General features: G+C 73.3%; 37 protein-coding genes (1 of these 37 running past the window's edge). 18 read left to right on the forward strand and 19 right to left on the reverse strand.

Annotated elements, in window-relative coordinates; translation table 11 throughout:
• Positions 1–91 carry the beginning of a sensor histidine kinase gene (locus tag ACWEOZ_RS30775; RefSeq protein WP_451914157.1) on the reverse strand. Its footprint begins 557 nt before the window's first position, so 91 of the gene's 648 nt are visible here — the first part of the coding sequence; it begins with the start codon at positions 89–91; the stop codon falls past the left edge of the window.
• Positions 92–121: 30 nt separating this feature from the next.
• Here ACWEOZ_RS30775 and ACWEOZ_RS30780 point away from each other — a divergent pair, with 30 nt between their 5' ends.
• Complete coding sequence (locus ACWEOZ_RS30780; RefSeq protein ID WP_451914158.1) at positions 122–760, forward strand: response regulator; 639 nt, start codon at positions 122–124, stop codon at positions 758–760.
• Between the two features lie 36 nt (positions 761–796).
• Here ACWEOZ_RS30780 and ACWEOZ_RS30785 read toward each other — a convergent pair whose 3' ends face one another.
• The 3 genes from ACWEOZ_RS30785 to ACWEOZ_RS30795 are packed head-to-tail and all read right to left on the reverse strand — an operon-like array spanning position 797 to position 3,344.
• Positions 797–1,999 (reverse strand): Nramp family divalent metal transporter, encoded by a 1,203-nt coding sequence (locus tag ACWEOZ_RS30785; protein WP_451914159.1) that lies wholly within the window; start codon positions 1,997–1,999, stop codon positions 797–799.
• Positions 1,885–2,853 carry a cytochrome c oxidase assembly protein gene (locus ACWEOZ_RS30790; protein WP_451914160.1) on the reverse strand — a complete coding sequence of 323 codons (969 nt, stop codon included), beginning with the start codon at positions 2,851–2,853 and terminating at the stop codon, positions 1,885–1,887. Before ACWEOZ_RS30790 ends, ACWEOZ_RS30785 begins: the two co-directional genes overlap by 115 nt.
• Positions 2,850–3,344 (reverse strand): DUF2243 domain-containing protein, encoded by a 495-nt coding sequence (locus ACWEOZ_RS30795; protein WP_451914161.1) that lies wholly within the window; start codon positions 3,342–3,344, stop codon positions 2,850–2,852. Before ACWEOZ_RS30795 ends, ACWEOZ_RS30790 begins: the two co-directional genes overlap by 4 nt.
• A 143-nt stretch (positions 3,345–3,487) precedes the next feature.
• Here ACWEOZ_RS30795 and ACWEOZ_RS30800 point away from each other — a divergent pair, with 143 nt between their 5' ends.
• Positions 3,488–4,402 carry a manganese catalase family protein gene (locus tag ACWEOZ_RS30800; protein ID WP_451914162.1) on the forward strand — a complete coding sequence of 305 codons (915 nt, stop codon included), beginning with the start codon at positions 3,488–3,490 and terminating at the stop codon, positions 4,400–4,402.
• A gap of 75 nt (positions 4,403–4,477) precedes the next feature.
• Here ACWEOZ_RS30800 and ACWEOZ_RS30805 read toward each other — a convergent pair whose 3' ends face one another.
• On the reverse strand, positions 4,478–4,924 hold the full coding sequence (locus tag ACWEOZ_RS30805) for a DUF4383 domain-containing protein (RefSeq protein ID WP_451914163.1): 447 nt from the start codon (positions 4,922–4,924) through the stop codon (positions 4,478–4,480).
• Positions 4,925–5,073: 149 nt separating this feature from the next.
• Between ACWEOZ_RS30805 and ACWEOZ_RS30810 the strand changes: the two genes are divergently transcribed.
• From ACWEOZ_RS30810 to ACWEOZ_RS30835, 6 genes are all read left to right on the forward strand, one after another.
• A complete protein-coding gene (locus ACWEOZ_RS30810) occupies positions 5,074–5,445 on the forward strand; it encodes a hypothetical protein (protein WP_451914164.1) in 372 nt (123 codons plus the stop codon).
• On the forward strand, positions 5,442–6,611 hold the full coding sequence (locus tag ACWEOZ_RS30815) for a zinc-dependent alcohol dehydrogenase (protein WP_451914165.1): 1,170 nt from the start codon (positions 5,442–5,444) through the stop codon (positions 6,609–6,611). The genes ACWEOZ_RS30810 and ACWEOZ_RS30815 overlap by 4 nt, the downstream gene beginning before the upstream one ends.
• Positions 6,612–6,683: 72 nt before the next feature.
• Complete coding sequence (locus tag ACWEOZ_RS30820) at positions 6,684–8,423, forward strand: PKD domain-containing protein (RefSeq protein ID WP_451914166.1); 1,740 nt, start codon at positions 6,684–6,686, stop codon at positions 8,421–8,423.
• 13 nt (positions 8,424–8,436) lie between these two features.
• Positions 8,437–9,120, forward strand: a complete 684-nt coding sequence (locus tag ACWEOZ_RS30825) for a DUF1326 domain-containing protein (protein ID WP_451914167.1) — start codon at positions 8,437–8,439, stop codon at positions 9,118–9,120.
• The gene (locus ACWEOZ_RS30830; protein WP_451914168.1) at positions 9,117–9,863 is read left to right on the forward strand and encodes a DUF2182 domain-containing protein; all 747 of its coding nucleotides are present in this window, start codon (positions 9,117–9,119) and stop codon (positions 9,861–9,863) included. Before ACWEOZ_RS30825 ends, ACWEOZ_RS30830 begins: the two co-directional genes overlap by 4 nt.
• A 17-nt stretch (positions 9,864–9,880) precedes the next feature.
• Positions 9,881–14,509 (forward strand): multicopper oxidase domain-containing protein, encoded by a 4,629-nt coding sequence (locus ACWEOZ_RS30835; protein WP_451914169.1) that lies wholly within the window; start codon positions 9,881–9,883, stop codon positions 14,507–14,509.
• A gap of 31 nt (positions 14,510–14,540) precedes the next feature.
• On the opposite strand, the gene ACWEOZ_RS30840 is transcribed toward ACWEOZ_RS30835, so the two are convergent.
• The 3 genes from ACWEOZ_RS30840 to ACWEOZ_RS30850 all read right to left on the reverse strand — a co-directional run bounded on the left by ACWEOZ_RS30840 (position 14,541) and on the right by ACWEOZ_RS30850 (position 18,479).
• Positions 14,541–15,431 (reverse strand): ricin-type beta-trefoil lectin domain protein, encoded by an 891-nt coding sequence (locus ACWEOZ_RS30840; RefSeq protein WP_451914170.1) that lies wholly within the window; start codon positions 15,429–15,431, stop codon positions 14,541–14,543.
• 103 nt (positions 15,432–15,534) lie between these two features.
• Positions 15,535–17,871: a VIT domain-containing protein gene (locus tag ACWEOZ_RS30845; protein ID WP_451914171.1), complete on the reverse strand. Its 2,337-nt coding sequence runs from the start codon at positions 17,869–17,871 to the stop codon at positions 15,535–15,537.
• Positions 17,868–18,479 carry a MerR family transcriptional regulator gene (locus ACWEOZ_RS30850; protein WP_451914193.1) on the reverse strand — a complete coding sequence of 204 codons (612 nt, stop codon included), beginning with the start codon at positions 18,477–18,479 and terminating at the stop codon, positions 17,868–17,870. The genes ACWEOZ_RS30845 and ACWEOZ_RS30850 overlap by 4 nt, the downstream gene beginning before the upstream one ends.
• 102 nt (positions 18,480–18,581) lie before the next feature.
• Here ACWEOZ_RS30850 and ACWEOZ_RS30855 point away from each other — a divergent pair, with 102 nt between their 5' ends.
• Positions 18,582–20,201, forward strand: coding sequence for a diguanylate cyclase domain-containing protein (locus ACWEOZ_RS30855; protein WP_451914172.1), 1,620 nt, complete (start codon positions 18,582–18,584; stop codon positions 20,199–20,201).
• Between the two features lie 104 nt (positions 20,202–20,305).
• Here the strand turns inward: ACWEOZ_RS30855 and ACWEOZ_RS30860 are convergent, their stop codons facing one another.
• Together ACWEOZ_RS30860 and ACWEOZ_RS30865 are read right to left on the reverse strand one after the other, a co-directional pair.
• Positions 20,306–20,977 (reverse strand): hypothetical protein, encoded by a 672-nt coding sequence (locus ACWEOZ_RS30860; protein WP_451914173.1) that lies wholly within the window; start codon positions 20,975–20,977, stop codon positions 20,306–20,308.
• Between the two features lie 98 nt (positions 20,978–21,075).
• Positions 21,076–21,687, reverse strand: a complete 612-nt coding sequence (locus tag ACWEOZ_RS30865) for a uridine kinase family protein (protein ID WP_451914174.1) — start codon at positions 21,685–21,687, stop codon at positions 21,076–21,078.
• A 104-nt stretch (positions 21,688–21,791) separates the two neighbouring features.
• Between ACWEOZ_RS30865 and ACWEOZ_RS30870 the strand changes: the two genes are divergently transcribed.
• Complete coding sequence (locus ACWEOZ_RS30870) at positions 21,792–22,592, forward strand: cyclase family protein (RefSeq protein ID WP_451914175.1); 801 nt, start codon at positions 21,792–21,794, stop codon at positions 22,590–22,592.
• Here ACWEOZ_RS30870 and ACWEOZ_RS30875 read toward each other — a convergent pair.
• The 4 genes from ACWEOZ_RS30875 to ACWEOZ_RS30890 form a co-directional block, all read right to left on the reverse strand.
• Positions 22,565–24,673 carry a peptidase M6 immune inhibitor A gene (locus ACWEOZ_RS30875; RefSeq protein WP_451914176.1) on the reverse strand — a complete coding sequence of 703 codons (2,109 nt, stop codon included), beginning with the start codon at positions 24,671–24,673 and terminating at the stop codon, positions 22,565–22,567. The genes ACWEOZ_RS30870 and ACWEOZ_RS30875 overlap by 28 nt on opposite strands.
• A gap of 86 nt (positions 24,674–24,759) precedes the next feature.
• Positions 24,760–25,026 carry a hypothetical protein gene (locus ACWEOZ_RS30880; RefSeq protein WP_451914177.1) on the reverse strand — a complete coding sequence of 89 codons (267 nt, stop codon included), beginning with the start codon at positions 25,024–25,026 and terminating at the stop codon, positions 24,760–24,762.
• Between the two features lie 37 nt (positions 25,027–25,063).
• Complete coding sequence (locus ACWEOZ_RS30885) at positions 25,064–25,864, reverse strand: ABC transporter permease (RefSeq protein ID WP_451914178.1); 801 nt, start codon at positions 25,862–25,864, stop codon at positions 25,064–25,066.
• A complete protein-coding gene (locus ACWEOZ_RS30890) occupies positions 25,861–26,760 on the reverse strand; it encodes an ABC transporter ATP-binding protein (protein ID WP_451914179.1) in 900 nt (299 codons plus the stop codon). The genes ACWEOZ_RS30885 and ACWEOZ_RS30890 overlap by 4 nt, the downstream gene beginning before the upstream one ends.
• A gap of 163 nt (positions 26,761–26,923) precedes the next feature.
• On the opposite strand from ACWEOZ_RS30890, the gene ACWEOZ_RS30895 reads away from it, so the two are divergent.
• From ACWEOZ_RS30895 to ACWEOZ_RS30915, 5 genes are all read left to right on the forward strand, one after another.
• Complete coding sequence (locus ACWEOZ_RS30895) at positions 26,924–27,763, forward strand: formate/nitrite transporter family protein (RefSeq protein WP_451914180.1); 840 nt, start codon at positions 26,924–26,926, stop codon at positions 27,761–27,763.
• A gap of 64 nt (positions 27,764–27,827) precedes the next feature.
• Positions 27,828–29,108: a sensor histidine kinase gene (locus tag ACWEOZ_RS30900; protein WP_451914181.1), complete on the forward strand. Its 1,281-nt coding sequence runs from the start codon at positions 27,828–27,830 to the stop codon at positions 29,106–29,108.
• Positions 29,109–29,167: 59 nt separating this feature from the next.
• A complete protein-coding gene (locus tag ACWEOZ_RS30905) occupies positions 29,168–29,764 on the forward strand; it encodes a response regulator (RefSeq protein WP_451914194.1) in 597 nt (198 codons plus the stop codon).
• A 165-nt stretch (positions 29,765–29,929) separates the two neighbouring features.
• A complete protein-coding gene (locus ACWEOZ_RS30910; protein ID WP_451914182.1) occupies positions 29,930–30,373 on the forward strand; it encodes a hypothetical protein in 444 nt (147 codons plus the stop codon).
• A gap of 45 nt (positions 30,374–30,418) precedes the next feature.
• On the forward strand, positions 30,419–31,123 hold the full coding sequence (locus ACWEOZ_RS30915) for a VOC family protein (protein WP_451914183.1): 705 nt from the start codon (positions 30,419–30,421) through the stop codon (positions 31,121–31,123).
• Here ACWEOZ_RS30915 and ACWEOZ_RS30920 read toward each other — a convergent pair.
• The gene (locus tag ACWEOZ_RS30920) at positions 31,120–31,968 is read right to left on the reverse strand and encodes a polysaccharide deacetylase family protein (RefSeq protein WP_451914184.1); all 849 of its coding nucleotides are present in this window, start codon (positions 31,966–31,968) and stop codon (positions 31,120–31,122) included. The genes ACWEOZ_RS30915 and ACWEOZ_RS30920 overlap by 4 nt on opposite strands.
• Positions 31,969–32,116: 148 nt before the next feature.
• Positions 32,117–33,349, reverse strand: a complete 1,233-nt coding sequence (locus tag ACWEOZ_RS30925; protein WP_451914185.1) for a dipeptidase — start codon at positions 33,347–33,349, stop codon at positions 32,117–32,119.
• Positions 33,350–33,609: 260 nt separating this feature from the next.
• Between ACWEOZ_RS30925 and ACWEOZ_RS30930 the strand changes: the two genes are divergently transcribed.
• On the forward strand, positions 33,610–35,325 hold the full coding sequence (locus ACWEOZ_RS30930; protein WP_451914186.1) for a CBM96 family carbohydrate-binding protein: 1,716 nt from the start codon (positions 33,610–33,612) through the stop codon (positions 35,323–35,325).
• A gap of 59 nt (positions 35,326–35,384) precedes the next feature.
• Here the strand turns inward: ACWEOZ_RS30930 and ACWEOZ_RS30935 are convergent, their stop codons facing one another.
• Positions 35,385–37,238: a diguanylate cyclase domain-containing protein gene (locus ACWEOZ_RS30935; protein WP_451914187.1), complete on the reverse strand. Its 1,854-nt coding sequence runs from the start codon at positions 37,236–37,238 to the stop codon at positions 35,385–35,387.
• Between the two features lie 231 nt (positions 37,239–37,469).
• On the opposite strand from ACWEOZ_RS30935, the gene ACWEOZ_RS30940 reads away from it, so the two are divergent.
• The gene (locus tag ACWEOZ_RS30940; RefSeq protein ID WP_451914188.1) at positions 37,470–40,181 is read left to right on the forward strand and encodes a putative bifunctional diguanylate cyclase/phosphodiesterase; all 2,712 of its coding nucleotides are present in this window, start codon (positions 37,470–37,472) and stop codon (positions 40,179–40,181) included.
• 2 nt (positions 40,182–40,183) lie between these two features.
• On the opposite strand, the gene ACWEOZ_RS30945 is transcribed toward ACWEOZ_RS30940, so the two are convergent.
• Together ACWEOZ_RS30945 and ACWEOZ_RS30950 are read right to left on the reverse strand one after the other, a co-directional pair.
• Positions 40,184–40,675, reverse strand: a complete 492-nt coding sequence (locus ACWEOZ_RS30945; RefSeq protein ID WP_451914189.1) for an anthrone oxygenase family protein — start codon at positions 40,673–40,675, stop codon at positions 40,184–40,186.
• Between the two features lie 32 nt (positions 40,676–40,707).
• A complete protein-coding gene (locus ACWEOZ_RS30950; protein WP_451914190.1) occupies positions 40,708–41,913 on the reverse strand; it encodes a helix-turn-helix domain-containing protein in 1,206 nt (401 codons plus the stop codon).
• A gap of 86 nt (positions 41,914–41,999) precedes the next feature.
• Between ACWEOZ_RS30950 and ACWEOZ_RS30955 the strand changes: the two genes are divergently transcribed.
• The gene (locus ACWEOZ_RS30955) at positions 42,000–43,658 is read left to right on the forward strand and encodes an FAD-binding dehydrogenase (RefSeq protein ID WP_451914191.1); all 1,659 of its coding nucleotides are present in this window, start codon (positions 42,000–42,002) and stop codon (positions 43,656–43,658) included.
• The last annotated feature ends 53 nt before the right edge of the window (positions 43,659–43,711 follow it).

The raw sequence follows: 43,711 nt of genomic DNA on the forward strand, positions 1-43,711 counted from the left end.
TCAGCGTGGCCACCGGCGGGCGCAGCTCGTGGCAGACGCTGCGCAGCAGCAGGAGCGACGGGTCGGGCCGTGGCGTTCGCCTCAGACGCATGACCGGCCCTCCGACGGGCATACGCGCCTCATGCAGAAGGACATTCGCGTCATAGTCGTCGATGACCATCCTCTGTTCGTCCGGGGTCTGGAACTGCTGCTGCCCGAGGTCAGCGACGGCCGGGCCGAGGTGGTGGCGGCCACCGGGGACGCCGCGGCGGCGGCCGGCCTGGTCCGGCGTACGGTGCCCGACCTGGTCCTGGTCGATCTGCACATGCCGCCGCCGGGCGGGGTCCGGGCGATCGCCGCCATCCGGCGGTCCAGCCCGCGGGTGCGGATCGTCGCGATGTCCGGCGACGAGGACCCGGCTCCGGCGCTGGAGGCGCTCCGGGCCGGCGCCGAGGGCTTCCTGCCGAAGGCCAGTGAGGTCGCCGACGTGCTGCAGCCCCTGCTGTCCATTCTCGACGGCTGGGCGGTGCTGCCGGCCGAACTGCTCGGCGCGCTGCTCGGCCCGGGCCGCGGGAGCCGGCCCGCGCCGGTGGACCTGGACGCGCCGGAGCGGCAGCTGCTGCAGCTCATCGCGGCCGGCGCGACGACCACGGAGATCGCTCTGCAGTTGCACGTCTCGGAGCGGACCGTGAAGCGGTTGACGGCGACCCTGCTGCGCAAGCTGCGGGTGTCGAGCCGCACCGAGGCGGCGGCGCTGGCCGGCAGCGCCGGCATCCTCTGACGCACTGACATGGCGAGCGGTTGCCCGACCGAGTCGTCATGAAACGATGAATGTCCTGATCACCAGGAAGACGTTCAGCGCGACGATCAGGGCCGCGACGACCGCCGCCACGACGGTGGTCGACGGCCGGTTGACGTGCTCGCCGAGGATGTCGCGGCGCCGGGTCAGCCAGACCAGCGGGATCAGCGCGAACGGCACCCCGAAGCTCAGCACCACCTGCGACCAGACCAGCGCCGCGGTCGGGTCGACGCCGAGCACCAGCACCACCAGCGCGGGGGCCATGGTCAGCGCCCGGCGCAGGACCAGCGGGATGCTGCGGCCGATGAAGCCCTGCATGACCACCTGACCGGCGTACGTGCCGACGCTGGACGAGGCGAGACCCGAGGCGAGCAGGGCCAGCGCGAAGGCCAGCGCGGCGTACTGGTCGAGGCTGAGCCCGAGCCCGGCGTGGATGCCCTCGAGGGTGTCGGTGCCGGGGATGCCGGAGCCGAAGAACAGCCGCGCCGCGATCACCAGCATCGCCAGGTTCACCAGACCCGCCAGGCCCAGGGCCACCAGCGTGTCGACGCGCTGGTAGCGCAGCGCCTGCCGGAGCTGCCCCGGCCCGGTGGTGGCCGCGGCCGAACGGGTCTTGGTCAGCGCCGAGTGCAGGTAGATCACGTGCGGCATCACCGTGGCGCCCAGGATGCCGGTGGCCAGCAGCAGGCTGTCGACACCGGCGAAGGACGGCACCATGCCGCCGGCGACACCGGCCGGATCGGCGCCGGCCCGCCAGGCGTTGTAGAGGAAACCGAGCAGGATCACGCCGAGCAGCCCGGCGATCACCGTCTCGAAGCGCCGTACCCCGCGCTGCTGCAGCCCCAGCAGGGCGAAGGCCACCACGCAGGTGATCAGGCCGCCGATCGGCAGCGGGACCCCGAAGAGCAGGTACAGCGCCAGCGCCCCGCCGATGATCTCCGCCAGGTCGGTCGCCATGGCGACCAGCTCGGCCTGCACCCACAGCCCGCGCGACACCGGCCGGGGCAGGTGCTCCCGGCACAGCTCGGCCAGGTCGCGCCCGGTCACCAGGCCCAGCTTGGCCGACAGCGACTGGATCAGCATGGCCATCAGGTTGGCCGCGACGATCACCCAGACCAGCTGGTAGCCGAAGGTGGCCCCGCCGGTGAAGTTGGTGGCGAAGTTGCCGGGATCGGCGTAGGCGATGGCGGCCACGAACGCGGGGCCGAACCAGGGAGCCACCCGCGCGGCACGCCGGCGCAGCGGGAGCATGAGCTGAGCGGCGGAATCCAGGACGACCATGGCCTGTCACCTTCCCCGTACGGCGGCACAGCCGGGCCAGGCACTGACCCGCCGGGGCCAGAGCGTCGGCCGGTGGCGACCTTGCGGGAGGTGGTGCGGGACTGGACCACGGCGAAGGCGAGCAGCAGCTCGGCCACGTCGCCGCCGTAGTACATCAGCGTGGCCCCGGCCTGCCGGTCCGCGACCGTGGCCGGGACCTGCACATACGCGCCCGCGTAGAGCAACTGTGACAGCGTGGCGTGGGCCGCGATCGCCACCCCGAGCAGCACCAGCCGGGCGGGCACCGACGGCCGGTGCGGGGCCGGGTCCGCGCCCGCGACCACCCACGCGAACAGGGCGCCGGACAGGACGAAGTGGATCGTGACCAGCTGGTGCAGCGCCGGGTCGGTGAGCGTCCGGGCGTACAGCGGGGTCAGGTGGAGGGCGGCCAGGCCGCCCGTGGTCAGCAGCAGCGCGGTGACCGGATGGGCGACGGCCCGGGCCGGGCGGCCGCGCAGCAGCCGGGTCAGGCGCCGGGCCGTCCGGACCGGGAGGGTACGCAGCAGCAGCGTCACCGGCGCCCCCAGCACCAGGCCGAGCGGCGCGACCATGGCCACCAGCAGATGCTGCAACGCGTGCCCGGTGAAGTCGTGCACCGGCAGCACCAGCCCGGCGATCAGGACGGCCGCACCGGTCTGGAACGCGGCACCTCGCCAGGAACTCCAGCCGGCCACCCGCAAGCTCTGCCACTCGTAGCCGAGGGCGATCAGCAGCACCAGGGCGGGAAGCCCGTAACCGGGGGCGTGTCCCGTCACCGGACCGGGACGCGGTCGTCCGCGCCGCGTTGCAGGGCCCAGCCGGCGAGCACCAGCACCGCCCCCAGGGCCAGGAACGCGAGGTCCCACAACAGCCGGCCGGCGCCCTCCCGGACGTGGTGCACGCCCAGGATCTGGTGATCGATGATGCCCTCGACCAGGTTGAACAGGCCCCACCCGGCCAGCATCCAGCCCCACAGCGCGCGCGACGTCCAGGCCGCCCGCCGGTCGCGGGTCACCCGCGAGTAGAGCAGCCCGATCCCGCCGAGCACGAACAGCCACGTCACGACGTGGAAGAGCCCGTCCCACAGGGTGTTCATGCGCAGGCCGTCGACGGTGTTAGGCGAGTAGTAGCGCACGCCGATGCGGTCGGAGTCGGTGCCGGTCAGCAGGTGATGCCACTGCAACAGCTGGTGCAGCAGGATGCCGTCGACGAATCCGCCGAGGCCGATGCCGAGCAGGAGCCCGGGAGCACGCAGGAGTCTGGCCATGCGCTGCGCCTACCCGCGCGGCGGCGGTTCATGTGTGCGCGGCGGGCCACCGGTCGGCCCCGAAGGGCCGGGGGCGGGCCCGGCCGGGCCATCGGGCCGGGTAGCTCAGTCGGCGTGCCGATCCCACCGCTATGGAGGTTCTGATGTTCAAGCACGTCGACTACCTGCAGTTCCAGGCCAAGCCGGAGAAGCCGGACGCCCTGCTCGCGGCGAAGATGCAGGAGCTGGTCGGTGGCCAGTTCGGTGAGATGACCGTGATGATGCAGTACCTGTGGCAGGGCTGGTCCTGCCGGGTGCCGGGCAAGTACAAGGACATGATCATGGACATCGCGACCGAGGAGATCGGTCACGTGGAGATGCTCACGACCATGCTGGCCCGCCTGCTCGAGGGTGCCCCGGCCGAGGCGACCGAGAAGGCCGCCGCCGCCAACCCGCTGCTCGCCGCGGTGCTGGGCGGCCAGAACCCGCAGCACGCGATCGTCAGCGGCGGTGGCGCGCTGCCCCGTGACTCGCAGGGCGTGCCGTGGAACGCCGGTTACATCGCCGCCAGCGGCAACCTGCTCACCGACTTCCGGTCCAACGTGGCCGCCGAGGCGCAGAGCCGGCTCATGACCAGCCGGGTCTACAACATGACCGACGACCGCGGGGTCAAGGACATGCTCCAGTTCAACCTGGCCCGCGACACGTACCACCAGCAGCAGTGGCTGCTCGGCATCGAGAACCTGATCGCCGACGGCCTGGTCGAGGACGAGATCGAGGGCTCGAACCGCGAGGACGAGAAGGAGTTCGCCCGCCGCACGTTCTACAGCTTCGACCCGGCGAGCACCGCCGGTGAGGGCCGCTGGGCGCAGGGCGAGTCGCTGCTCGGCGAGCAGATCGAGTACGTGCCGGACGCGCAGCCGCTGACCGACGACAAGCCGCTCGGACCGGCCCCGGACCCGAAGCTGTACGTCACCTACGACGGCTCGATGGGCAAGGGCAAGCCGGGCACGGGCGCCGGCGCGCACGCCCAGGGTGTCGCCAACGTGGTCAACAAGATCAAGGGAGCGCTCGACTGAGCACCACCGGGAAATCCAAGGAGCCGGGTCGCCACTGAGGCGACCCGGCTCCTTTGTGTCCGGAGGAAACGCCGGCTACCGGCGCACGGACTTGGGGGACAGGGCCAGGCCCAGCCCGATCATGCCGAGGCCGAGGACCAGGTGCAGCCAGTCGTCGGCGGTGTTGACCGGCACGAAGTTGGCCGAGCTGTCCTGGCCCACGATCAGGCCGTACAGCCACAGCACGAGATAGATCGCGCCGCCGGCGATGAGGTACATGCGGGCGCCGGACACCGTCTTGGCCAGCGCGAACGCCGCCGCCCCGAAGAGCAGGTGGACGATGTTGTGCAGGATCGACACCTGGAAGATGCCGAGCAGCTTCGCCTCCGAGTGGTGCCCGGCGAAGCTCATGGTGTCGTAGTTGCTGGTGATGCCCGGGATGAAGCCCAGGATGCCGACGAGCACGAAGACCGCGCCGACGGCGAGCGCGGCGGTCTGGATACGGGTCCGCGTCCGGGAGGCCGCAGAAGAAGTACTGGCCATGATTCACTCCTTTGTCTCAAGGGAACGCCCGGATGCCCCTCCCGAAGCGCGCACAAACGCTGTTTAAGTGGCGCTCTGGCCGGTATTCCCCATCGATGCGAATCAGGAGTAAAGCTCTCGTCACGGCCGGCGCCGTAGCCGCCGGGGCCGTGACGGCGTCCAGGATCATGGCGGCCCGCCGGAACAGGGACCACGAGGCCGGGCGCCGGCACGTCATCACCGTCAACCGCCCGTTCGACGAGGCCGGCACCGGCAGCCTGCCCACCCCGCTCGCCGCCCTCGGCGAGGCTGTCGAGATCCGGCGGCAGCCCGCACCGGGCGGCCGGGGCACCGAGATCTCGGTCCGGGCGCGGTCCGGCAAGGTGTCCGCCGGCGAGATCCGCCGGGCACTGCGCGAGGCCCGCTCGGAACTCGAGGTCGGCTACGTGCTGCTGCCCGGCGGCCCGACCACCCGGCCCACCGTCCTGAACAAGCCGCTGCGTGAGGCCACGGCCCACGGCCGCGAAGGAGGTCTGCTGTGAAGGCACTGCAGTGGCAGGGGGTCAACAAGCTCGCGGTCGGTGACGTGCCCGACCCGCAGCTGCGCAACCCCGGCGACATCATCGTCAAGGTCCGGCGCACCGTCACCTGCGGCTCGGACCTGCACCTGCTCGGCGGCTACATCCCGTTCATGGAGAAGGGCGACGTGCTGGGCCACGAGTTCCTCGGCGAGGTGGTCGAGGTGGGCCCGGAGGTCCGCCGCCACCACGTCGGTGACCGGGTCGTCGTGTCGTCGTTCATCTCCTGCGGCAAGTGCTGGTTCTGCGAGCAGGAGCTCTACTCCCTCTGCGACAACGGCAACACCAATCCGGCGATCACCGAGACGCTGTGGGGCCAGGCGCCCGGCGGCTGTTTCGGCTACTCGCACGCGATGGGCGGCAACCCCGGCAGTCACGCCGAATACATCCGGGTGCCGTTCGCCGACGTCGGCGCCTTCGCGGTGCCCGAGGAGGTGAGCGACGAACGGGCATTGTTCGCCTCGGACGCCGCGGCCACCGGCTGGACGGGCGCCGACCTGGGTGGCGTCAAGCCCGGCGACGTGGTGGCGGTGTGGGGTGCCGGTGGCGTCGGGCAGATGGCGGCCCGGGCCGCGATGCTGCTCGGGGCGGAACGGGTCATCGTCATCGACCGCCTCGACAACCGCCTCCAGCAGGTCGAGAAGTACATCGGCGCGGAGACACTCAACTTCGAACGGACGAACGTCGCTCTGGAACTGCGCGAGCGCAGCGGTGGCCGGGGACCCGACGTCTGCATCGAGGCGGTCGGGATGGAAGCCGCCGGTAAGGGTCCGCAGTACGCGTACGACCAGCTCAAGCAGCAGTTGCGGCTGCAGACCGACCGGCCGGTCGCGGTCCGCGAGGCGGTGCACGCCTGCCGCAAGGGCGGTTCGGTCTTCGTGCTCGGCGTCTACGCCGGCTTCGTCGACAAGTTCCCGCTCGGCGCGCTGATGAACAAGGGCGTGACGATGCGCGGGGCGCAGATGCACGGGCAGCGCTACATCCCGATGCTGCTGGACCGGATGGCCCGCGGCGAGCTGGTCACCGAGCACCTGGCCACCCACGTCATGCCGCTCGACCAGGCCCCCGAGGGCTACCGGATCTTCAAGGACAAGGAGGACAACTGCGTACGGGCCGTTTTCGTGCCCTAGCTGTATCAAACGGGACCTCCCGGTGCTCTCTCTCACCGCGACCACCGGTGCGACACCACGGGAGGAACCGGTATGCAGCACAATCCGAGCCGGCTGGCGGCGCGCGGGCCCGTCGACCCGCGCCACGGCTTTCCGCGCTGGTACAAGGACGCCGCCGGGGTCCGCCTGGAGCTCGCCGTCGATCCGCTCGATCCGCGTACCCCGGCCATGGGCGACCTGCCCGACCCGGCCGCGCCGGTCAGCTTCCCGCGCAACTTCCCGGACGAGGCGTTCTACTTCCTCGCCGAGGCGGAGCTGCCGATCGGCGGCTCCGCCCGGCCGGGCCGGGCCCGGGTCGTGCTGGCCCTGGAGGCCGCCTTCGCCGGCACCGGCGCGGTCGCCGACGGCCAGCAGCAGGTCTTCGCGCGGGTCCGGGTGCGCCTCGACGGCGGCATCCCCGGCGCCGCCTACACCTTCACCCACCCGTACGGGCAGACCGACCCGCTGGTGGCCGACGAGAACGGCCGGGTCTTCGTCACCGACGACGTCGGCGCCGCCCCGCTGCTGTTCGACACCGCCGTGACCGACGGTGAGGTGGCCCCGTTCCTGCGCTGGAGCGCGGACGCGCCCGGCGGCTACCTCGGTGACGGCGGGGTGGAGCACACCGTCACCGGGAGCCCGCTGGGCTTCGACTTCTTCCGCGTCGAGGGCCCCGGCGTCGGCGACGTGGCCGGCGCGACCCCCGACCCGGCGGACCCCGGCAACCGCGACAAGGTCTTCACCGACCTGTTCACCCTCCAGGGCCGGATCTCCACCGTGGCCGGCGCCGAGGCGACCCGCGCGGTGTACTCGCGCAGCTCCGGCCGCCTGGTGCTGGACGTGTTCGCGACCAGCGAGCCGGGCCAGACCCTGCACGCGGCCGGTGCCACCATGACCGGCTCGGGCACCGGCTACCACGTCCGGGCCGCCGCGACCGCGGTGCCGGCCACCGTCGACGTCGTCAACACCACCGACGTCCCGCCGACCGTCACGACCGTCGCGGTCACCGACGCCGTGACCGTGACCGTCGCCGACTACGACCTCGCCCAGCAGCGGCTCAGCGTCGAGGCGATCTCGTCCGACCTGGACGACCCGCCGGTGCTGACCGTGGCCGGGTTCGGCCCACTCACCGCCGGCAAACAGGAGTTCGCCCCGGTCGACGTGCCGCCCACCACGATCACCGTGACGTCCTCGCACGGCGGCAGCGACACCCGGCACGTGCTGGTCACCGGACCGGCCGCCGACCCCGACCAGCTCACCGCCGCGGCGGGACCCGACCGGCTGGCGACGGCGGCCGAGGTGGTGACCCTCGACGCGGGCGCCAGCACCGGCGCCGGGCTCGCGTACCGCTGGGAACAGATCGCCGGGACGCCCGTCACCCTGACCGGCGCCGACGAGGTCCGGGCGACCTTCGTGGCGCCCGCCGCGGGGGCGCTGGAATTCCGGCTCACCGTGCAGTCGGCCGCCGGCAGCGCCACGGACACCGTGTCGGTGCAGGTCAGCCCGTCGGTGCCGGGCACCGACACGGTCACCGTCGACCGGGCGGAGTTCCGCACCGGCTCGGGGCGCTGGCGCATCGAGGGCACCGCCACCGGACCGCTGCCGGACCGCGTCACGGTGACCCTGAACGGCCTGGAGATCGGCAGCGCGCCGGTCGGCACCACCTTCGCCTGGGACGTGCGCCGCACGGTGATCCCCGGCGAGACCGGCCTGACCCCGGCTCCGGGGGCCCGCGTGGACATCACGACCAGCCGGGGCGGTGCCGGGTCGAGCCCCGTCACCGTCCGCACCTGAGGGGACCGCGACCATGGGCTATTCGATCACCGGCGTCTTCACCGAGGCCTGCGACTGCACCCTGATCTGTCCCTGCTGGCTCGACGACGCTCCCGACGAGGACCACTGCACCGGGCTGTTCGCCTGGCAGCTCGACGGCGCCGCCACCATCGGCGGCACCGCCGTCGGCGGCCTGCGGGTGGTCAGCGTCTCGACCCACTCCGGCGGCCGCCGGGCCGGCGCCACCACCACCGCGGTCTTCGTCGACGAGGCCGCCGACGACGAGCAGTTCGAGCTGCTCGCCGCGGCCTTCAGCGGCCGGCTGGACGGGCCCCTGGCCGAGCTGGCCGCGGTCAGCGGGGCGGTGCTGCAGCGCAGCCGGGCCCGCATCGAGGTCAGCGCCGACCGCACCGGCTGGCACATCTTCGTCGGCCGGCCGGCCCAGGCGCCCGTGGCCGGGGCCGGGCTGGTGGAGGTGACCGGCAACCCGGCGGTCTTCGGCGGCGAGGCCGAGCCGCTGACCCTGACCCACACCGCGCTGGACGCCGAGCTCAGCGTGGCCGGCCCCGGACAGGTGGTCGCCCACCGCACGGACCAGCTCGCGGTCCGCGTGCCGGCGTTGCCCGGCGCCTACCTGGACGTGCGGGGCCGCTCGGCCATGCGGGGCCGGTTCCGCTACGTCCACACCGCCGCCCTGACCGCGGTGGTGCCCCGGTGACTTTCCCGCAGCAGCAGGTCCTTCGGGGGAGGGTCCTGCTCTGGGGCGGCGTCACCGTCATCGCCGTGGCCGCCTGGCTGGCGATGACGGTGACGCACCGCTCCGGGCATCAGCACCCCACGACCGCCGGTCCGGCCCTGACCGGCTGGCTGGTCATGGTGGTCGCGATGATGCTGCCGACGACGCTGCCGCTGCTGGAGCTCATGCGCCGGCTGCTGGCCGCGCGGGGAGCCGCGCCGGCGGCCGTGGCGCTGGTCGCCGCCGGGTACGTGGCCGTCTGGACCGGCACGGGGGCGGTCCTGGTCACGGCCCAGGTGGCGGCCGGCGCCTGGCTGGAACGGCGGTCCTGGGTGCTCGACCACCCGCGTGCCCTGCTCGGTGCGGCCCTGGTCCTGGCCGGCGCGTACCAGTTCAGCGCGGTCAAGGACCGGTGTCTGACCGCCTGCCGGAGCCCCCGCGGCGTCGCCATGCTGCGCTGGCGCGGCGTCCACCCGGCCTGGGCCGAGGCCACCGACATCGCGGTGCGCTACGCGGTGTCCTGTGTGGGCTGCTGCTGGGCCCTGATGGCCGTCGGCCTGGTCGCCGGGGCCGGCTCGCTGATCGCGATGGCGCTGCTCACCGCGCTGATGGCGGCCGAGCGCCTGACCCGTCACGGTGCCGTGCTGGTCCGCCCGGCCGGCGCCGCGGCCCTCATCGTCGGCTGCGCCCTGCTGCTCGGCGTGGACACGATCTTCACCGCCTGACCCTTCCGGAGATCCCGATGCCTGACCTGACCTACGACGTCGTCGCCGTGCAGTTCCCGATCGTCTACACGAATGACGGCGACCACGATCCCGACGGACTGCTCTACACGCTGCGGGCGTACGTGCCGCTGCTCGACTGGGCCCGGGCCCGCTGGGACGACGACGACCGGTTCCTGCCGCGTACCCACGAACGCATCCAGCACCTGCAGCTCATCGTGGACGGGCTGGACCGCTACGAGCGCATGCGCGAGCGGCTGGGCCCGGGCGACCCGCTGCTGACGTACGGGACCGACCCCGCCGACCTGACCGGCGAGCGCGACGACAGCGGGCTGGACCCGCGGCGGCACACGATCACGCAGAACCTGCGGGCGACCGTCGACGAGCTGGTCCGGGCCCTCACGCTGGTCACCGGCGGCACCGTCACCGCACTCGCCCCGGACCCCGCGACCCGGCTCCAGTGGGCGGCCGGCTTCGCCGCCGGGCTGGTGGCGGCCCGGACCGCGTTCGAGGAACGGCTGGCCAAGCTGGAGGTGGACGACCACGTCGCACTACGGCATCTCGCCCGGCAGAGCGATCTCGGCCTCGACCGGGTGCGCCGGCTGCTGTTCAACGACCACCGCACCGACGTCCGCGGCCTGGGCGAGCGCACGCCGGCCCATGACCGGTTCAACCCGCTGCGCCCGGTGCCGGTGGTGCGTCCGCTGGTGCTGCGGGCCGCCCTCGGCGCCCACGTCGACGTGCGCTTCGAGAACCAGATCCGCGGCCGCCGGGTCGGCCTGCACCTGCAGGGCGACGGCGCCGGGCCGGTGCGCACCGGCGACGGCGCGGCGGTGGGACGCAACGAGCCCACCACGGTACGGCCGGGACAGCACCGCACGTACCACTGGCACGCGGCCCGCGAGGGTGTCTGGGTGGTCAACGACCTCGGCGATGTCGTCGGGACCGAACGGGGCACCAACGCGCACGGCCTGTTCGGCGCCTTCATCGTCGAGCCGGCCGGCGCCACCTGGCACGACCCCGAGACCGGTGAGCTGCTGACCGGCACGGCGTTCGCCGACGGCCCGTACGCGGACGTGATCGTGCCCGGCGACCAGCCGGCGGCCGACTTCGTCGACTTCCACCTCGACGGGGTCGCGCACAGCCACCGCGAGTTCACCGTCTTCATGCACGACGAGCCCGAGGTGCACAGCGGCCAGATGCTGATCGGCGAGCACACCGTCATGCCGCTGTCCTACCGGGCCGAGCCGATGCCGCAGCGCCTGCCGCACCGGATGCGCCGCCACGCGGAGGCGACCGCCGGCCGGCCCCTGCCACCGCCGGGCGAGATCGACTTCTCCGCCGTCGCGATCGAGGTCGACGACGAGCTCAACGAGGTCTTCCACCTCGGCCGCGACCACGAGGGCCGCTTCCTCGAACGTGTCGCCGGCGAGGAACAGCACCACAGTTCCTGGCTGTTCGGTGACCCGGTGACCCCGATCTTCCGCGCCTACAAGGGCGATCCGGCCCGGGTCCGGCTGGTGCACGCCGGCGTCAAGGAGACCCACGTCTTCCATCTCCACGTGCACCAGTGGCGTGCCGTTCCGCAGGACACCGCGCAGCCGTCGGTGTTCCGTCCGGGGGAGCCGCGCGGCTCCCAGCTCATCGACTCGATCACGATCGGCCCGCAGACCGCCGTCACCGTCGACCCCCTGTACGGCTCCGGCAGCCGCCAGCGGGCGCCCGGTGACATCATCTGGCACTGCCACCTGTACCCGCACTTCCACCACGGGATGTGGGGCCTGTGGCGCAGCTTCGACCGGTTGGTCGACGGGTCGGTCAGCGCGTACCCGGACGGCACGCCCGTGCACCCGCTGCGGCCGTTGCCGGGGCGCGACCCTGAGCCGCGTACCGATCAGCAGCCGGGCTTCCCGTGGTTCATCGACGCGAGCTTCCCGCAGAAGGCGCCGCCGCCGCCCGCGGTGACGCGGGAGTTCCTCGGCGGCCGTCGCCGGCTGCTGGGCCTGCCGCCGCACTCGGCCAAGGAATTGGCGGCGTTCGCGCCCGGTGTCGTCGCGGATCCGCGTCCCGGCGCCCTCTTCGTGGATCTGGACGGCGACGCCCGCGCCTGGAACGACGCGGCCGGGCTGCCCGCGCCCCGGACCGTCAGCTACGAGGTCCGGGTCCGCGCCGACGAGGTGCCCTACAACGCGCGCGGCTGGCGCGACCCGCGGGGCCACCACTACCAGATCACCAGGGTCACGGTGACCGACCCGGCGATCGGCGACGGCACACCGGTGGAGTTCACGCCACCGGCGGAGCGGATCGAGCCGTTCTTCCCCCGGGCCAACCACGGTGACATCGTCGAGCTGTGCATGGTCAACGAGCTGGGCACGATCGGCCCGGACGGCTTCGACCTGCCCACCCTGCCCGTCGAGTGCGGCCTGCACGTGCACCTGGTCAAGTTCGACGTGCTGGCGGCCGACGGCTCGTCCACGGGCTTCAACTACCTGTCCGGGGCGAGTTGTCCGGAGGCGGTCGCGGGCGCGCCGGCCGAGCCCGGTGACCCGCCGGCCAACGTCGGCTTCCACCGCTGGGTGGTCGACGAGGAGTTCGGGCCGTGCTTCTTCCACGACCATCTGCTGGCCAACTACCGGCAGAAGCACGGGCTGTTCGCCGCGCTGATCGCCGAGCCGCCCGGGTCGCGCTGGCTGCTGCCCGATCAGGAGACCGTGGCGTGGTCCGGGCCGCAGGCCGTGGTGCTGCCACCGGTGGACAGCGGGCTGCCGCCGTACCGGGAGGCGTGCCTGGCCGTCGGGGACTTCGTGCCGCTGGTCGACGCGGCCGGCCGGCCGCTGAACCCGCCGCACGAGCTGAGCGGGGACGACGATCCGGGCGCGATGGCGGTCAACTACCGCTGCGCCCCGCTGACCTTCCGCGGCGACGACCCCTCCCAGTGGTTCAGCAGCGGTGGCCCGGCCGTCGCGGATCCGGAGGAGCCGGTGGAGCCGGGTGCCGCCGTCGCCGAGCTCACCGGCGGGGACCCGGACACCGAGATCATCCGGACGTATCCGGGGGAGCGGCTGCGGATCCGGCTCATCCAGGGCTCGCACGAGGAGCAGCACAGCTTCGTCACGCACGGGCTGCGCTGGCGCCGGGAGTGGCACAACGACCGCTCGGTGCTGGTCAACCAGCAGACCATCGGCATCTCCGAGGCCTTCACCCTGGACATCGACCCGGCCGACGCCGGCGGCTACTCCTACGGCGACCACCTGTGGCACTTCGCCGCGATGGACGACCTGTGGCTGGGCTGCTGGGGCCTGATCCGGGCGCTGGCCCCGAGCGCCGGCAACCTGAAGGAGCTGCCGCCGCTGCCCGGCACCGTGGAGGACGACGGTCTGCCACCCCGGCCCGCGGTCGCCTGGGGAGCCGGCGGGGACCGGGTCCGCGAGTTCGTCGTCACCGCCCGCCGCCACGAGCACGAGTACGACGGCCGCCGGCTCACCGACCCGTGGGGACTGATCTTCGCGACCGCCGAGGGCTGGCGCGACGAACCCGTCGAGGAGGGCTCGGAGCGGATGCGCCGCCGTGCCGTCGGGGTGCACGACACCGGTGAGCCGCTGGTGCTGCGGGCCCGCTCCGGCGAATGGGTGCGGGTCATGCTGATCAACGAGCTGCTGGCGGATCCGGACGACCCGGTGGTGCCGCCGTTCGGGGTGGAGCCCGCCCCGCCCCGGCTGCCCCTGGAACGCCTCGACGAGCTCGGCAACCCGAGCGAGCGCACCGTCTCGCCGCGGGTGTCGCTGCACCCGAGCCTGCTGCGCTACGACGTGGTCAGCGACGACGGCGCCAACGTGGGCACCAATCACGACGGCACGGTCGGCCCGCTGCCCGCCCACGACGGCGGCCACGAGGCGACCGGCCAGGTCGTCTTCCGGGACCCGGCGTCGCACGGGCACGAGGAGACGAACTGGCGCGAGTACTGGTGGTACGTCGACGAGCACCTCGCGCCGCCGTCGTACGCCGACGGGCCGGGGCAGGTCTGCGGCCTGCAGGACCTGGCGGACGTGCGCAACCACCGCCACCACGGCCTGATCGGTGCGCTGGTGGTCGAACCGGACGACGTCACCCCGGCCGACCCGGTCACCGGCCGGGAACGCTGGACCGGTCCGCAGGTGCTGCTGCGCGACGAGCACGGCCGGGTGGTCGCCAACGAGCAGGTCCTGCTGGTCCAGGACGGGCTGCGGCACTTCGTCGCGGGCCATCCCGACCTGCCGGTGCGCGACGTGGTGCCGGGTGACGATCCCGAGGACGCGGGCCAGAAGGGCATCAACTACGGCTCGGCCGTGGTCCACCCGCGCGACGTGCTCACCCGCGACGACCCGCCGACGCCGCTCTGGGAGGCCGAAGCCGGCCAGGAGCTGTGGCTGCACGTGGTCGGCGCCGCGGACAAGCCGCGCAACCACACCTTCACCGTGCACGGCATGGCCTGGCCGGCCGCACCGTGGCAGGCCGACGGGCCGTGGGAGGGCTCGTTCTCCGGCCTGACCGTGGGCACGGCCCGGACGTTGCGGATGACTGCCCGGCACCGCGGGGACCACGCCTACCGGTCGGGAGCGTTCCGCTGGTCGGTGGAGAACGGCCTGTGGGGCATCCTCCGGATCACGTGAGCCCGTGCGGGGCTGTCCCGGCCGGGCCGGGTCAGGGCAGCTCCCAGCGCTGCCGGTCGGCGCCCGAGCAGCTCTCGATCCGCACGCCGGCCCCCGAGCGGGAACCCGAGCCCGGGTCGGTGAGACAGCCGCCACCGGCCTGGTTGACCAGCGTACGGTCCGCGCCGGTCTGCCACTGGCCGGACCGGCGGCCGTCACAACCGGCGAGCCGGACGGTGCCGTCGTCGGCACCCACCGCACACTTGCCGACGACCCGCAGGGTGCCGTCGGCGGCCACCGTCCACACCTGCGCGGCGGTCTCGTTGCAGGTGAAGACCTGGATGTGGTTGCCGTCCACGGCGATCGCGCCGTTGAGGTCGAGGCAGAGCCCACCGAGCCCGTGGATCCGGCCGACCCGGTCCGCCGGGGGCGGCGCGAGCCGGTCGGCCGGGGCGCTGGTCGTCGTCCGGGCCGGGGCCGGGCTCGTCCGGGTGACGGTCGGCGCCGGCGCCGAGGAGGGCGTGGGACTGCTCGTGGTGCGGCTCCGGGTGGGAGCGGTGGTCCGCGCCGTCACGGCCGGCGGCGGATCGGTGGTGGCCGGGGTCGGCTCCGGGACGGCGACGCTGGGCAGCGGGACGTCCACCGGCAGCGCCGTCCGGGTGCCCGGCTCCGGCAGCAACGCCCACACGGCCGCGGCCACGCCGGCCACCGCCAGCACCACGACCAGGGCCAGCACCAGCAGAGGGCGGTGGCCCCGCACCCCCCGCGACGGGGGAGCGGGCGCCGCGCCCGGCAGCGGGGCGTCAGGCGCGGGCGGCGCGACCGGCTCCGCCGCAGCCTCCGGCCAGGTGTGATCGGAGGGCTGCGGCGTCGAACCGCCGGGCTCGTCCCGCAGGTACGGACGAACCAGCAGTGGGTCGGCCTCGTCGTCCCGGTCGGTCATCGTGTCCCATCGCCTGTGCCGCGCAAAGATCGATCTGCACGGTACCTCGGCCCGTCACACCCGGCAGCCCGGCAGCCGCGCGGCCGGGCGGTCCGGGAGCCGGTCAGCGCTTCCAGAAGGCCTTGCGCTGCGCAGGTGGCGCGAAGCTCTCCAGCGTCTCCCGGGCCAGCGCCCACTTCTCGGGCAGCCCACCATCGGCCTTGAGCCGGTCGACGAGGTCCCGCAGCGCCTTCAGTTCCGCGTCGTCGCGGCCCTCCAGCAGGGCGCCGAGCCGGCTGGCCAGGTCGGCCAGCAGATCGCGGCGTTCCCGGGCGGAGCGTCCCTCGGCCTCGCGCAGCCGGGTCGCCTCGATCGCCACGATCGCCGTCAGGTCCGCCACGGTCAGCGGGGAGCTGCCCGGTGCGGCCATCTTGCCGCTGCGGCCCGCCGTCTGGAGCCCGGACGGCATCTGGGCGAAGGGCTGCGGTCCCGACCGCATCGACGAGGCCCGTGCCGGCGCGAAGCCACTGAGGCGGGGCGCGGCGGCCGGCGGTGGGACCGGCGCCGACATGGACGCCAGCATGATGCCCCCGGGCGCGGGCGGGTCGAACATGTCCCAGCCCGACGGCGACTCCACCGGCTGGGTCACCCGGCGCACCTCGCCGCCCTCGGTCACCACCCGGCTGTCCACCGCCACGTACGCGGTGAACCGGCACAGCACCCCGTAACGCAGCGACGTGGCCACGATGGTCTGTTCCAGGTCGCGCTGCCCGGTGAGGTACCGGTCCTCCAGCTCGCGCAGCCGGGCCCGGGCCCACTGCGCGGTGACCGCCGGCTCCGCGCTGTCACGGACCGGGACCTCCCGGACGAACTCCTCGTCGTTGCGGGTCCGGCCACGCACGGTCAGCGTGCCGCCGGCGGTCCCGGTGTAGCGGCCGAACACCACGAGCGGCACTCCCGGGAACACCGTCTGGGCCGGCGCCGGCTCGACGGTGAAGCGGGCCGCGGTGACGGTCACGTCGGTGAGCACCGGCGCGGCGATCCGCCGGTGGATCTGCGCCATCGCCTCGTCGAGCCGGTCCTCGCTCTCCACCAGCTCGCAGCGGCCCGCGCCGAGCGCGGCGAGCCGGCCCAGGAAGCCGACGTTGACGGCCCGGTCGATGCCCACGGTGTGCACCCGGGTGGTGCCGATCAGGCCGGTGATCTCGGCCAGGATCTGGTCCTCGTTGCCCACCTGGCCGTCGGTGACGAGCACGAGCACCCGTTCCCGCGAGCCGGAGTCGGCGAGCAGGCTGAGCCCCTCGCGCAGCGGGACGAGCATTTCGGTGCCGCCGCGGGCATCGGCGCGCGACAGGTGCTCGACCGCGCGGAACCTGGTGCGGTCGGTCGCCTCGGACAGGCCGGTGCCGAGCGCCTCCGGCCGGTCGACCTGGTGGTCGAAGGTCAGCACGGCGAACCGGTCGGCGGTGGTGAGGGTGTCGACCACGCGGGCGGCGGCCCGGCGGGCGGCGACCATCTTCCAGCCGCCCATGCTGCCCGAACGGTCCAGCAGCAGCACCACGTCCTTGGGCCGGGCGGCGGTGGCGGCGTCGTCCGGCGGAACCAGCACGACCTGGTACGTCCCCTCGGGTCCGTCCGCCGTGGGGTCGCTGACACACACCGCGCCGGAGCCGTCACCCGCGTACGGCAGCCGCAGGATGAAGTCCCGGTCCGCGCGCTCACCGGGCGCGATCTCCACCCGGCCGCCCTCGCCCGTCACCGTGTGCAGACTGGAGCGGACCTCGCCGAGCCCCAGCCCGGCCGGATCGATGTCGACGCCGATGCTGAGCCGCAGCGGGTTCGGGAAGCCGGGCAGCAGCACCGGGGGAGTGATCCGGGAGGCGTCCGGCACCGCGTCGGTGTCCTGTGCCTGACCGGAGCCGACCGCCGGCCCGGGCAGCGGCGCCCCGGGCACGTAGCGCGGCGCCACCACCAGCGGGAACCGGAACGTCGCCGCGCCGTCCTCCCAGGGCAGCGGTCCGACCAGCGACAACGCGATGGTCACCCGCTCACCGGGCAGGATGTTGCCGACCCGCATGGTGAACACGTCGGGCCGTTCCTCCTCGGCGATCGAGGCGCGCTGACCGGCCGCGACGGCCTGGTCGTAGTTCTGCCGGGCCTGGGCGCGTTCCTGCAGCTCGGCCTCGACCGTGCGGCCGTCGGCGGTCATCGTCATGCCGGTCACCGCGGCCCGGTCCGGCAGCGGGAAGACGTAGGTGGCCTCGAGCGGGGCGTCGTGCGCGTTGACGTACTCGGCGGTCACCGTGGTGCGGGCGACCAGGCCGCTGATCGCGGCCCGCACGTCGAGACGGTCCAGCGGCAGGTTGCCGCGCTCGGTGTGCAGGGCACCGAGACCGGCGTCGGGCAGGATGCGGACGCGGCCGAGCTCCGCCGGATCCATCGGCGTGACGGACAAGGTCATGACGGGCTCCCATCGTCGAGGGTGTAGCCGGCGAGCAGGCCACGGGCGGCCAGCAGGTCCAGCAGGGGGCGGGCGGCGGTGGCGATGGCTTCGTAGTCGGCGGCTCCGGGGCGTACCGGAAGCACCAGGATCGCGCCGCCACCCAGCGCGACGCCACCCACCGGGCGTGCCGTCGCGGCTGCCGGCTCGTCCGTCGCAGGCGCCGCCGGTGCGGCCGGAAGGATCACTGCTGGTGCCGGTTGGGCCGCCCAGAAGCGGGGCCGTGCCGGGCCGTCCGCCACCGCGGCGTCGTCGGCGACGGTCAGCAGCCTTTCCGGTACGCGGGCAGCAACCGCCAGCTCGGCGTCACTGGCCCCGGCCAGCTCGGCCTGGATGGCAGCGAGCGAGTGCCCCTGCGCCTGACGCCGCTTGACCGCCACGAGCTGCAACAGGTGCCGCGGCCCGTACAGAGCCGTTCGCCCCCGCATCCCGGCCGGCCGGTCGACCAGTCCGGTGGTCGTGTACCACCGGATGGCCCGGCGGTCGGGCACGTCGCGCACCCGGCCGTTGGGCGCACCGGGGTACTCGGCCGCCAGTGCCTGGCGTACCCGTTCGACCAGCTCGTCCATCGTCCACACGCCCACCACCATGACACTGTTAACATGACACTGTCAACGTCGCGGCCGCCGGAATTCCCTTGATCCCGCGGCGGGCCTGCCGATCCGGGACGTATGCCCGACGAAGCCATGGATCCGGCCGACCGCGACGAGGTCTTCGCCGCCCTGCTCAAGCAGCACCCCGACGCCTTCGTCGGCGCGATCTCCCGGGTCGGGCTGGCCGTGCCGCTGCCGGACGGCCTGGACATCGGTGGGCTGCGGCCGATCGTCGGCGCGCAGTCGGCCCTGGCCCTGGTCGTCGCCGACGACCAGAAGATCGCGGTCGACGCCTGGCAGCGTGCCCTCGGCCAGGGACTCGCGAACTGCCTGATCCATCCGGTCGCCGCGCCTTCCGAGCTGGTCCGGCTGCACCTGCTCGACCTGACCCACCGGTACGGGGTCTTCCTCATGTTCCTCACCGGTCTGGCCGGCCATCCGCGCGGCCGGTCGCTGGAGCACGAGCCGATCCGGCCCCGGCTGGTCACCGTGCTCAAGGACCAGGTCGCGGTGATCACCTCCGCCGACGCCGAGATCGCCCTCGTGCTCGGCTGGACGGCCGCCGAGCTGACCGGCACCCGCACGCTGGACCTGGTGCACCCCGACGACCAGCAACGTGCCATCGCGAGCTGGATGGACATGCTGGCCAGCCCGCAGGGCGAGGCGCGCCGGGTCCGGCTGCGGCATGTCCACCGCGACGGGCACCCGATCTGGTTCGAGATCACCAACTACAACCGGCTGGCCGACGCCGGTAACCCGCGGGTGGTCGCCGAGATGCTCGACATCTCCGACGAGATGGCCGCGCAGGAGGCGCTGCGAGCGGGCGAGAAGCTCATGCGCCGCCTCACCGAGACCATCCCGATGGGCATCGTGCAGATCGACGCCGCCCGGCGCATCGTCTACCAGAACGAGCGCGCCGCCCGGGCCATCGGCGCCGGCCTCGGTGACGTGCTCGGCGACGATCACCTGCGCCCGATCGTGCCCGGGGACCGGCCGGGCATCGACGCCGCGATCGCCGCGGTGCTGGACGCCGGTTCCGACATCGACGTCGAGTACGGCCACCGCGACGAGCGCGGGCTGCGCCGGGTGCGGGCCAACCTGCGGTCGCTGACCGCCGAGAGCGGCGAGGTCACCGGGGCCATCATCTGTCTCACCGACGTCACCGATGACGTCCGGCTGCGCGACGAGCTCAAGCAGCGGGCCAGCTTCGACGCACTCACCGGCTGCCGCAACCGGGCCTCCACATTGAGCGCGCTCGGCGAGGCCCTGGCCGGGCCCGGCCGGACCCGCGGCACCGCCGTGATCTTCATCGACCTCAACCACTTCAAGCAGGTCAACGACCGGTACGGGCACGCGGCCGGCGACCAGTTGCTGACCCACGTGGCGAACCGGCTGCGCGGCGCGGTCCGCGACGGTGACGTGGTCGGGCGGTTCGGCGGCGACGAGTTCGTGGTGATCTGCGCCGATGTGGCGACCGCCGACCGGGCCCGCCGGATCGGGGAGTCGCTGCTGACCGCACTGGGCGAGGGCTGCCTGGAGGTGGCCGGGGAACGGCTGCTGCCCCAGGCCAGCATCGGTGTGGCCTGGGGCGACCCGGCCGCCTGCGCACCGGACGCCCTCATCGCCCGGGCCGACACGGCGATGTACGCGGCCAAGAAGACCCGCACCGGCCGCCTGGCCCTGGCCTTGGCCCAGTAATCCGCGCCCGGTGAGCCGCGGCCGGTGAGTCCGGCCCAGCAGGTCCGGCCCAGCGAATCCGGCCCGCTGAGGGCAGCCCGGCGGGGCCCGCCCCGTGACAGCGGTCAGGAGCAGCGGCACAGTCCCAGCTCGGTGACCGGAACCTCGCAGGACGGGCAGATGCCCGGTCCGGCCTGCCGGGGTGCGGGCAGTGACTGCCCCGGCAGGAAGTGCCGGGGTGCGTTGGCCGCCTTGATCCGCCGCAGCGCCCCGGCCACGTCGTCCTGGCTCACCCGCCATCCCGCCGCCCGTAGCTCCCGGACCGTCGCCGGCAGATCCGCGCCGCTGTTCCGCAGTTCCGTCACCGCTTCCCGGAATTGCGGCCAGGCGCCGTGCGGAGTGCGTGCCGTCCGCCGCGGTGCCGCCCCGGCCGGGCGCGGTGCGGCGAATTCCCGGCGCGCCGCGCATTCGATTCCGGCCAGCGCCACCCGCACATCCTCGCGGGTGATCAGGGCCCACCGGCCACCCCGGCAGCGGAATTGCTGATAAAGCCCTCCGACGTCGATCCGGGGCCGATCCTCGCGCATTTCCTCGATCGCCGCGATGATCGCCGGCATCCCCGGCCGGCCGCGCTCGGCGCGGCGCTGGCCTGGTGCTCTATTGATCGAAATCTGCGGCGTCGGGGCCGCCCCGGCGCCCGGCAGCCACTTGCCCGCGTTTCCGTCCCGCCGTTCCTGCCGGGGTACGGACCATTCCCGGCTCCGGTCGTTCCGCTGCTTAGCGCCCGTCGATTCCATGGCAACCCCCGTCGTTGACGTTGCCATGATCGTAAGTTCGCGGATATCGCCGACCCCGATAACCGAACAGTTCGCGTCGCCTGACCGAATGGCCGTCCTCAGCTGCAGATGATGAATTCGGCGGCGGGATCGTGCGGCAGCGCGGGCCATCCCGCGATGACAAAAGCGGCCCGTTCCCAGGTGCGCTCGGCCTCGACGAACGGGTCCTCCTCGGCCATCCACGCGGCGAAGTCGGCCGGGGTGGTCTCGCCCGCGGCGACGCGCTCGGCGTTGCGCCGGTCGACGTCGTGGCGCTCGGCCTCCACCCACACCACCGCGTCCAGCAACGGCGTCAGCTCCCGGCGGCCCGAGCCGACGCCTTCGACGATCAGCAGCGTGCAGTCCGCGGGCACCTCGATCGCGCCGGGCCGGTCGCCTGCGTCCCACTGCGGCGGCCGGTACGAGACAGCCTCACCGGCCCGTACGGGAGCCAGCACGCCCTCGGTCAGCAACGTCGCCCAGTCCAGCACCGCGTGCCGCCAGGAGATGTCGTCGGTGTGCACCACGGCCGCGCCGTCCCACAGCTGCGCCAGCCGCGCCGCGAAGGTCGACTTCCCGCTGGAACCCCGCCCGTCCACCGCGAGGACCGGCGGCCGGCCGGCGGGCTCACCCACCGCCCGGCGTACCCGTGTGCGTACCTCGTCCGCCGTCGCGACCCGCCAGCTTCTCATGGCTCCTTGATTGCCCACCGCATCTGCGTTGACACCGACCGTGGCGACGCGATAGCAAGAACCCGCGCGGCTTGATCGGGCAGGATGACCGGGACGGGGTGCACATGCGACGACGGGCGATGATGGGTGCGGCGGGAGCCGGTTTGGCGGGGGCGTTGATCGGCGGGCCGGCCCGGGCCGGTGGCCGGCGAGGGCTCGCCCTCGACCTGATCAGCCTCTCCCACGTCAACGATCCGGCGACCACCAATGTGTACCCCGGCGACCCGGCCTTCGAGCTGGAGACCATCGCCACCATCGAGCGGGACGGCTTCTACCTGCAGTTCGTCCGCGAGGGCGAGCACACCGGCACGCACTGGGGTGCGCCCGGGCACTTCAACGCGGGCGCCGCCCTGGCCGACGACCTCGAACCGGCCGACCTCTTCCTCCCCGCGGTCAAGATCGACGTCCGGCGGCAGTGTGCCCGCGACGCCGACTTCGCGCTGTCCGTCAAGGACCTCAAGGCCTGGGAGCGGCGGCACGGCCGGATCCCGGAGGAGTCCATGGTGATCCTCTGGACCGGCTGGGAGTCGCGCTGGGGCACCGACGCGTTCTTCAACGTCGACGCCGACGGGGTCATGCACCAGCCCGGTTTCAGCCTCGAGGCGGTGCAGTGGCTGGTCGACACCGGACGGCTGGGGCACCGGGGCGGCACCGGCACCGACACCTTCAGCCCCGACCTGGGCACCGACACCACGTACGCGGTCTCCCTGCTGGTCTACCAGCGCCACCGGATCAGCCTGGAGATCCTGGCCAACCTCGCCGCCCTGCCCGCCACCGGCGCGTACGTGCTGTGCGGCGGGCAGATCAACAAGGCCGGCTCGGGCTCGACGGCCCTGATCTACGGGGTGCTGCCGCCGCCGGGCTGAACGACGCCGTTGACGGTCAGCGTGTAGCGCGCGTACTGGGTGACCTGCTCGGTCGGCTCGTCGAAGGCCACGATCGCGACCACCTTGGGGTAGTCGCGCAGGGCGGCGTACCCGGCCACGCTGACCTGACGGGCCCGCCGGCGCTTCTCGTCCAGCCCGACCAGCTTCACGTGCCAGCCGTGCACCGTGGCCGGCACGATCTGGGTGGGCGAGCGCCATCCGGTCAGCGTGCTGCCGTCGCTGACCGTCACCGCGCCCACGGTCACGTCGTCGACCAGCCAGCCGCCCTCGTTGACCGAGGCGTCGCTGACGTACCGGAACCCCAGCAGGACGCGCCGGCCGGCGTACGCCTTCAGGTCGTAGATCTGCGGCTCGAAGACGCCGGACTTGCCGCTGAGGGCCGGCCCGAACGGCGCGTCGACGGTGTGGTCCCCGGCGACGGCCGTGTACGTCTTCCCGCCGTCCGTGGACACGGTCACGTAGCCGTAGTCGTAGCCCAGCTCCGTGGTGTACCTGGCCTTCAGCCGCAGGGTCGGATCGGTGGCCGGCACCTGGACGGGGATGACGGCGGCGACGTCGAGGCTGCTGGCGTTGCCGGAGAACAGCGCGCCGTCCTGCACCGTCCACTGCAGGGGCTTGGGCGGCAGGGTCTTCGTGCCCTTGAAGGTCACCGAGGTCAGGTCCGCCCCGCGCAGGAACCTCCCGGACGCGCCGCGCAGCCGCACGTAGTCGGCGCCGTTCGGTGCGGCGCCCGGGTAGTCGAAGGACGCCGGGTTGGCCAGGTTGACGGTCGCGCGCACGCTCGGCGAGGTCACCTTGCTCTTCGGCACACCGGCCATCACCCCGTCGGCGGTGTCCCCGACGATCTTGTCGACCAGGTTCATGGTCTGGAAGTCGTGCAGCACCGCGGACAGCTTGACCCCGGGGCCCAGTGCCGCGGCCACCCCGGCCATGCCCTGGTGCTCGCGGTCGCGGTGCAGCCGTTCCAGCACCGCCGGGCCGAAGCGGTCCCGCAGGTAGAGCATGAACTGGTACGCGATGCCGTAGTCGGCGAGCACCTCCGCGGGCGCGCCCTCGTTCCACAGGTTCAGCGAGTTCTGCGCCCCGCCGCAGTCGCGCGGATTGGTGTTGTAGCGGGTGCGGACCAGCCCGAAGCCCTGGAAGCAGGCCAGGTGGCTGTCGTAGCCGGGGTGGTACACCGTGGCTCTGCCGTCGACGTAGCCCACCAGCGTCTGCGCGTAGTCGGACAGGCCCTCGTTGACCCAGACGTCCTCGAACGGGTCCGTGTAGGACTGCAGCAGGTGCTGCCACTCGTGGGCGAACGTGCCCTCGTACATGCGGGGGCGGGCGGGGCGGCTGGTGCACAGGTCACCGGTCGGCTCGTCGGGCGGGGTCGCGCCGGAGCGGTGCCGCCAGTCGTACGCGTCGATCGTCATGACGTTGCGGTCGACCAGCTCGTTGATCTGCGCGGAGAAGAACCCGGCGATGTAGGTCGGCACGTCCGGGAAGTCGTAGTAGTTGTCGTCGCGCACGTTGTCGACCAGCGTGACGGTCTTGTCCCCGGCGCCGGTGTAGTCCCCGCCGGCCAGCATCGCCTTGGTGCCGTCGCGCTCGCGGGGAACGCTGAACGCCGCCGTCTCGCGGGGGTAGATCGTCCCCTCGAACTCCCGGACCAGGGCGTTGAGCTGCGCATCGGTCACCTCGGTGGAGGCGGCGGTGCGGCAGTCCCCGGCCGGGAAGGCGACGTCCTCGGCCACCCACACCTCGATGTGCGCGCCGACCGCCCGCAGGGTGTAGTCCTTGCGGTAGAGGCTGCCCTTGACGTCGTCCAGCGCCAGCCACTCGCGGACCGTGCCGACCGCCGGCGTGGGCGCGGCGGCCACCGGGGCCCGGCTCTCGGCGACCCGGCGGCGCGTCGGCAGCCCGGAGACGTCGAGATGCTTACGGGTGAGCTCCCGGACGTCGGAGGCCGGCGGCAGCGCCGGGGCGACGGGTCCCGGCGGCGCGGCCGAGGCGGACGAGGCCATCGGCAGCAGCGGCAGGATCAGCAGGGCGACCGCGGCGAAACGGAGGCGGGCCATGGAACTCCCTTCGGCGCCGCGCCGGTGAGGCGCGCACAGAAGGCGACGCTACCTGGCGTAACGGGCGAAAAGGGGCAAGACGCGGGCTACTCGAAGAGGGAATGCCGCCGGCCGCCGTCCTCGCGGCGCCGCGCCCGCCGCCGCAGCTGCACCACCACCATGTCCACCACGGCGGCCAGCGCCCAGGCCGCGAGCAGCCAGCCCGGCACCGTCCAGCCCTGGCGCCACAGCACGATCGCGAGCACCGTGCACACCACGAAACCGAAGGCGGCCAGCACCAGCCGCAGGTTCAACGCGCTGTACGGCTCGCCGACGGTGCCCCGCCGGCCGGGCGGCTGGGGACCGATCGGCATGGATCGACCCTAACCGCCCGGACCGGCGAGGAACAGCTCAGGACACCTCGCGGCGCAGCACCCGGACCGTGCCGGCCACCAGCGGCAGCGCCACCCAGACCAGGGCGGCCACCCCGAAGCGGACCCACTGGTCACCGGTCATGCCCGGCTCGCTCAGCGGCATCGAGGTCACGTTGATGTCGACCCACCCGGCCGCCGTGTGCAGCCACTTCACCATGCCGCCGAGCACCGACCAGAGCGTCGGGATGGCGAAGTACAGGACGATGGCCAGCGGCGAGTTCATGAGCAGCGCGCCGAACGCCGAGCCCATCAGCACGAACACCACCTGGTTGACCAGCAGCTGACCGACCATCGCGGCCTCGATGTGCCAGCTGCCGTCGCCGCCCGTACCGATGGCGATCAGATTGCCCGCCGCGGCCAGCGCGGCCGCCGCCGCCGTGGTCGCGACGGCGATCAGCACCGCGGCGATCAGCTTCGCCGCCAGCACCCGGCCCCGGGCCGGGGACAACGTGAAGGTGGTCAGCGCCGTGCGCTGCGACCACTCGCTGGTCATCGACAGGATGCCCAGCACCGGCAACAGCACGGCGGCCGGCACCAGGCCGAAGGCGAACAGCCCGGAGAAGACCTGCTCGTCGTCCGGCGCGGCGGCGAGCACGAGCGCGACCGCGCCGGCCGCGGCCAGCGCGATCACGATCAACAACCACAGGCCCGACCGGGTGTCGGCCAGCTTGCGCAGCTCGACCAGGGTGAGCCGGGCCAGCGGGATCCCCGTACGGCGTCCCGCGGACGCGGGAGCACCACCGGGCGCCGCGGCCGGCGCTGTCTGCACGGCGGTCATCGGACAGCCTCCTTCACGGAGTCACCGGCGGTCAGGGTCAGGAACATCTGCTCGAGCCCGCCGCTGCCGGCCGGCCGCAACTCCAGCAGGACGAGACCGGCGTCGGCCGCCGCCCGCCCGATGATCTCCGCATCGGCCTGCACGACGACGCCCCCGTCGGTCGTCCTCGTGCCGGGATGCCCGATGCGCCGCAGCACCGTCTCCAGCGCCGCCATGTCCAGCGCCCGTACCACCGTGCCCGACGCGGCCAGCAGCTCGGCCTTGTCGCCCTGGGCCACGATCCGCCCGCCGCCGATGACGACCAGCTTGTCGGCGACCGCTTCCACCTCCCGCAGCAGGTGCGAGGAGAGCAGCACCGTGCCGCCCGCGTCGGCGAAGTTCCGCAGCAGCCCGCGCATCCAGTAGATGCCCTCCGGGTCGAGGCCGTTGGCCGGCTCGTCGAGGATCAGGATGCCGGGATCGCCGAGCATCGCGTACGCGAGCCCCAGCCGCTGCCGCATGCCCAGCGAGTACGCCTTGACCCGCCGTTTCGCGGCCGTGCTGTTCAGCCCGACCCGCTCCAGGCTCTCGTCGACCCTCCGCTTGTCGACGCCCATGGTCAGCGCGGCCAGCGTCAGGATCTCCCGCCCGGTGCGCCCGGCGTGCTGCGCGGACGCGTCCAGCAGCACCCCGATCCGCCGGCCCGGATTGCCCAGCCGCCGGTACGGCTGCCCGTCGATCGTGGCGGTGCCCGCGGTGGGCGGCGTCAGCCCGCAGATCATCCGCATCGTGGTGGACTTGCCGGCGCCGTTGGGACCGAGGAAGCCGGTCACCGTGCCCGGCTCGCAGGTGAACGACACGTCGTCGACGGCCGGGTGGCTCCCGTACCGCTTGCTCAGATGTTCGACCGTGATCATGCCTCTCAGCGTGCCGTCGCCGGCCGGCCGGGCGCGTCGGCCGCCGGTCGGTGTCCGCGAACCTTGGTCTAGCCCCCGCTACGACTTTGGTCGGTGCACCTCGCAGGAGTAGCCGGGCCATCGACGGGTATGCGCGTGGCACACAGGCAGGCGGGAGCACACGATGGCGATCAAGGAACCGTCGGACATCGCCCACACCGCGGTGGCGGCCGGCGTCAAGAAATCCGATCTGCGGTGGGACAAGACGCTGGTGGGGTCGTTCCTCGCCGGCGCGTACATCGCCTTCGGCGGGCTCGTCGCCATCGCCGTGTCGTCCGGGCTCGACCCGAAGATCTGGGGCAGCCTGCCCACCCTGTTCACCGGCGCGGCGTTCACGCTCGGCCTGGTGCTGGTCCTGATCGCCGGCTCGCACCTGCTCACCGGCAACATGCTGCTGATCCCGATCAGCGCCATGCAGGGCCGGCTCACCTGGGGCGACATCCTGCGCAACCTCACCCTGGTGCTGATCGGCAACGTCATCGGGGCCGTCTTCGTCGCGTACTTCCTGGCCGTGCAGACCGGCGTGATCGGCCACCTCGGCAGCGACGCCGGCACCTCGGGCGCGATGACCTACGACCGGCTCGCCGGGATCGCCGAGGCCAAGGGCCTGCACGAGAGCAACTGGCAGATCTTCCTGCGGGCGGTCGGCTGCAACTGGCTGGTCTGCCTCGCGGTCTGGGTCTCCCTGGCCGCCGACAACGTCTCGGGCAAGATCCTGGCGATCTTCTTCCCGATCATGGCGTTCGTGGCGATGGGCTTCGACCACGTCGTGGCCAACATGTTCTTCCTGCCGGCCGCGATCTTCGCCGGGGTCCCGGGCCTGGGCTGGGACGACACCCTGCGGAACTGGCTGCTGGCGTTCCTGGGCAACCTGGTCGGCGCGGTCGTCTTCGTCGCCACCTCGTACTGGTACATGTACCTCAAGGACGAGCCCTCCGAGGAGAAGCCGCGCGAGGCGACCTGAGCCCGGAGCGCTTTCGACTTTGGTCGGTATCGGGCCCGGGCCGCCCACCCGTAGCATGACGGCCGTGGGGGAGCTGACCGTGTCACGGGCCGGCCGGTCACCGGAGTACCACTGGCTGCAGCCGGCGCAGCTCTGGGACACGGCCGAGCACGAGCGCGCCCGCCGCTCGACCCGCGACTGGGTCGTCGATTCCCTGTGCTTCCTCATCGCCGTGAGCTGGGCGCTGCTGGCGGGCACCGACCAGCTCCAGCCGAACCCGGATGTCATCCCGCAGTGGGCCGGCACCCCGCTGTGGCTGGCCTGGGCGGACCTCATCGCCGGGGTGGCCCTCGCGGTCTCGCTGTGGTGGCGCCGCCGCTTGCCGGTGCAGCTCGCCGTGTGCGCGACGGTGGGCGCGGCCTTCTCCGTGGCGGCCGCCCTCGCCTCGATCATCTTGTTGTTCACGCTGGCCGTGCACCGCCGCTTCGGGGTGACCGCGCTGATCGCCGCCGGCTCGCTGGCGGCCAACTTCACCTTCTGCCTGCTGCGCCCGGAGGCCGGCACCAGCATCGTCGAGTCGCTCGCCTGGAGCACCGTCTTCCTGGCGATCACCCTGCTCTGGGGCATGGTCGTCCGGTCCCGCCGGCAGCTGGTGATGTCGCTGCGGGACCGCGCCGAGCGGGCCGAGTCCGAGCAGCAGCTGCGCGTCAGTCAGGCCCGCGCGATGGAACGCACCCGCATCGCCCGGGAGATGCACGACGTGCTGGCCCACCGGATCTCCCTGCTGAGCCTGCACGCCGGCGCGCTGGAGATCCACCCCGGCGCCGCCCCGGCCGAGGTCGCGGGGGCCGCGGGCGTGATCCGGGCCAGCGCCCACCAGGCCCTGCAGGACCTGCGCGAGGTCATCGGCGTGCTGCGCGAGCCGGCCGCCGGCGACGCCCCCGAACGCCCCCAGCCCACCCTGGCCGAGCTGCCCGCGCTCGCCGACGAGTCCCGGGCGGCCGGCATCAAGGTCCACCTCGAGCTCTCTGTCGACGACGCGGCCGAGGTGCCGGCGGGGACCGGGCGGGCGGCGTACCGGATCGTGCAGGAGGGTCTCACCAACGCCCGCAAGCACGCACCCGGCACCGCTGTCCGCGTCTGCGTGACCGGCACTCCCGGCAGCGGCCTGACTATCGACATCCGCAACCCGGCCCCGATCGGCTCGCGCCCGGCCGTGCCGATCCCGGGCACCGGGACCGGCCTGGTCGGCCTGGCCGAACGGGCCACCCTGGCCGGCGGCCGGCTCACCTCCGGCCGCGGCGCCGACGGCGAGTTCACCCTCTCCGCCTGGCTGCCGTGGGGCGGCCCGGGAGCGGCGCAGTGAACGTCCCGCTCCGCGTGCTGATCGTCGACGACGACGCCCTGGTCCGGGCCGGCCTGACGATGATCCTCTCCGGCGCCGACGACATCGCCGTGGTGGGCGAGGCCGCCGACGGCAGCGATGTCCCGGCGGCGGTGGCCACCCACCGCCCGGACGTGGTGCTGATGGACATCCGCATGCCCCGCGTCGACGGCCTGGCCGCCACCGAATCGCTGCGCCGCCGCCCGAGCGCGCCGGAGGTGATCGTGCTGACCACCTTCGACGCCGACGAGTTCGTGCTGCGCGCCCTGCGGGCCGGGGCCAGCGGCTTCCTGCTGAAGGACACCCCGCCGGTGGAGATCCTGCACGCGGTGCGCCGGGTGGCCCAGGGCGAGGCGATGCTGTCACCGGCGGTGACCCGCCGCCTGATCGCCCACGTGGCGGCCCCGGAGGCCAACGGCGGACGGCAACGGGCGCTGACCGCGCTCGAAGGCCTCAGCGAGCGTGAGCGGGAGGTCGCGTTGCTGCTGGGCCAGGGCCGCGCGAACGCGGAGATCGCCACGGAGTTGTTCATGAGCGTCGCGACGGTCAAGGCGCACGTCTCCCGGTTGATGGTCAAGCTCAACCTGAACAACCGCGTCCAGATCGCCCTCCTGGTCCACGACGCCGGCCTGGCCTGACCTCCCGCGACAAACGGTTTCCCAACGGTCTGACAAACCGCTTCGGGCATGCGGAATCAGCGCATCGCCTGACCCCCCCGATAAGACGACGAGTAGGGTCACCCGGGGCAGCCGTTCACCCATTCGAAGCTGCTCAATCGTCCGACTTACCCACAGGAGAACACCATGAACCTCGGAAAACGAAGTCTGACCATTGCCGCTTCCCTGCTCTGCGGCGCCGCCATTCTGTCCCCAGCGGTGCCGGCCACCGCAACTCCCGCCGACGGCGCCCAGACGTACCACGAGAATTATTGCCAGGACTTCGGGTTCGGGACGTTCTGCGTGCAGGCCCACGGCGTCTACAACGTCACGACGACACCGAGTGGCAACTACAACTTCACGGACAACAGAAGGTACGAATATGTGTGGGATTTCCAGAGCGGCGACCATTACGAGAGCGACAGTAAAGCCCACTACAGGGCCCTGTGGAAGGCCGATGCGCCACAGGTGATTCACCAGCGCGTGCGGGAGACCGCAATTTCCCCGGGGAGCACCTGCACTTACGAGTACGACTACCATTGTGCCAACGGCACCGTGCATTTCTACAACTGGAACGTCACCTGCTCCTGACGGTCGTCAGCCCCGGGCGCCCGGCCGGGATGAGACCATGCCGGGATGACCGAGGAGACGATCGGCGACGGCGCGGCGCTCAGCGCCGCCCACATCTCGGCGGCGGTCGGCGAGCTCGGCTGGCGCTACGTCCTGGGCACCCTGCGCGCCTCGATGCGGCTGGGTCCGCTGTGGCAGGTCGCCGAGGTCGCCACCGAGCTGATCCGGGCCTGCGGCGCCGGCGCCGACGAGTGCCTGTGGCTCGACCTGCGGCCCGGACGGCTGGAGCTGACCCTGCATCCGCCGGACCCGGCCGGGCTGACCGCCCGGGAGCTGGCCCACGCCCGCGTGATCGCCACCACGGCCGCGGAGATGGGCCTGCCGCTGACGCCGGACGCCGACGGCCGCCGGTCGGTGCAGGCGCTGGAGATCGCGGTCGACGCGCGGGACATCGCGGCGATCCGGCCGTTCTGGAAGGCCGTGCTCGGCTACGCCGACGAGCCGGGCGGTGGCGGCCCGCGCGACCCGATCGTCGACCCGCTCGCCCAGGGCCCGGCGCTCTGGTTCCAGCAGATGACCGGCCCGCGGGTCCACCGCAACCGGCTGCACCTGGACGTCTCGGTGCCGCACGACGAGGCGCCGGCGCGGATCCGGGCCGCTCTGGGCGCCGGCGGCATCCTGCTGTCCGAGGCCCGCGCGCCGTCGTTCTGGATCCTCGCGGACCCCGAGGGCAACGAAGCGTGCGTCACCACCTGGCAGGGCCGTGATTAGTGCACCCGCCCACGCGCCACGGGCGGCATCGTGGGGCTACCGGCGGCGGTAGCGACGAGCTCGGAGACCGTCGTGAAGCGGAAGCCGCGGGCCCGCAGTCCCTCGATCATCGCCCCGAGCCGCCGCAGAGCCACCAGCCGCCGGTCCGCGCCGACGTCGTGGGCCAGCACGATGTCACCCGGGCGGACCCCGTCGACGATCGCGCGGACCTGGGCGTCCGGGTCGTCGGCGAAGGCCCGTTCGCGCATCTGCTGGGACCACAGCACGATGTCGTAGCCCAGCGAGTCGGCCGCCAGCAGGGTCGATCCGCCCAGGTGGCCGTACGGTGGCCGCATCAACGCCGGCGCCCGGCCGGTGACCTCGTGGATCACCTCGTGGGTCCGGGTCAGCTCGGCGGTGACCCCGGCCAGGTCGAGGGTGGCCAGGTCGTCGTGCGACCAGGAGTGGTTGCCGACCTCGTGGCGGTCCAGCCGCCCGCGGACCAGCCCGGCGTGCTCGCGCAGGTTGCGCCCCACCATGAAGAACGTGGCCGGCACCCCGGCCGCCTCCAGCGTGTCCAGCACCATCGGCGTCCACCGCGGCCCCGGCCCGTCGTCGAAGGTGAGCGCCACCACCGGTTCGGTGGTCCGGGCGTAGTACCGCACGGTCACGTCGGCGTGCCGGGCGGCGGCCGGCGTGTCCGCGGCCGCCGCGTAGCCGCCGCCCAGCGGTGGCCGGTCCCACCCGCACCAGCGCGGTATCTCGCTGGCCCCCAGCACGCCCATTCCCGCCCCGGCCACGGCCAGCAGGCCGCCGCGCAGCAGGGCGCGCCGGCTGGGCCGCATGATCCTGACGTTCGCTGCCATGACTGTTCCCCCGTGTCCGCGCCGCGGGAGCGCGGCGCTACAGGGAGCGTCGCGGGTGCCGTCAACAGCGGGTATCCGGCGCGGGCCGGAGATCCACCCCGCGCCGCCTCGGCCATTCGGCCGAGGCACCGCTGTGCTACCGGTGCGGCTACCGGGCGGGGGAGAGCGGCCACAGTGGCTCCTGAGCCGCCTCCTCCGTCTCCCGCAGCACCCGCAGCACATTGCGCCCGGTGAGCTTCTCCAGCTCCTCCTGGCCCCAGCCCCGCCCGGCCAGTTCCTCCAGCAGCCGCGGATATCCCGACACGTCCTCGAGCCCCACCGGCAGCCGGTCGCAACCGTCGTAGTCGCCGCCGAGCCCGACGTGGTCCACCCCGGCCACTGCCCGTACGTGCTCGACGTGGTCGGCCACCTGGGCGATCGTCGCCTCCGGCCGGGGGTGCTCGGCCAGCCAGGCCCGGAACGGCTCCGGCGGCGGCACGTCACCGCCGGGCAGGGCCGTGCCGAAAGATCCCCCACCGGTACGCGGGACCGGCTCCGCCTCGCGGCCCGGCCGGGGAGCGCTGGGCCAGGGTGCCTGCGCGGCCGGCAGCCCGAGCCGCTGCCATTCCGCGTCCGCGGCGGCGGTCCAGGCCACGACCTGCTCCGAGACGAAGACCGGTACGAACGCGACCATGCAGACGCCGCCGTTGTCCCGCAGCCGGACCAGGACCTCGTCGTCGACGTTGCGCCGGTGGTCGGTGAGGGCCCGGGCCGACGAGTGGCTGAAGATCACCGGGGCGGTGGCCACGTCCAGCGCCGCGTGCATGGTGCTGGTCGCGACGTGGGACAGGTCGGCCAGCACGCCGATGCGCTGCATCTCCGCCACGATGGCCCGGCCCTCGTCGTCCAGCCCGCCCACCGCCGGTACGTCGGCCGCCGAGTCCGCCCACGACGTGTTGTGGTTGTGGGTCAGCGTCACGTAGCGCACCCCGAGACGCGCGAACGCCCGCAGCACCCCGAGCGAGGTGGCCAGGCTGTGCCCGCCCTCGATGCCGATCAGGGAGGCGATCCGCCCGCCGCGCTGGGCCGCCTCGACGTCGTCGGCCGAGTACGCGACAGCGAGATCCCCGGGGTACGCGGCCACGAGCCGGTACACCGCGTCGATCTGCTCCATGGTCGCCACCACCGCCTCGGGTTCACGCAGGTCGGAGGGCACGTACACGGACCAGAACTGGCCGCCGACGCCGCCGGCGCGCAGCCGGGCGATGTCGGTGTGGAACTCGGGCCGGTCCGCGGCCAGGCCGTCGACGCGGTAGCCGGCGCGCTCGCGCAAGGCCATCGGCAGGTCGTTGTGCCCGTCGATGACGGGGGCGGCACGCAGGGCGAGATCAACGACGGACACGGCGCTCCTCAGGCTCGTGGGCCGCGGCCGGCGCGGGTGGCGCCGGCCGGGTCCGAACGGACGATGATCACCTGCCGGAGCATAGGGCGGCGCCGGGCGGATCGCGCGCGGGCCGGTCCGCGGAATCCTCAAGTCCCGCCGTTCGGCTCGTTCGCAACCGGGCGGCACCCGCACGGGCACGGTGCCCGCACCGTACGCCCCGGAATCTTTGCTGCATGCCCGGCCGAGACGCGGCCGGACACACGCGGGGGAGATCCGAATTGCGTCGCAAGAAGCTGCAGAAGTCCGTGACCGCCCTGGCCGCCCTGGTGGCCGGTGCCGGCACCGCGCTGGTCGCCTCGGCGCCCGCGGCGGCCGCCGCCGCCCCGGAGCTGAAGCTCACCGCCGGTGACGACACGTACGTGTCCAGCGGCCGCAAGGACGCCACCTTCGGCGCCGAGGACAAGCTGTCGATCGGCCGCCTCGACGGTGACACCAAGATCGCCTTCCTGAAGTTCCTGGTCCCCGCGGGTACGCAGGTCACCGGCGCCCGGCTGCGGCTGATCACCGTGGGTGACGTGGCCGGCAAGGTGTCGGTGAGCCGGGTGGCCGGCAACGGCTGGACCGAGCAGCGCCTCACCTCGGGCAACGCCCCCGCGCCGGGTGCGGTCGTCGCGTCCGCCACCCCGTCCGCCGACGCGGAGGAGCTGTCCTTCGACCTCGGCGCCGCGGTCACCGGCCCCGGCACCTACTCCTTCGCCGTGCAGTCGTCGGCGTCGAACGCGGTCACCCGCCTGCGCTCCGCCGAGGGCAAGTGGGGCGGCCCGGTGCTGACGATCTCCACCGCTGCCGTGCACTCGGCCCCGGCCGTGCCGCCGGCCACGCCGATCGAGGACGAGGACATGCCGCCGCCGGCCGCCGAGCCCACCACCCCGGCCACCACCGCCCCGGCCCAGCCCGAGCCGGCCCCGACCACCCCCACCGAGCCTGCCCCCACCCAGCCCGCCCCCACCCAGACCACCCCGACCCAGCCCGCGCCGATCGACCCGCCCCAGGGTGACTGCGTCACCGGCGCCAAGCTCGTGCCGAGCTGCGGCGTGCTGTGGGGGGCCGCCGCCGGTGGCTTCACCGACGCGCCGCGCGACGAGGCGCTCAAGGACTGGGAGAAGCTCAGCGGCCGCACCGCGAGCATCTTCCACGCGTACCACAAGGGTGACGAGCCGTTCCCGACCCAGTCCGAGATGGCCATGGCCCGCGACGCCGCCAAGCCGCGCGTGCTGCTGCTGAACTGGAAGATCGCGTACGGCTCGAACTGGGCCAAGGTCGCCAAGGGTGAGCAGGACGCGCGCATCGACCGTTTCGCCGCCCGGATCAAGACGAGCTTCCCGGAGAAGTTCTTCCTCGTGCTGAACCACGAGCCGGAGAACGACGTCGTGGCCAAGGCCGGCTCCGGCTGGGAGGCCAAGGACTTCGCCGCCATGTACCGCCACACGATCCTGCGCCTGCGGGCCAAGGGTGTCACCAACGCGATCAACGTCATGGCCTACATGGGCAACGAGAAGTGGATGGCGCAGTCGTGGTGGAAGGACCTCTACCCGGGTGACGACGTCGTCGACTGGATGGGCCTCGACTCGTACGTGAGCGCCGAGAAGGGCTACTACCACTTCGGCCTGTTCGATGACCTGCTCGACCGCAAGCCCGCCGACGGTGGCCTCGGCTGGTACGACTGGGCCGCCACCAAGCACGCGAGCAAGCCGGTCATGGTTGCGGAGTGGGGCGTCTACCACCGCGTCGGCAAGGTCACCGACAAGGCCGCCGGTTTCCGCAGCGTCCTGCCCGAGCTCAAGAAGCGCCCGGGGATCAAGGCGATCGTCTACTTCGACACCAAGCGCGACGACCAGGGTGACCGCGACATCAGCATCGACAGCACGAAGACGGCCCTGACCGCGTTCCGTACCCTGGCCGCGGACAAGATCTTCGACGTGAAGCTGCGCTGAGCGTCGTCCACTGTGCTCACGAGCCGCCCGGCGGGCCTGCCGGGCGGCTCGTGCCGTGTTCAGCTGCCGGCGACGGCCATCGTGCCCTTGCCGCTGCGCTTCGCCTCGTACATCGCGGCGTCGGCGGCGCGCAGCAACGTGCGCGCCTGGCCGCCGGGGCCGGTTGCGACGCCGACACTGGCCCGGACGACCAGCACGTGACCCTCGACCGTGACCGGCTCGGTGAGCGCGGCGACGATCCGCTCGGCGGTGGCCGCGGCCTCGGCCGGCGTCGTGCCGGTCAGGATCACGGCGAACTCGTCGCCGCCGAGCCGGGCCACCGTGTCGCTGCCGGCCCGCACACAGCCCCGCAGCCGTTCGGCCGCCGTGACCAGCACCCGGTCGCCCACGTGGTGCCCGAGCGTGTCGTTGATGATTTTGAAGTCGTCCAGGTCGACGGCGAGGACCCCGGCGAGCGCCCCGGCGTCCGGCTGCCCGGCCGCCTCGGCGATCCGGCGGTGGAACAGGGTGCGGTTGGCCAGGCCGGTCAGCGCGTCATGGGTGGCCTCGAAGTGCAGCTGCTCCTGGAACGCGCGGGCGTCGGTGATGTCACGGGCGTTGGAGATGAGCCCGCGCACGCTGGGGTCGTCGTGCCGGTCGGTGGCCACCACGTCGAGCCAGCGCCAGGAGCCGTCCTTGTGGCGTACCCGGCCCTGCCAGGAAGCGCCGGTCCCGGCGGCCGGCAGATCCTCGGGATGCAGCAGGTCGCGCAGGGCCGTGCCGAGCAGCTCCTCGGGCGTGTACCCCAGCATCCGGGTCACCGCCGGGCTGGTGAACGTCGTCCGGCCCTGCCGGTCGGTGATCACCGTGAGGTCGGAGGAGTGCTGGATCAGCGAGCGGAACCGGCTCTCCTGCTCGCCGAGCCGGCGCAGCAGTACCGCGTTGTCGACGAACGAGGTGATCTGCCGGCCCAGCACCACCAGCGTGACCAGCAGCGAGCCGAGGACCAGCCCCCAGCTGCGGACCGACAGCCCGTCCTGGGCCAGGCTGAACAGGCCCGCGGCGTAGGTCGCCAGCGCTGCCGCGTACGGCAGCAGGCTGAACGGCCGCCGCCGGGAGCGCGGCGGGGCGGTGGCGGCGAGCTGCATCTCCACTGTCTGCGCCCGCGGGCAGGCCGCCATGATCACGCAGGGGACGAAGCTCGACAGCATGAACACCGCCGGGTTGGCGCTCGCGGCGAGGCCGTCCACGCCGACGCCGAGCGCGGTCAGGGCCACGCCGACCAGGGCGATGCCGGCCGCGACCGGCCGGAACGGTGCCTCGCCACCGAGGATCAGCTTGGTGATGCCGAAGAACAGGATCAGCATGAGGGCGGCGAGCACGCCGTTGAGCAGCACCAGGCTGATCGCCGCGCCGACCACCGCGCTGAGCATGAACGACCAGATGAAACCGGCGGCGGCGGTCATCACGGTGGCCGCGTCCAGCCAGAACACCAGGCGTTGCCGGCCGGTGGCCCGGATCGGGTGGGTCAGCATCGCCCACAGCGGCACCGAGACGCCGGCGACGATGAAGACCAGGTGCACGTTGCCGCTGACCAGCCCGGTCACCGTCAGATCGTTCGCCGACTGCACCGTCTGGACGAGGTCGCCGACGGTGAACAGGACCGCGGCGATGGTCATCGCCCGCCAGAACCGGCGGGTGGGGGCCGACGCGTCCGGGTGCCGGTGGACCCGCCACGAGCCGAGGGCCAGGACCACGTCGAGGGCGACCTGGACGGGCCAGTAGCCGGCGATCAGGACGGGCAGGCCGGCCACCGGCCAGGCGTACCAGGCGGCGCCGAGCACAGCGACGGCCAGCAGCGCCCGCATGCCGCGGTCCCGCAGCAGTGCCATCGGCACCGGCGGGGCGGTCCGTCTGCCCGTACGCGGAACCATCGCCCGTTCCTCCAGCCTGTCGCTCCCGGTCGGGAATCGCAGCCTGTCCATCGTTCGGCGAACCCCGGACCTGAGACATCACGGCCGGGCCCGGTTGTGACGACCGACGCCGGCCGCCCGGGCCGCCGAGGGCAAGCCGGGCACCGAACTTCTCAGGTGACCGGCCGCCCGCCCGATCTCGACGGTGACGTCACCCCGCCAGGTGGTGACCGGAGGCGGGGGAGGGCTCTGATGACGGTCAGGCACCGGCCTTCCGCCACCGTCGTGGTCGGCGTCACCGTGGCCGTGTTCGCCGCCTGGATGGCCACCGGGCTGGGCGGCGACGCCGTGACCCGGGCGGTCTCCGACGTCGGCACGGTCCTGATGACCCTGGTCGCCGGCCTGGCCTGCCTGCTCCGCGCCGCGCGACGGTGCGGCCGGATGGTCGTGGCGTGGGCCGCCATCGGCCTGGGCGCGCTCGCGTACTGCGCCGGCGAGGCCTGCTGGACGTTCACGGAGGTGGTCCAGGGCCGCGAGGTCCTGTTCCCCGGGCTGCCCGACCTCGGCTACCTCGCCATGGTCCCGCTGGTCGCGGCCGGTCTGCTGGCGGTCCCGGTGGGCCGGCAGTCGGTGGCGCACCGGATCCGCAGCATCGTCGACGGGCTGATGATCGCCGCCTCGCTGCTGCTGGTGAGCTGGATCGTCGTGCTGGCGCCGCTGCTCGCCGCGGGCGCCGACAGCCGGCTCGGCCGTCTCGTGCTGATCGGCTACCCGATCGGCGACGTCGTGCTGGTCACCGTGGCGCTCTACGTGCTGGCCCGGCTGCGCCGTGGCGGCCGGGACACCAGGCCGCTGCTGCTCATCGTGGGTGCCACGGTCACGCTCGGCGTCGCCGACAGCGCCTACCTGTACGTGTACCTGCACCACGACTACCGTTCCGGCGGCATCCTCGACATCGGCTGGTTCGCGGGCTTCGCCCTGGTCCTGCTGGCCGCGCTGCGCCCCGGCACCGCCACGGACGAGCCCGGCCCGGACGGCGACGACCCGGGCGACCGGAAGTCGTACGCGATCCTGCTGCCGTACGCGGCCGTGCTCGCCGCGCTGGGGTGCAGCGTCGTCCACTACGCCGTGTCCGGTGAGGCGGATCCGTTCTTCGCCGGCTGCCGGACCCTGCTCATCGTGCTGATCATCGCCCGCCAGCTGCTGACCCTGCTGGAGAACCGGCACCTGACCCGGCACCTGGAGGCCCGGGTGGCCAAGCGCACCGCCGACCTGCAGGCCAGCGAGCTGCGCTTCCGTGCCCTCGTGATGCAGAGCTCGGAATCGGTCGCGGTGATCGACGCCGACTCCACCATCCGGTTCCAGAGCGAGTCGGTGGAACGGATCTTCGGCTATCCGGCCTCGGTGCTGCTCGGCCTCAAGCTGCTCGACGTGGCCGGGCGCCGCGCCGCACCCCGGCTCGCCGCCGCCCTGGAGTCGGTCCGCGACCAGCCGCTCGGGGTCGTGGTGGCCGAGGTGCCGCTGCGGCACCGCGACGGCCGGATCCGGCTCGCCGAGATGACGATCACCAACCTCGTGCACGACCCGTCGGTCCGCGGCTACGTGCTCAACACCCGCGACATCCACGACGCCACCGAGCTGCAGGAACAGCTCGTGCACGAGGCGTACCACGACGCGCTGACCGGGCTGGCCAGCCGGGCGCTGTTCCGCGAGCGGGCCGTCGAGGCCCTGTCCCGCGACCCCGGCGGCGACGGCGTCGCCGTGCTGCTGCTCGACCTGGACGGCTTCAAGGAGATCAACGACAGTCTCGGGCACGCCGCCGGTGACGCCCTGCTGGTGCGGATCGCCGACCGGCTGCGCACCGCCGTCCGCGACGGTGACACCGTGGCCCGTTTCGGCGGCGACGAGTTCGGCGTGGTCATCGAATCACCCACTGCGCGCGCCGACGCGGAGAGCGTCGCCGGGCGCATCACGGCGGCCCTGGAGGAGCCGGTCCGGGTCGGGGAGCGGGACCTGCGCGTGGCGGTCAGCATCGGGCTGGCCTGCGGCGCCGACGCCGGCGACATCGACCAGCTGCTGCGCAACGCCGACCTGGCGATGTACCGGGCCAAGGCGGCCGGCGGGGCCGGGCTGGCCGCGTACGACCCGGAGATGCTCGCCGGGCTGGTGCAGCGGCTCGAGCTGGAGGCCGACCTGCGCCTCGCCCTGGACCGCGGGGAACTGGCCCTGCACTACCAGCCCACCGTCGACCTGCGTACCGGCGAGATCGTCGGTTTCGAGGCGCTGGTCCGCTGGCACCACCCGACCCGCGGCATGGTGTCCCCGCTGGACTTCATCGGCATCGCCGAGGCGACCGGCCTGATCGTGCCGCTCGGCCGCTGGGTGCTGACCGAGGCCTGCCGGCAGGCGGTGGCCTGGGGCGCGGGCAGCACCCGCCGGCTCAAGATGGCCGTCAACGTGTCGGTCCGGCAGTTCGACGACGGCGACCTGTCCGAGATGGTCGCCGAGGTGCTGGCCGGGACCGGCATGCCGGTGGACCAGCTGTGCCTGGAGATGACCGAGAGCGTGCTGCTCACCGACACCGACGAGAACCTCACCCAGCTGCAGCGGCTGAAGGCGCTGGGCGTCACCCTGGCCATGGACGACTTCGGTACGGGCTACTCGTCCCTGGCGTACCTGGGCCGCTTCCCGATGGACGTGCTGAAGATCGATCGCTCCTTCGTGGACCGGCTCGGCGGCGACCGCGAGGACGAGGCACTGGTCCGGACGATCGTGCGGCTGGCCCGCAGCCTCGGCATGACCACCGTCGCCGAGGGCATCGAGGACGCCGCCCAGCTCGCGATCCTGCGGGAACTCGGCTGCGACCTGGCCCAGGGCTTCTTCCTGTCCCGCCCGCTGCCCGCCGCCGAGGCGGGCCGGGTGCTCACCGAAGGCCCGGCGCGGGCGCTGGCCGTACCGGCCTGAGGTCAGCGGACCTGCCCGCGGACGACCAGCGCCCAGCACAGGCAGCCGAACGCCGCCGTGGTGGCCAGCGCGCGGACCAGGTTCCAGGTCGTCCAGCGGGCCGCGTCGAAGTGCTCGCGGATCCCGGCCAGGTCGGTGATCCGGTCCGGGTCGCCGGCCGCCTTGAGCGCGTCGTTGAGCGGTACGTGCACCGCCACGGTGATGACCGCCACCAGGGCGTTCAGGACGACCGCCACGAGCAGCCACGGCAGCAGGCGCCGGTCGGTGTTGAGCCCGGCGGCCACGGCCGTGCACAGCACCGCCCCGACGAAGCCGGTCATGAACCACGGGTTGATGATGGCCCGGTCGACGGCCTGGAACGCGCCGATGAACGTGCGGTCGTCGGTGCTGCCCAGCCCCGGCATGACGGTGTGCTGGTAGAGGCCGTAGACGCCCGCCATGAGTCCGGTGGTCATGGTCGCCGCCAGCAGTGCCGCCACCCTCAGTGTGTCCATGTGATCAGTCAACCGGTGCGGTGCGACGCAGGCTATCCGCGGGACTCCACACTGCATACGCGAGCGTCCAGGCGCTGCTGGTGCAGGGCGAGCTGCAGGGCCAGCCGCGCGTCGGGATCGTCCAGGGAGTCGCCGAACAGCCGCCGGAGCTTGCGCATCCTGTACCGCACGGTCTGCGGGTGCGCCGGCAGGGCGGCCGCCGCGGCGAGCACCTGTCCCTGGGCCCGGAGCCAGGCCAGCAGGGTCGCGGACAGCACCTCGCGGTCCGCCGGGGCGAGCGGTTGCAGCGGCGCCAGCCACCGGTCCGCGAGCCGGTCGCTCAGCCCCGGCTCCCAGGCCGTGACCAGCGTGACCAGGTGCTCGTCGCAGTGCAGCAGCGCCTCGGCCGGCAGCATCCCCGCCTGCTGCAACTGCAGGGCCCGGCGCGACAACCGGTACGACAACCGGGCCTCACCCAGCGGAACCGCCGGTCCCAGCGCCGCCCGCTGGCCGGCCAGCGCGGCCGTCAGGTGCGCGAGCCGGCCCGGGGTGGCCGGCTCGGGCAGGATCAGCCGGGTGGCGTCGGCGATGACCGTGGCGATCGTGCCGCTGCCCGCCCGCCGGGCCAGCTGCTCGCCGTCGGTGCCCTCCACGCTGACCACCGCCACCGAGGCCGGCACGGGCCAGCGGGCCGCGTCCGCGGCGGCCGCGATCGCCGCGCCGCCGGGCGGGTCCGGCTGCACGAGCAGCGTGATCAGCCGGCGCCGGGTGGTGTCCCAGTCGCGGCCGTGCTGGCGCTGCTCGTCGAGGTATCCCTCGGCCGCCGCCCCGGCGAGCGCGTCGATGAAGCCGAACAGAGCCGAGGCCAGCACGTACAGCACGGCCGGGGGCAGCTCCCGCTCGACCAGGTACGCCCAGATGGCGCGCCCGCCCAGGGTGAGGATCGAGCGCAGCGCGTCGATGTCGTGACCCTCGCGGAACTCCGTGCGGCCCAACCCGACGAACACCGCCCGGGGTCCCGCGAGCTCCCGGGCCGGCTCGGCCACCGCCCCGACGAAGGCGTCCACCGCCGTCTCGACCCCCAGCGTGAGGCCGCGCCCCTGGCCACCGGTGAGCGACCGGCCCTGAGCGCTCATCGCCGTACGCATCGTGCGGAGCACCCGCTCGCGCAACGCCGCCCGCTCGGTCCGGAGCCGCTCGCCGACGCCGGCCGGCAGGTCCGCGACGCGCGGCTCGATGTCGAGGAAGGCGTCGGGCACAGTTTTGTCACCCCGGTGATAAAGCGCGGGCGGAAATCCGCCTCGGTGGACCACCATCTTGGCACGGTGATGCCTAGCGTGAGGACATGGACGCAGATGTGATCGTGGTCGGGGCGGGACTCGCCGGGCTGGCGGCGACCGCCGAGCTCGCCGACGCGGGCCGCCGGGTGCTGCTGCTCGACCAGGAACCCGAGCAGAGCCTGGGCGGGCAGGCGTTCTGGTCGTTCGGGGGCCTGTTCCTGGTCGACTCGCCGGAGCAGCGCCGGATGGGCGTGCGCGACTCGGTCGAGCTGGCCTGGCAGGACTGGCTGGGCAGCGCGGCGTTCGACCGCGAGGAGGACCACTGGCCGCGGCAGTGGGCCCGGGCGTACGTGGACTTCGCCGCCGGCGAGAAGCGGGCCTGGCTGCGGGCCATGGGGCACCGGCTGTTCCCGGTGGTCGGCTGGGCCGAGCGCGGTGGCGGCTCCGCCGAGGGGCACGGCAACTCGGTGCCGCGTTTCCACCTGACCTGGGGGACCGGACCGGGGCTGGTCGAGCCGTTCGAGCGCCGGGTGCGCGCGGCGGCCGAGCGGGGCCTGGTGCACTTCGGCTTCCGGCACCGGGTGGACGGCCTGGTCAAGACCGGCGGGGTGGTCACCGGGGTGCGGGGACGCACGCTGGCGGCCAGCGGGGTCCGGCGCGGCGAGTCCAGCTCACGGGAGGAGACCGGCGATTTCGCGTACGAGGCGCAGGCGGTGATCGTCACGTCGGGCGGCATCGGCGGCGACCACGACCTGGTCCGCAAGGCCTGGCCGGCCCGGCTCGGGGCCCCGCCCAAGCGGATGGTCGCCGGCGTCCCGGCCCACGTGGACGGCCGGATGCTGGGCATCACCGAGCAGGCCGGCGGGCGCGTCGTCAACCCGGACCGGATGTGGCACTACGTCGAGGGCCTGCGCAACTGGGACCCGATCTGGCCGCAGCACGGCATCCGCATCCTGCCCGGCCCGTCGTCGCTGTGGCTGGACGCGACCGGCCGCCGGCTGCCGGCGCCGCTGTTCCCCGGCTTCGACACGCTCGGCACGCTGAAACACCTGATGGCCACCGGCTACGACTACAGCTGGTTCGTGCTGACCCAGAAGATCATCGAGAAGGAGTTCGCCCTGTCGGGCTCGGAGCAGAATCCCGACCTGACGAACAAGAGCATCCGGCAGGTGCTGGGCCGGGTCCGGGCCGGCGCGACCCCGCCGGTGGAGGCCTTCAAGCAGCACGGCGCCGACTTCGTCGTGGCGCCGACGTTGGACGAGCTGGTCACCGGCATGAACAAGCTGGCCGCGGAGAGCGACGGCCCGGCTCTGGAGCTGGAGGCGGTACGCCGCACGATCGAATCCCGCGACCGCGAGCTGACCAACCCGTTCAGCAAGGACGCACAGGTCACCGCCATCCACGGGGCCCGGCGCTACCGCGGCGACCGGCTGATCCGGGTGGCGTCGCCGCACCGGCTGCTGGACCCGGCGGCGGGCCCGCTGATCGCCGTCCGGCTCAACATCCTCACCCGCAAGACCCTGGGCGGCCTGCACACCGACCTCTCGGCCCGGGTCCTGCAGGCCGACGGCTCACCCCTGCCGGGCGTGTACGCGGCCGGCGAAGTCGCGGGCTTCGGCGGCGGCGGCATGCACGGCTACAACTCCCTGGAGGGCACCTTCCTGGGCGGCTGCTTGTTCTCCGGTCGCACCGCTGGTCGGGCCGCGGCCGCGGCAACTGCCTGACCGCGCCGGCCGGGCCGCAACCCGCCCGGCCGCGCCGCGCCGCGCCCGCCGGG

The sequence above is a fragment of the Actinoplanes sp. NPDC004185 genome, assembly GCF_053603475.1.

Bases quoted from the DNA above. Each gene is read 5' to 3' on its own strand.
- ACWEOZ_RS30780 (WP_451914158.1), top strand. From the start codon at position 122: ATGCAGAAGGACATTCGCGTCATAGTCGTCGATGACCATCCTCTGTTC.
- ACWEOZ_RS30795 (WP_451914161.1), bottom strand. From the start codon at position 3,344: ATGGCCAGACTCCTGCGTGCTCCCGGGCTCCTGCTCGGCATCGGCCTC.
- ACWEOZ_RS30800 (WP_451914162.1), top strand. From the start codon at position 3,488: ATGTTCAAGCACGTCGACTACCTGCAGTTCCAGGCCAAGCCGGAGAAG.
- ACWEOZ_RS30805 (WP_451914163.1), bottom strand. From the start codon at position 4,924: ATGGCCAGTACTTCTTCTGCGGCCTCCCGGACGCGGACCCGTATCCAG.
- ACWEOZ_RS30820 (WP_451914166.1), top strand. From the start codon at position 6,684: ATGCAGCACAATCCGAGCCGGCTGGCGGCGCGCGGGCCCGTCGACCCG.
- ACWEOZ_RS30825 (WP_451914167.1), top strand. From the start codon at position 8,437: ATGGGCTATTCGATCACCGGCGTCTTCACCGAGGCCTGCGACTGCACC.
- ACWEOZ_RS30835 (WP_451914169.1), top strand. From the start codon at position 9,881: ATGCCTGACCTGACCTACGACGTCGTCGCCGTGCAGTTCCCGATCGTC.
- ACWEOZ_RS30840 (WP_451914170.1), bottom strand. From the start codon at position 15,431: ATGACCGACCGGGACGACGAGGCCGACCCACTGCTGGTTCGTCCGTAC.
- ACWEOZ_RS30845 (WP_451914171.1), bottom strand. From the start codon at position 17,871: ATGACCTTGTCCGTCACGCCGATGGATCCGGCGGAGCTCGGCCGCGTC.
- ACWEOZ_RS30850 (WP_451914193.1), bottom strand. From the start codon at position 18,479: ATGGACGAGCTGGTCGAACGGGTACGCCAGGCACTGGCGGCCGAGTAC.
- ACWEOZ_RS30855 (WP_451914172.1), top strand. From the start codon at position 18,582: ATGCCCGACGAAGCCATGGATCCGGCCGACCGCGACGAGGTCTTCGCC.
- ACWEOZ_RS30860 (WP_451914173.1), bottom strand. From the start codon at position 20,977: ATGGAATCGACGGGCGCTAAGCAGCGGAACGACCGGAGCCGGGAATGG.
- ACWEOZ_RS30865 (WP_451914174.1), bottom strand. From the start codon at position 21,687: ATGAGAAGCTGGCGGGTCGCGACGGCGGACGAGGTACGCACACGGGTA.
- ACWEOZ_RS30870 (WP_451914175.1), top strand. From the start codon at position 21,792: ATGCGACGACGGGCGATGATGGGTGCGGCGGGAGCCGGTTTGGCGGGG.
- ACWEOZ_RS30875 (WP_451914176.1), bottom strand. From the start codon at position 24,673: ATGGCCCGCCTCCGTTTCGCCGCGGTCGCCCTGCTGATCCTGCCGCTG.
- ACWEOZ_RS30880 (WP_451914177.1), bottom strand. From the start codon at position 25,026: ATGCCGATCGGTCCCCAGCCGCCCGGCCGGCGGGGCACCGTCGGCGAG.
- ACWEOZ_RS30885 (WP_451914178.1), bottom strand. From the start codon at position 25,864: ATGACCGCCGTGCAGACAGCGCCGGCCGCGGCGCCCGGTGGTGCTCCC.
- ACWEOZ_RS30890 (WP_451914179.1), bottom strand. From the start codon at position 26,760: ATGATCACGGTCGAACATCTGAGCAAGCGGTACGGGAGCCACCCGGCC.
- ACWEOZ_RS30895 (WP_451914180.1), top strand. From the start codon at position 26,924: ATGGCGATCAAGGAACCGTCGGACATCGCCCACACCGCGGTGGCGGCC.
- ACWEOZ_RS30905 (WP_451914194.1), top strand. From the start codon at position 29,168: ATGATCCTCTCCGGCGCCGACGACATCGCCGTGGTGGGCGAGGCCGCC.
- ACWEOZ_RS30910 (WP_451914182.1), top strand. From the start codon at position 29,930: ATGAACCTCGGAAAACGAAGTCTGACCATTGCCGCTTCCCTGCTCTGC.
- ACWEOZ_RS30915 (WP_451914183.1), top strand. From the start codon at position 30,419: ATGACCGAGGAGACGATCGGCGACGGCGCGGCGCTCAGCGCCGCCCAC.
- ACWEOZ_RS30920 (WP_451914184.1), bottom strand. From the start codon at position 31,968: ATGGCAGCGAACGTCAGGATCATGCGGCCCAGCCGGCGCGCCCTGCTG.
- ACWEOZ_RS30935 (WP_451914187.1), bottom strand. From the start codon at position 37,238: ATGGTTCCGCGTACGGGCAGACGGACCGCCCCGCCGGTGCCGATGGCA.
- ACWEOZ_RS30940 (WP_451914188.1), top strand. From the start codon at position 37,470: ATGACGGTCAGGCACCGGCCTTCCGCCACCGTCGTGGTCGGCGTCACC.
- ACWEOZ_RS30945 (WP_451914189.1), bottom strand. From the start codon at position 40,675: ATGGACACACTGAGGGTGGCGGCACTGCTGGCGGCGACCATGACCACC.
- ACWEOZ_RS30955 (WP_451914191.1), top strand. From the start codon at position 42,000: ATGGACGCAGATGTGATCGTGGTCGGGGCGGGACTCGCCGGGCTGGCG.